Genomic DNA, 48,079 nt, shown 5'->3' with positions numbered 1-48,079 from the left:
ACCACGACGGCACCTACGAGACCGTCAGCCACGACGACAACGGCTTCGCCTGACCCCATGTGAGCAGTTGCGGCCCCGATAGGGGCCGCAACTGCTCACGTACTCGGTGACCCACGGCCCGGACCCCGCCACCCACGGCGCGGGACCGGGTCGTCCGTCGTCACGGGGCGGAGAACGCGAACCCCGGGTAGCCGTCGGCGGCGAGCTGGTCGCAGTGCGCCCGGTAGTTGCCGACGCCGCCGATGTAGGCCATGAACACCCGCGGCTTGCCGGGCACGTTCGACCCCATGTACCAGGAGTTCGCCCGCGGGTAGAGCGTGTACTCGCCGACCTCGCGGACGTGGTCGGTCCAGCCGCGCTCGGCGTCCTCGGTCGACTCGACCACCGTGTCGCCGCGGGCGTGCGCGTAGGCGACGGTGTCGGCCACGAAGTCCACGTGCTGCTCGATCGAGACCATCATGTTCGACAGCACCGACGGGCTCCCCGGCCCCGTGATCGTGTACAGGTTGGGGAACCCCGCGACCTGCAGCCCGAGGTGCGTGACGGGCCCGTCGGCCCACTTGTCGGCCAGGCGCTGCCCGCCCCGCCCCCGGATGTCGACGGCCAGCAGCGTGCCGGTCATCGCGTCGAAGCCGGTGGCGAACACCAGGTCGTCGACCTCGTACTCCTGCTCGGTGGTGCGCACCCCGCGCGGGGTGATCTCCTGCAGCGGCGTGCGCTTCAGGTCGACCAGGTGCACCGTGTCGCGGTTGAACGTCGCGTAGTACCCGGTGTCGAGGCACGGGCGCTTGGTGCCGAACGGGTGGTCGCGCGGCGAGAGCGTCTCGGCGGTCTCCGGGTCGTCGACGATCCCGCGGATCTTCTCGCGGACGAACTCCGCCGCGGTCTCGTTGGCGTCGGGGTCGACGATGCTGTCGGTGTAGGACGCCAGGAGCCCCACGAGGTTGACGCCCCACACCGACTCGTACTTCGCGTGGCGCTCGGCGGGGTCGACCGCGAGCGCCGACTGCGTCGCCTCCTCGACCGGCACGCCGAAGCCCGACCGGCGCGCGGCCTCGCGGTGCTCGCGGTAGCGCTGCTTGCGCTGCGCCTGCGCCTCGTCGGACAGCGGCGCGTTGTTCGCCGGCATGCTGAAGTTCGCGGTGCGCTGGAACACCGTCAGGTCGGCGGCCTGCTCGGCGATCAGCGGGATCGCCTGGATCCCCGACGACCCGGTGCCGATCACCGCCACGCGCCGGCCGGTGAAGTCCACCGGATCCTGCGGCCAGTGCGCGGTGTGGAAGGTGCGGCCCGCGAACGTCTCGACGCCCGGGATCTCCGGCAGCTTCGAGGTCGACAGGCACCCGGTGGCCATGACGAGCTGCTCGGTGTCGTACACCTCGCCCGCCCCGGTCGTCACCGTCCAGCGGCCGTCGGCGTCGCGGTAGTGCGCCGCGGCCACCCGCGTGCCCAGCCGGACGCCGTCGCGCAGGCCGAACCGGTCGGCGACGTGGTTCACGTACCGCAGGATCTCGGGCTGGGTCGGGTACTTCTCGGTCCAGTCCCACTCCTGCTCGAGCTCCGGGGAGAAGGAGTACGAGTACTCCATGCTCTCGACGTCGCAGCGGGCTCCCGGGTAGCGGTTGTGGTACCAGGTGCCGCCGATGTCGTCGGCGGCCTCGAGGACGACGGCCGAGAGCCCGAGCCCGCGGAACCGGTGGAGCATGTAGAGCCCGGCGAGGCCGGCGCCGACGACGAGCGCGTCGACGCGGCGGACGGGGGTGTCGGTGGCGGTGCTGGTGGCGGTCTCGGTGGCGGTCACGGTCACCTCCGGTGACGGACGTCAGCGCGCCGAGGCGAGGTGCTTCGCGATCTCGTCGACCACGAAGTCCATCCCCACGGCGGCGCCGGGCAGGGTGAGCAGGGTGAAGAAGCCGTGCATCTGGCTCGGGACGAGCAGCGTCGAGACGGAGGTGCCCGCCTCGGCCAGGCGGTCGGCGTAGGCCTGGCCCTCGTCGCGCAGCGGGTCGTGCTCGGCGAGCAGGACCGCCGCCGGCGGCAGGCCGCCGAGGTCGTCGGCCCGCAGGGGCGAGGCGTCGGGCTGGCCGCGCAGCGCCGGGTCCGGGGCGTAGTGGCCCCAGAACCAGATCATCGCGCCGCGGCTGACGATGAGCTGGTTGGCCGGGTCGGTGTACGACGGCCGGTCGACGTCGGCGTCGGTCACCGGGTAGACGAGCACCTGGCCGGCGAGCGTCGGGCCGCCGGCGTCGCGGGCGCGGCGGGCGACCACGGCGGTGAGGTTGCCGCCGGCCGAGTCGCCGGCGACGACCACCGGGACCCGCGCGCCGGCGAGGGTCTCGACGTTCGCGTCGACCCACTGCAGCGCGGCCCACGCGTCGTCGACCGCGGCCGGGTAGCGGTGCTCGGGGGCGAGGCGGTAGTCGACGAGCACGACGACGCACCCGCTGCGCACGGCCAGGGTCCGGCCGAGCGTCTCGAACTCGTCGAGCGCGCCGATCACCCAGCCGCCGCCGTGGTAGTAGACGACGACGCCGCGGGGCGTGCCCTCGGGCACGATCACCCGCACCGGCACGGGCGCGTCGGCGGGCTCCACGACGAGCTCCACGTCGGGCCCCGGCCCGTACATCTCCGCCAGCGCCGGCCCCAGGTTGCGCGCCTGCTCCGGGGTCATGTCGCTGATCGGGGGCAGGCCGCTCTCCCCCAGCTGGGTCAGCAGGTCCGTGCTCGCCTCGTCGAGAGCCATGGGTCTCCGCTCGTCGCTACCAAACGACCGGTAGTTTAGAGCGAGGTGGTCGCCGTCACAACGCTCACGCCCCTACCCGCGGCGCCTCGCGGATGCCCGCGGCGGCCAGTTCCTCGGCGATCCGCGCGCGCAGCTCCACTTTGCGGATCTTCGTGCCGGACATCGGCCACGCGTCGACGAAGCGCACGTACCGCGGCACCCGGAAGCTCGCGATCCGCCCGACGCAGTGCGCGACCAGCTCCTCCGCGGTCGCCGTCGCACCCGGCGCGAGCTGCACGTACGCCGCCGGCACCTCGACGTAGCGGGCGTCCGGCGCCGCCACGACCGCGACGACGCCGACCGCGGGGTGGGTCAGCAGGTGGTTCTCGATCTCGGCGGCCGAGACGTTCTCGCCGCCCACCTTGAGCATGTCCTTGAGCCGCGTGCGGAACGTGACCCGCCCGTCGGCGTCGACGGTGACGACGTCGCCGGTGTGCACCCAGCGGTGCTCGTCGATCGTCGCCGCGGTGGCCTCGGGGTCGCGGAAGTAGCCGTCGAACGCGGTCGGCCCGCGGAAGAGCAGCTCGCCGGGGACGTCGGGCGGCAGGTCGGCGCCGGTGTCCGGGTCGACGACGCGCACGCTCATCCCGGGCATCGGGTGCCCGCCGGTGGTCAGCCGCGCCTCGAGCGGGTCGTCGAGGCGGCCGAGCGCGAGGAACGCCGACGACTCGGTCATCGCCACGCACGACACGTGCACGGCCTGCGGCACCCGCGCCGCCATGCTGCGCAGCCGCTCGGGCACCCCGACGGCCATGACGAGCCGGATACGGTGCAGGTCACGGTCCGGGAAGTCGGGACGGTCGAGCACCGGCACCCAGATCGTCTCGAACGCGGCGAGCGCGACCGTGATCCGCTCGTCCTCGAGCAGCGCGGGCGTGGTGGTCGGGTCGAAGAAGCCGGGGTGGACGAACGTCGCGCGGGCGGTCAGCGCGCTGACCGCGAACGTGATCCCGCCGCCGTGGAAGAGCGGGATCGCGGTCCAGATGCGGTCGTCCGGGGTCAGGGCCATCCGCTCGGCGATCCCGGCCGCGAGGCGCACGAGCGCCTCGTGCGAGAGCAGCGCGCCCTTGGGTGCCGCGGTGGTGCCCGACGTGTAGACGAGCACGGCGGCGTCGCGGACGCGGGTGCCGGCCGCGACCGGGGCGACGCGCTCCGGGTCGCCGGCGGGCAGCTCGGCGAGGGTGACCAGCGCGCGCAGCTCGGGCGCCGGCCCGTCGTGATCGCTGACGGCCTGCCGCGCCAGCTCCGCGAGGTCGGGCGCGCCCGGCGTCGCCGGCGGCGCCGTGACCAGCGCCGCCGCGCCCGAGTGCGCGACGACGTGGCGTACCTCGGCGGGCCGGTAGCGGGCGTTGACCGGCACCGCGACCGCCCCGATGCGCGTCACCGCGAGCAGCAGCGCGACGAGGTCGCCGGACGCCGGCAGCAGCAGGGCGACCCGGTCACCGGGTGCCACGCCGAGGGCGAGCAGCGCGGCCGCGTGCCGTACCGAGCGCTGCGCCAGGGCGCCGACCGTGAGCCGCTCGCCGTCGGCGAAGACGAGCGCCTCGGCATCCGGATCGGCCGCGGCGGACTCGTCGACCAGCTCGTGCAGCGTCGTGACCCGGGGTCTCACGGCCGGCTCCCGACGGCGGACCCGTCGTGCACCACCGGCAGCGACTCCTGCGCCCGCGACGCGATCGTCGGCAGGTAGGCCGGCTCGCCGGCGACCCGCAACCCGGGCAGGCGCCGCAGCAGGGTCCCGACGGCGATGCGCGTCTCGATGCGCGCGAGCTGCGCCCCGATGCAGGCGTGGATGCCGCGCCCGAAGGCGACGTGGGTGGCGCGCTCGCGGGCGAGGTCGACGGCGTCCGGGCGCGGGAACCGCTCGGGGTCGCGGTTGGCGCCGTTGAGCAGCAGGTAGACGCGCTCGCCGCGGCGGATCGTGCGCCCGCGCAGCTCGTGGTCCTCGACGACCCAGCGCACCAGCACCTTGATCGGCCCGACCAGCCGCAGCGCCTCCTCGACCGCGGGGTTCACCAGCGCCGGGTCGTCGCGGACGCGGTCGCGCAGCGCGGGGTCGGCGGTGAGCAGCCGGATCGCGTTGGCGATCGCGTTGGTCGTCGTCTCGTGCCCGGCGAACAGCAGCAGCGCGCACATGCCGACGAGCTCGTCGTCGGAGAGCCCGTCCTGGTCGTCGCCGAGCATCGCCGAGAGCATGTCGTCGCCGGGCTCGCGGCGGCGCAGGGCGACGAGCTGACGGAAGTAGCCGACCATCTCCTCGAGCCCGCGCAGCGCGCGCTCGTGGCGGTCGGCGCGCGCGTCGCCGCCGGCGCCGAACGCGACGAGGGCGAGCTCGTCGGACCACGCCCGGAAGCGGTCGCGGTCCGCGGCCGGGGCGCCGAGCATCTCGGCGATGACGGTGGCGGGCAGCGGGTAGGCGACGCCGGCCACGAGGTCGGCGCCTCCGTCCGCGACGAACGCGTCGACGAGCTCGTCGACCAGCGCCTGGATCCGGTCCTCCATCGCCGCGATCTGCTGCTGGCGGAACGCGGCGCCGGCGAGGCGGCGCAGGCGGGTGTGCGCGGGCGGATCGGTGACGACCATCCACTCGCTCATCAGCCCGAGGATCCGCTGCGTGGGATCGTCCGACGGCGCGTCGGACGACGACATGACCGGCCGCACGCGGTCCGACGACAGCGCCGGGTTGCGGAAGGCGGCGACGACGTCGTCGTAGCGCGACACCAGCCAGGCGCGGTGCGCGGCGCTCCAGTGCACCGGGTCGTGGGCCCGCAGCACCGCCGCCGCGGCGTCCGGGTCGCGCACGGCATCGGGGGCCAGCAGGTCGTCGGGGAGCGCTGACGGCTCGGGGGTCACGGCACACCTCCGACGGGGACGGGCACGGCGAGCGCGGGGCGCAGGACGTCGGTGACCAGCTCGACGTGCCGGTCGACGAGCGCGTCGGGCAGGCCGCCGAGGTCGGCGAAGCAGAAGACGTCGGTGACGGGGGTCGCTGCCAGCGGCGCGAGCTGCTCGCGGACCGCGGCGACGGCGTCGTCGGGGGTGAGCACGCGCAGCTTCGGGAAGGTGGCCGCACTCGGCGCGGCGGCCGCGTCGCCGTTGCCGGAGTACGACGCCCGGTTGCGGCGCGCGGCCGTGCGGACCTCGTCCTTCGCCGCGTCGGGGTCGTCGGCGAGCAGGACGTTGACCAGCCCGCCGAGACGCCCGGGCCGGCCGGCCAGCCCCTCGGCGTAGGGAGCGAGCAGCGCGGGGTCGAGCCAGAGCAGCCCGGCGCCGACGCGCCCGGCCAGCCGGGCGCCGCGCGGTCCGCGGGCGCCCACCCACGTCGGCAGCGGGTCCTGCACCGGCGCCGGCGTCACCGTGCCGTCGGCCCACAGCCCCGGCAGGCGGCGCAGCTGGTCCTCGAGCGTCGTGTAGCGGGCACCGTGGTCGGCGCCGACGCGGGCGAACTCGGCGGCGCTCCAGCCCGCCCCCACGCCGAGCTCGAGCCGCCCGCCGGAGACGAGGTCGACGACGGCGGCCTGCTCGGCGAGCGTCGTGACCGGCAGCATCGGCCCGATCACCACGGCCGTCCCGACGCGCAGCGTGCGGGTCCGCGCGGCGATCGCGGCGGCGGCCGTCAGCGGCGCGGGCAGGTAGCCGTCGGCGAACCCGTGGTGCTCGGTGACCCACACCGCCTCCAGGCCCCGCGCCTCGGCCGCCGCGACGCGGTCGAGCGTGCGGGCGTAGACGTCGGCGCCCCGCGCACCGGGCGGGATGCGCAGGTCGAGGTACAGCCCGACCCGTGTCACGCCCGGACCCCGGCGCCCAACGCCCGGGCGAGGCCCAGGCGGTCGCGCACCACCTGCCCGCCCGCGACGCGCCCGTCGGTGACGGTGACGAGCGCGACGGCGTGCAGCGTCGCCGGGTCCCCGACGTGGTCGTCGAGGCCGGGCAGCCCGCCGCGGTAGGTGCCGTGCACGGTGACGTGCACGGCGGCCCGGTCGCCGGCGCTGAACAGGTCGTCGACGACGACCTCGCGCGCGTCGACCAGCTCGCCGCGCTCGCGCCCGTCGTCGAGCACGACGTCGCCGACCGGCGGGGCGCCCTGCGCGGCCCACGCCGCGGCGACGGCCTCGACGTCCGCGTCGGGCGCCCGGGCCGCGGTGTCCCAGGGTGCCGGGGCCGGCGACGGCACCGGGTCGGGCACGCCGTCGGCGAGCTGGCGGCGGCGGGCGAGGTAGTCCTGCTCCACGCGGTTGGCCGTCAGGCGCGTCCCGTTCCAGGCGTAGAGGCCGAGCCCGCGCCACGACGCGACCGCGCCAGCGTGGCGCACGGACGCCCCGTGCTCGCTGAACAGCAGGGCCAGCCGGTCGCCGTTGCTGACGACGTCGTGGACGGTCAGCCCCAGGCCCGGGAACTGCTCGAGCTGGCGGCGCGTCGCGGGCTTGTAGACCTCGTCGCGCCCGGCGAGCACGTGCGGGCCCATGCGGAGGACGTAGTCCGGCTCCATGATCTCGTCGCAGACCGCGAGGTCGTGGGAGTTGGTGTAGTCGACGACGTAGCGGCGCATCAGCGCGACGAAGGCGTCCATCAGTGCCCCTCGAACCGCGGCGGGCGCTTCTCGGTGAACGCCGCGATGCCCTCGGCGGTGTCGGCGGTGTCCTGCAGCATGGTCACCGCCTCGAGCGAGTAGCCGGTCTCGCCGCGGTCGACCCCGCGGTTGATCATCGTCTTGCCGACGCGCACGGCCAGCGGCGCGCTGCGGGCGATGCGCTCGCCCACGGCGACGGCCTCGTCCAGCAGGCGGTCGTGCGGCACGACGCGCTGCACCAGCCCGGCGCGCTCGGCGGTGGCGGCGTCGAGGCGCTCGCCGGCGAGCACCATCCACTTCGTCCAGTGCCGGCCCATCACCGCGGGCCCGCGCAGCACCCCGAAGCCGGGCACGAGCCCGATGGCGCTCTCGGGCATCGCGAACACCGCGCGGTCCGAGGCGATCACCAGGTCGCAGGCCAGGGCAAGCTCGCACCCGCCGCCGAACGCGAAGCCGTTGACGGCGGCGATCACCGGCAGCGGCGACTCCTCCAGCGCGGCGAACGTGCGCAGGCAGTCGGCCTGGAACGCCCGCTTGGCCGCGGTGCCGTCGAGCTCGCCGAACCCCGCGATGTCCCCGCCGGCCGAGAACGCCTTGTCGCCGGCGCCGGTGAGCACCACCGCCCGCGTCGTGCCCGACGCCTCGAGGCGCGCGAGCGCGTCGCGCATCTGGGGCCAGAACGCGGTGGTCAGCGCGTTGTGCTTCTCGGGCCGGTCGAGGTGGACGACCGCGACCGGGCCGTCGTCCTTGACCGTGATCTCCGTGTACTCGCTCACCGTCTGCCCCCCGTGCGGCCCGGCCGCTCCCCCCACGCGATGTCGATGCTGGTGGCGACGACGTGGCGCGTCGCGGCGGGAGCGATGACGTCGTCGAGCGAGAGGTGCGCGGCGGCCTCCCACGGCTCGGACTCGGCGACCCACTCGGCGGTGAGCTCCGCGGCGCGGGCGTCCCGCGCCGCCGGGCCCTCGGTCTCGAGCAGGTGGTCGAGCGCGCGGCGGTGCACCGTGCGGATGCCGGTCTCGGGCGCCATGAACCCCATCTCGGCTCCTGGCCACGCGTAGAGGAAGTCCGGGCGCGTGGGGCGCCCGCCCATGGCGAAGTGCCCGCCCCCGTAGGCCTTGCGCACCACCACGCCGACCCGCGGCACCGACGCCCGCGCGATCCGCGCGACCGTGCGCTCGTAGGCGTGCAGGATGCCCGAGCGCTCGGCCTGGCTGCCGATCATCAGCCCGGGCACGTCGTGCAGGAACACCAGCGGCAGCCCGAAGGTGTCGCAGAGGTCGACGAAGTCGTGCTCCTTGGCCAGCGACTCCGGGTCGAGCGCGCCGGCGCGCACGAGCGGCTGGTTGGCCACGATGCCCATCGGGGCGCCCTCGATGCGCGCCAGCGCGCACAGCAGGCTCGGCCCCCACCCGTCGGCCCAGGGCAGCACCGACTCCGCGTCGGCGACCGCGGCGACCACCTCGCGCATGTCGTAGCCCGCGCGGGCGCCCGTGGGCACGACGTCGGCCAGCCCCGCGGGGTCGCGCGCGGGCGCGACCGGGGCGGCCACCGGCGCGGGCAGCGCGGCGTTCGAGGGCAGGTACGACAGGAACGCGCCGAGCGCGGCCAGCGCGTCGGCCTCGGTGTCGACGACGAGATGGGCGTTGCCCGCGGCCGTGGCGGCGTCGGGCCCGCCGAGCTCGTCGTCGGAGAGGCGCTCGCCGATCGCGGGCTCCACCACCGACGGCCCGGACAGCGCCACCGACGACCCGCGGGTCATGACCACGTAGTGCGCGGTGGCGGCGTGCAGCGCCGAGTCGCCGTAGCTCGGACCGAGGACGGCGGCGGCGCGCGGGACGGCCGGGGAGCCGTCGGTGGCGCCGAGGAAGCTCGTGAAGTCCAGCGGCAGGCCGGAGAACCGCCAGCCCATGACGTCGGGCATGCGCCCGCCGTCGGCGTCGCAGAGCAGCACGAGCGGGAACCCGCCGCGCTGCGCGTGCTCGATCAGCCGGCCCTGCTTGCGCATGCTGATCGGCGCCGTGGTGCCCGCGACCGCCGTCGCGTCGATGCCGATGACGCCGACCCGGCGCCCGTCGAGCGTCCCGAACCCCGTGACCACGGCGTCGCCCGGCACGGGCTTCTCGCGGCGGATCTCCGGCTCGGCCAGCGCGCCGATCTCGAACCAGCTGCCGGGGTCGACGAGCGTCGCCACCCGCTCGCGCACGGGCATCCGCCCGGACGCGCGGTGCCGCGCGACCGCGGCCTCGCCGCCCATCGCCTCGGCGGCCGCCCGCCGCCGGTCGAGCTCGGTCAGGGCCGAGTCCGCACCGGACCGGGACGGCTCGCCGGCCTCGTCCGGCTCGTCCGGCAGGCGGCCGTTGGCCCGCCCCCCGGCGTGCTCCACTGGCACCGTGCCTCCCGCGTGACGTGACGTGGCTCTCGGCGGCACCGTAATCTACCATCCGGCCGTTTGGTAGATGAGCAGCAGGAGGTCGCGATGCCGGGGCCCGTCCTCGTCGCCAACCGGGGTGAGGTGGCCGTGCGCATCGTGCGCGCGTGCCGCGAGCGCGGGCTGCGCTCGATCGCGATCCACACCGACCCCGACGCGGGGTCGCTGGTCACGCGCGTCGCCGACGTCACCGTGCCCGTGGCGTCGTACCTCGACGCCGGCGCGGTGGTGGCGGCGGCGCGGGAGCACGGAGCGTGGGCGGTGCACCCCGGCTACGGCCTGCTCGCCGAGGACGCGGGGTTCGCCCGGGCCGTGACCGACGCTGGCCTGGTGTTCGTGGGGCCGCCGGCCGACGTGGTCGCCGCGATGGGCGACAAGGTCCGCGCGCGGGCGCTGGCCCGGGCGTCCGGCGTGCCGGTGCTGGACGGCACCGACGCGCCCGTCGACGCCGCGTCCGCGCGCGCGGAGGCGGCGCGGATCGGCTTCCCGCTGCTCGTCAAGGCCGCGCACGGCGGCGGCGGGCGGGGCATGCGCGTCGTCGCCGGCGTGGACGAGCGCGAGGGCGCGCTGGCCGCGGCCGGCCGGGAGGCCGCGGCCGCCTTCGGGCGCGGCGAGGTCTTCCTCGAGCGCCACGTCGCCCGCGCCCGCCACGTCGAGGTGCAGGTCCTCGCCGACGACCACGGCGCGGTCGCCGTGCTCGGCGACCGCGACTGCACGGTGCAGCGGCGCCACCAGAAGCTGCTCGAGGAGGCCCCGGCGCCCGACCTGCCCGACGCCGTGCGCGCGCAGCTGCACGACGCGTCGCGGCGGCTCGCGACGGCCGTCGGGTACCGAGGCGCGGGCACCGTCGAGTTCCTGCTCGACCGCGAGACCGGCAGGCCGGCGTTCCTCGAGATGAACACGCGCCTGCAGGTGGAGCACGGCGTCACCGAGCTCGTCACCGGCGTCGACCTCGTCGTCGCGCAGCTCCGCCTGGCTGCCGGGGAGGCGCTGGCCGCCGTCCTCGGCGACGCGACCGTGCGCGGCCACGCCGTGCAGGCCCGGATCGCCGCCGAGGACCCCGCCGCGGACTTCCGGCCCGCGCCCGGGCAGGTCACCGCGCTCACCCCGCCGACGGGGCCGTGGGTGCGCGCCGACCTCGGCGTCGAGGCCGGCGACACCGTCCCGGGCGCCTACGACTCCCTGCTCGGCAAGGTCCTGGCCTGGGGCCCGGACCGGGCGACGGCCGTGGCGCGCCTGACGGGCGCGCTCGACGACCTGGTCGTCGGCGGCGTCCCCACCACCGCGTCCTACCTGCGCGCCGTGCTCGACCGGCCCGCCTTCGCCGCCGTCGAGCACGACACCTTCAGCGTCGAGCGGGACTGGCCGCCCGCGAGGCAGCCCGCCCCGGCGCCGGCGGGCGCCCCGGCGTCCCGCACCGTCCGCCTGGGCACCGACCGGGGCCCGCTGACGCTGCGCGTCCCGCGCCACCGCGACACCGGATCAGCGCGCCACGAGCAGACGGTCGCCGCCGCGGTGGGCCCGGCGAGCGGCCCCGCGGAGGGCGGCGACCCCGTCGCGCCGATGGACGCCACGGTCGTCGAGGTCGTCGTCGCGGCCGGGCAGGAGGTCGCCGCGGGTGCGGTCCTCGTGGTGCTGGAGGCGATGAAGATGGAGATGCCGGTGCGGGCGACGCAGGCCGCCCGCGTCGACGCCGTGCACGTCGCGCCGGGCGACCGCGTGACGGCCGGCAGCGCGCTGGTGGTCATGTCCTGAGCAGCGCTCAGGCGCCGACGACCGCCTCGCGGGCGGCGAGCGCCTCGGTGGTGGCCACGCCGTGCACGGCCATCGCCGCGAGCTGCACGCCGATCTCCTCCGGGGTGGAGGGGCCGTCGGGGCGGAACCAGCGGTAGACCCAGTTGGTGGACCCGAGGATCGACAGGCCCGCGACGCGCGGGTCGACGCCGTCGCGGACGAGTCCCTCGCGCCGCGCCTCGGCCACGAGGTCGCGGAACACGCCCTGGTAGGCGTGGCCGGAGCCGAGGATCGCCTCGCGCCGGGGCGTCGGCAGCGAGGCCAGCTCGTGCAGGAACACCGCCGTCGGGACGAGGTTGCGGCAGGCGTGCTCGACGTGGGCGCGGATGGTGCGCTCGAGGCGGTCGAGCGGGTCGCCCGGGCCCGCCGCGGCGGAGGAGACGACCGCGAACCCCTCCCGGTGCACCTCGCTGATCACCTCGAAGAGCAGGTCCTCCTTGGACTGGATGTAGTAGTAGAGGCTGCCCTTGAGCATGCCGAGGCGGTCGGCGATGTCCTGCAGGGACGCCCCGTCGTAGCCCTTCTCGTAGAACACCTGGGTCGCCACCTCGAGCAGCTGCGCCCAGCGCTCCTCCCGGGGCTTGCGCTCCCCGGCGGTGCGGCGCTCGCTGCGCCCCGCCGGCCGGCGGTCCTGTGCCATGCTCTGCTCCCGGGTGGTGCGGATCCGACCACCATACGGTCGGTAGGTGACGCCTGGTCGGCTCACCCCGCCGTCAGGTGACGTGACATCCGCGGCGCCTCGGTGACGCCCCGCGCCGCGAGGTCGGCGGCGACCCGCTCCCGCAGCGCCCCCTTCTGGATCTTCGTGCCGGACATCGGCCACTCCTCGACGAACTCCAGGTAGCGCGGCGCCTTGTACGTCGCGAGCGCGGCCAGGCAGTGCTCGACGAGCTCGCGCCCGAGCACGTCGCGGTCGGCGTCGCGGAAGGCCGGCGTCAGCTCGACGTAGGCCGCCGCCACCTCGCCGAGCCGCGCGTCGGGCGCCGCGACCACCGCGACCACCCCGACGGCCGGGTGCTCGGCCAGCCGGCCCTCGACCTCCGCGGCGGCGACGTTCTCGCCCCCGACCTTGAGCATGTCCTTGAGCCGGCTGACGAACGTGAACCGCCCGGCGGCGTCGCGGCGCACGAGGTCGCCGGTGTGGAACCAGCCCTCGGCGTCGATGCGCTCGGCCGTCGTCGCCGGGTCGCGGTGGTAGTACGCCATGCGCGAGACGCCGCGGTGCAGGAACTCGCCGACCTCCCCCGGGCCGCACTCCCGGCCGGTCTCCGGGTCGCGGACCGTCGCCTCCATGTCCCGCAGCGGCACGCCGCTCGTGCCCGCGCGGGCCTCGGGCGGGTCGTCGACCGAGCCGACGCAGCAGAAGCCCGCGGACTCGGTGCCGCCCAGGCACGAGATCTGGGTCGAGCCCGGCATCCGCGCCTGCATGGCCGCCATCCGCTCGGCCGGCCCCACGTTGATGACCGTCCGCAGCTCGGGCACGCGCGCGGGGTCGTAGTCGGGGTGGTCGAGCACCGGCAGCCAGATCGTGTCGAACGCCGGGAACGCGACGGTGGCCCGCTCGTCGACGAGCTGGCGCCACGCCCGGTCCGGGGTGAACGTCCCGACGTGCGCGAGCGTGCAGCCCGCGGCGAGCGAGCCCATCAGCAGGTCGATCCCGCCGCAGTGGTGCAGCGGCAGCGGCGTCCAGAAGCGGTCGTCGGGGGTCAGCCGCAGCCGCTCGACGAGGTTCTCGCCCAGCGCGGCGTACGCGCCGTGGGTGTGCACGCAGCCGCGCGGCCGCGACGTCGTGCCCGACGTGTAGAGCAGGATCATCGGGTCGTCGGGGACGACGTCGACGGCCGGCGCCCCGCCCGCGGGGTCGGCCACCTCGGCCGGCGTCACCGCGCCCGGGCCCGCCAGGGCGAGCAGCTCGGCCGACGCGACGACGACGCGCGGGTCCGCGTCGCCGCGCAGCCACGCGACCTCGTCCGCGGTGCCGCGCGGGTTCACCGGGGTCGGGATCGCACCCAGCAGCGTCGCCCCGACGGTCCCGGCCACGGCGTCGAGCCCGCCGGGCAGCACGAGCAGCACCCGGTCACCCCGGCGCACGCCCCGGGCGGCGAGCCCGGCCGCCCAGGCGCGCGCGGCGTCCCGGACGTCGGGCCAGCTCCCGCGCTCGTCGGGGAACGCCACCCCGCGCGCGGGCGAGCGGGCCACGGCGTCGTCGAGCAGCTCCGGCAGCGTGCGCAGCACGCGCGTGCTCACGCCTCGAACCCCTCCATCTGCGGCGCGGTCAGCGGCGAGATCACGCGGCTGGCGATCTTCCAGCCGTCCGCCGTGCGCCGGTAGGTGTCGACGTTCAGCGCGGCGGCCCGGATCGACGCGCCGCCCGTCGTCGTCCCCTCGGCCAGCACGTAGTTGGTGCCGTGCGCGTGGTCGTCGTCGTCGAACTCGACGACGTGGTTGGTGATGACGTGGAACTGCTCGGCCATCGACCCGGCGTCGCGCTCGAAGAAGGCGAGCACCTGCTCGCGGCCCTCGTAGCGCTCCAGCCCGACGCCCGTCGCGTCCCACACCGCGTCGTCGGTGTAGGCCGAGAGGGCCTCCTTGGGGTCGAAGCGGTCGAGGCCCCGGGCGTAGAGGTGGGTGGCCTGGACGATCTCGGCGCGGTCCTCGGCGGTCGGCATCCTGCGACTCCTCAGTCGTAGACGATCACGCCACGCACGTTCTTGCCGTCGTGCATGTCGCGGAAGGCCTGGTTGATGTCGTCGAGCGAGTACGTGCGCGTGATCAGCTCGTCGAGCTTGAGCTCGCCGCGCAGGTAGAGGTCGGCGAGCAGCGGCACGTCGGTGCGGCTGGTCGTGGTGCCGTAGAGCGAGCCCTGCAGGCGCTTGCCGGACATGGCGAAGGTGAACAGGTCGAACGGGACGTCCCGCTGCAGCACGGGGGCGGCGCCGGTCAGCACCATGACCCCGCCGCGGCGGGTCATCTCCTGGGCCGGGTTCATGAGGTCGCCGGTGACCACGCCGACGGTGATGATCACGCGGTCGGCGCCCTGGCCGTTCGTCAGCGACTCGACGACCTGCGCAGCCTCGTCGTAGTCCTTCGCCACGTGGGTGGCGCCGAACTCGACCGCCTTCTCGCGCTTGAACGGCGCCGGGTCCACGGCGACGACGTTCCGCGCGCCCTTGTGCCGCGCGCCCTGCACCGCGTTCATCCCGACCCCGCCGGTGCCGACCACCACGACCGTGTCGCCGAGCTCGATCTCCGCGGCGTACACCGACGACCCCCAGCCGGTCGGCACGCCGCAGCCGATGAGCGCGGCCTTGTCCAGCGGCATGTCCGCGGGGATGGGGATCACTGCGTCCAGCGGCGCGACGACGTAGGGCGCGAAGGTCCCGAGGTAGGACATGCAGCCCACGCCGCGGCCCTGCGCGTGCACGCGGTGCGTGCCGTCGGGCGCGACGCCCGCGAGCACGCCGGCGCCGAGCTCGCACATGTTCGACCGGCCCTTGACGCACATGCGGCAGCGCCCGCACGCCGGCAGGAACGAAAGGACGACGTGGTCGCCGGGCTTCACCGCCGTGACGCCCGGCCCGATCTCCTCCACCACGCCCGCGCCCTCGTGCCCGCCGAGCACCGGCGACCACGGCAGCGGGATGTCGCCGGTGTCGAGGTGGTCGTCGGAGTGGCACACGCCCGACGCGGCCAGCTTGATCAGCGCCTCGTTCTCCTTGGGCGGGTCGAGCTCGATCTCCTCGACGCTCCAGCCCGAGCGCGTGCCGGGCTCCCAGAGCAGCGCTCCGCGGGTCTTCACGATGCCCTCCAGGGGGTCACTTGATCGCGGCGCCGGCGTCGACGGGCAGCGTCGCACCGGTGATGTAGCGGGCCTCGTCGGAGAGCAGGAACAGCACGGCGTTGGCGACGTCGACCGACTCGATCCACGGGATCTCGAGCGCGTTCAGCGACGTGAAGCCGGGGATCGCCTTCTCCTGCGTCGGCTCCGGGTCGCCCGGGGCGAACATCCCCCACGTCCCCGGGTTCTGGATCATGTGCGTGTCGACGTTCGTCGGGTGCACGGTGTTGACGCGCACGCGGTGGGGCGCCAGCTCGTTGGCGAGGTTGCGCATCAGCCCGACGACGCCGTGCTTGGCCGACACGTAGTGGCCGACCTGCTGGATGCCCTTGAACCCGCCGATCGAGCTGGTGAACACCATCGCGCCGCCCCCGCGGTCGATGAGCCGCGGGATCGCCGCCTTGGCGGTGTGCCAGACGCCGGTCAGGTTGACGTCGATCATGTCCTGCCAGGTGGCCTCGTCGAGCTCCCAGGCGCGCCCGTAGCTCGCGATGCCGGCGTTGGCCACGACGCCGTCCAGCCCGCCCAGCTCCGCGACGCCCTCGGCCACCGCGGCGTCGAGCGCGGCCTGGTCGCGCACGTCGGCGACGCGGGCGACCACGCGCCGGTCGTGCTTCTCGACCTCCGCGACCGTCTGGTCGAGGTCCTCCCGCGTCGCCGGCGGGTACTTCCCGACGACGGTGTCGATGCCGTCGCAGAGGTCGACCGCGACGACGTCGGCGCCCTCCTGCGCGAGGCGCACCGCGTGCGCCCGCCCCTGCCCCCGGGCCGCCCCGGTGACGAGCACGACCTTGCCCTGCATGCGTCCCGCCACGGTGTGCTCCTTCAGACCGAGCGCCCGCGCTCGCCCCAGTACGGGGCGCGCAGGTCGCGCTTGAGGATCTTGCCGGTGGGCGCCTTGGGCAGTTCGGGGACGAACTCCACCGACCGCGGCTTCTGGTACGACGCGAGGTGCGCGCGGGCCGTCTCGACGATGTCGGCCTCGGTCGCGGTCGTGCCCGGCTTGAGCACCACGAACGCCTTGACGCTCTCGCCCCACTCGTCGTCGGGCACGCCGATCACCGCGCACTCGAGCACCGACGGGTGGTGGTTGACGGCCTCCTCGACCTGGACCGAGTAGATGTTCTCGCCGCCCGAGATGATCATGTCCTTGGCGCGGTCGACGATGAACACGTAGCGGTCGGCGTCCCACGTCGCGAGGTCGCCGGTCCACATCCAGCCGTCGCGCAGGGTGTCGGCGGTGAGGTCCGGGCGGTTCCAGTAGCCCGCCATGTTGGCCTCGGAGCGCACGACGATCTGCCCGACCGTCGCCCCGTCCGTCGGGACCGGGCGGCCGTCGACGTCGACGATGCGCACCGACGTCACGAACCCCTCGCGCCCGCACGACTGCAGCCGCTCGGGGTGGATCCCGTTGACCGCGGCGTGGTGGTCCTCCTGGGAGAGGAAGCACATCGTCGTGCCCTCGGTCTGCCCGTAGCCCTGGATGAGCGTGCACGGGAAGGCCTGCAGCGCGTTCTTCACCACCGCCGAGGGCATCGGCCCGCCGCCGTACTGGATGTTGCGCAGGCTCGCGATGTCGTAGCCGTCGAACCCGGGCACGGCCATCATCCAGTTGAGCATCGTGGTGATGCCGAGGAACGCCGAGACGCGCTCGGCCTCGATGATCTCCAGCGACCGCTTCGCCTCGAAGTTCATGAGCACCAGCGGGCAGCCGTGGCGCAGGTAGTTCATCGAGAGCACCACCGGGATGTGGTACATCTGCCCGGTCAGCATGTAGACGTCGGTCGGGACGATGCGCTCGGCGACGGTCTGGTTGAGCATCCCGAACGACGCGCTGCGGTGGGTGTGCAGCGCGCCCTTCGAGGCCCCGGTCGTGCCGCCGGTGTAGAGGATGAAGAACGGGTCGTCGTCGCCGACGCTCGCCGAGTCCGTCGGCTCGTCGGTCGGGGACGCGGCCAGCAGGTCCTCGTAGGAGCCGTCGCCGCCCTCGCCGTACGCGAGCCAGTGGTCGACGTCCACCTGCGTCGCGAGCTCGCGGCCCAGCTCGGCCCACTCGCCGGCCACGACGATCGCGCGCGGCGCGCCGTCGGCGACGATCCGCGCCAGCTCGCCGACCCCCAGCCGCCAGTTCAGCGGCTGCACGACGAGCCCGGCCCGCCCGGCGGCGAAGTAGATCTCCTGGAACTCCGTGGAGTTCTTGGCGAGCACCGCGACGCGGTCGCCGCGCTGCAGGGCCAGACCGTCCGGGCGGGCGCCGCGCAGGCCGTTCGCCAGCCGGCGGACGCGCTCGTCGAGCTCGGCCCAGCTGGTGCGGCGCCCGGTGGTGGTGTCCACGACGGCGTCCCCGCGCGGGGTCAGCGCCGCCCACTTCTCGGGGATGCGACCGACGTTGACCATCAGTACGGCAGGTCGAGGTAGACGTAGCGGTCGGCGATGAGCCAGGTCCCGTCGCGGTGGACGAGCTGGTCGCGGTACCAGCCGCTGGAGAGCACCCGGATCGCGCCGTTCTCGATCGAGAGCAGCGTCAGGTTGGTGACGGCGACCGCCTCGTCGTCGCTCTCCTTCTCGAACCACAGGTTCGACAGGTTGTGCCGGCGCTGGTCGGTCTGCGCGGCCATCGAGTCGGCGTGCAGCGCGCGGATCGCCGCCCGGCCCTCGAACGGGCCGACGAGGTCGCCGTCGCGGCCGATCCGCAGGCTCATCCGGGCGTCCTCGGTGAAGCAGGACGCGATGAGGTCCGGATCGGCCTCGTCGTAGCCCCAGGACGCCTTGCCGAGGAGGTTCTCGATGTGGGGACGGACGGGCACGGTCTCCTCCTAGCTGGGCGTGAACTCGAGGGGCAGACGACCCGGGGCGCGCGTGAACACCCCGGTCTCGGGCGGCGCCTCACCACCGGCGAAGCGGATGTCGGTCATGGCGTCGAGCAGGTCGTTGACGCCGACCTCGATCTCGAACAGCGAGAGCAGGGCGCCGACGCAGAAGTGCCGGCCCAGGCAGAAGGCGAGGTGGTCGGCCGCGGCGGAGAACGCGCGGGAGTGGTCGAGGTCGGCGCGCAGGACGTCGAACGTGTCCGGCCGGTCGAACCGGCGGTCGTCGCGGTTGGCCGCGCCGATGAGGCAGGTGACCGTGCGCCCGGCCTCGACCACCCCGCCCGAGAGCTCCACGTCCTCCGACGGCTGGCGCATGATCATGTGGACGGGCGGCGACCAGCGCAGCGTCTCGGCGAACGCGGCGGGGATGAGGGCGCGGTCGTCGCGCACGGCCTCGAGCTGCTCGGGGTGCGCGACGAGGTCGGCCATGAGGCTCGTGATCGCCTTGTCCGTGGTCTCGCCGCCGGCGGTCAGCAGCAGGCTGCAGAACGCCTTGATCTCCTCGTCGGTCATCGACTCGCCGTCGATCTCGGCGGCGCAGAGCGTCGAGAGGAGGTCGTCGCCCGGGTGCTCGCGGCGCTCCCGGATGCGCGGGATCATGTAGGCCTCGAACTCGGCCTTCGTGCGCAGGCCGTCCGCCGCCACGGCCTCGTCGCCCGCGAGGTTCCCGAGGAACCCCATGATCGACGTGTACCAGCCGTGGAACCGGTCGTGGTCCTCGCGCGGCAGGCCGAGCATGTCGACGATGACGTTGATCGGGAACCGCGTCGCGTAGGCGTCCACGAGGTCGACCTGCCCGTCGGCGCGGAAGGCGTCGATGAGCTCGCGCGAGTTCCGCCGGATCGTCGGCCCGAACTGCTCCTGCAGCGCCTTCCCGCGGAAGGCGGGCGCCACGAGCGCGCGGTGCGTGGAGTGCTCGCGGCCCTCCATCTGCAGGATCGTGCGTCCGTGCACGGGCTCGAGCTGCCAGGCGTAGTTCTCGCTCGTGAAGACCGGGTCCTTGAACGCCCGCTGCACGTCGTCGTAGCGGGAGATGACGTAGGTCTGCATGGCGTCGTGCCACACCAGCGGGAACTCGTCGCGCAGCAGCCGGTACGCCGCGTAGGGGTCGCGGGCGAACTCCGGCGACAGGATGTCCGGCGGTTCGAGCCGTGCGAGTCGAGCCGTCATGGGTCCCCCGACCTGGGCAGACGTCAGCGTCCGCGTACCTACCGATCGTTTGGTACGCGGGGGGAGACTAGCATCACAGCACCGCGGGTCAAGGCCGCTCGCAGCCGCGCCCGCCTCGCCCGCGCCTCGCCCCCGCTCAGTGATCACCAGGTCGAAAGGCACCTCGGGAGGCCCTCTCCGGGTGCGTTTCGACCTGGTGATCACGACGAGGGGACCGCGAGCTCGCGGGCACGACGCGCGAGCGCGATCCGCAGGCGGAGCAGGAAGCCCCACGGGTCGACGAACAGGTCGTGGGCGGTGATCGGGAGGACCAGCCAGCCCGCGGCCGCGAGCTCGGTGGAGCGCACGGCGTCGCGTCGCCACTGCGCCTTGTCGACCCGGTGGTGGTCGCCCTGGTACTCGAGGGCGGTCCGCAGCCCGCGCCACCCGAGGTCGACGCGCCCGACGAAACGGCCGCCGTCGTCGCACACGACGAGCTGGGGTATCGGCTCCGGGATGCCGTCCGCGCCGCGGAGAAGCAGGCGCGTGCGCGTCTCCGGCGGCGATTCGGCCCGGGCGTCGGCGTCCCCCACGACGGCCACGAGCCGCCGGCGGCCGCGCGGGTTGTCGCGCCGGACGGGGACGTCGAGCAGCTCGGCCGGGCCGAAGCCGAACGCGTGGGCCAGCGCGTCCACCGCGATGACGCCCTCGACGTGCGGGCCCCGCGACCCGAGGTCGAGCGCGGTCCGCAGGGGCGAGGTCACCGGGACCCCGTCGACGAGCTCGACCTCGTGCTCACCGAGCACGTCCTGGCGCAGCACCTTCCCCGCACGGGCGCGCCGCAGGTGTCGCGGACCGACGACGAGCTCGATCGGGCGTTCGCCCCCCGGCACCGCGTCGACCCCGTACACGACGACCGCCGACCACCCCCCGACGACGGCGCCGGGCAACTCGAGCGCGGCGGCCACGATCCGCATGCGGTCGTCGACCGTCGCGCTCGCCGCCACGCACGTGTCGCGGCCCAGCTCGCGGAAGCCGGGGCCGCGAAGACGGCGCCGCGTGGTCAGGCCCGCCGCGATCGCGCGCGAGCCGCGGAAGGGTTCGTCGAGGTCCACACGGTGTTGGAGTGTCGCGGGCCTCGTGCGGTTCCCTCGTCACCCCGCAGCCGTGATCAGCAGTCCGAAAAGCACCTCCCGTACCCCTGCAGAGGTGCTTTTCGACCTGCTGATCATGGGGCCGGGAGGGGGTCGGAGCGCGCTCAGGCCCGGAGGGGGGCGATGACCTGCTCGGCGAAGCGGAGCACCGGGTCCGTCGACGGCGGGTTGCCGAAGTCCATGACGAAGTGGTCGACGCCCACGTCGCGCTTCGCCGCGAGCTCGGAGACCAGACGCTCGGAGTCCTCGTCGGTCTCGGGCAGCGCGCGCTCGAGGGTCACCGACACCTCGATCGCGTCGGGGTCGCGGCCGGCCTCCTCGGCGGAGCGGCGCACGATGTCGCGGCGGCGGGTGAAGTCGTCCGCCTCGCCCTTGAACGGGCCGTTCCACATGTCCGCCAGCCGCCCGACCATCGGCAGGCCGATCTTCTCGCCGGCCGCGCCGATGCAGACGCGCGGCGGCGGGTCGGTCAGCGGCGGGGCCGCGGCGCCGTCGATGCGGTAGTGGCGGCCCTCGAACGACGGGTCGGCCTCGGTCCACATCCGCCGGCAGATCGTGATCGCCTCCTCGAGCTGGGCGAAGCGCACCGACGGCCGCGGGAAGTCGTAGCCGTAGGCCTCGTACTCGGGCTCGCGCCAGCCGGCGCCGATGCCCAGCACGAACCGTCCGCCGGAGAGGTACTGCAGCGTCGCGGCCATCTTCGCCAGCAGCGGCGGGTGACGGTAGCCGACGCCGAGCACGTGGTGGCAGAGGTCGACGCCCTCGTGCCGGGCCGCGAGCCAGGTCAGCGTCGTCCACGCCTCGAGGAACGGGTCGGTCTTCTGGTCGAAGCCGTAGAAGTGGTCGGCGATCCAGAGCGAGTCGAAGTGCGGCAGCGCCGTGGGGAGGATCGCGGTGTCCTGGTCGGCGGCGATGGGGCGGTGGTCGCTGAAGCGGTTCCCGATCACCGGGGAGAGCCAGCCGAACTTGGGGGTGGTCGCCACGACGGCATCATCCCCGACCGCTTGACCGCGGGCACGGCCGCTTGCCACGCTCTCGAACGGTCGTTTGGTAGACGGGAGGCCGGGGTGGCGAAGTACGACGTCGTGGTCATCGGGGCCGGCGCGGCGGGGCTCACGGCAGCGTCGCTGCTCGCCGTCGAGGGCAAGAGCGTCTGCCTGCTCGAACGCTCCCCCCACCTCGGCGGGCGGGGCATGGCCGTGCCCGACGAGGGGTTCACGGTCAACGTCGGCGGCCACCTCATCGAGGACCCGGGCTCCGGGCTGACCAAGGTCTTCGAGCACGTCGGCAAGACGCTGCAGCACGGCGAGGTCTCCGCCGAGATGCCCGTGTGGGACCACGAGAAGGGCCGCTGGGGCTCGATCCGCGACCGCTACTCGGGCAGCAAGGGCGAGCTCAAGAAGGTCATCAAGGCCCTCCTGAACACGGAGTGGGACGAGCTCGACCGGTGGGACGACCGGCCGCTGCGGCAGTGGCTCCACCAGCACACCGACGACCAGGGCGTCGTCGACCTCTTCGAGTTCATCACCGTCCTCGAGTGCATGACCGACCACTGGTGGGACCACTCCGCCAGCGACAACCTCTTCGTGCGCAAGATGCACTTCGCCGAGCGCGGCACCGCCGCCTACTCGTGCTGGCCCGGCCAGGGCTGGGACGGCATGTGGGCCGACCTCGCCGACGCGTTCACGGCGGCCGGCGGCGATCTCAGACTCAGCACCCCCGTCGAGCGCGTCGTCGTCGAGGACGGCGTGACGAAGGGCGTCGCCATCGCGCGCCAGCCGCGCGTGCTGCCCAACGAGTTCTTCGAGGAGGAGATCCTCGAGGCCGACCACGTCATCTGCACGCTGCCGGTCTGGCACGTGCTGAACGTCGTCGACGAGTCCGACCTGCCCGACTGGTACGCCGAGCAGATCAAGTTCCTCGCCCAGGACAAGTTCCGCATCGCCTGGATCGGGCTCTACCTCGCCACCGAGGAGCCCGTGCACCAGATCGACCCGCGCGAGCTCTCCACCTGGCTCAAGACCCCGAACACCGAGCTGTCGGGCTTCATGTTCAACCAGACGGCGATGGACCCGACGTGCTCGCCGGAGGGCACGCAGCTGCACGTCATGGGCGGCATCTTCCCCGGCGAGAAGGGGCGCGACCGGGCCTGGCTGCGCCGCCAGACCGAGCAGTTCGAGGCCGACGTCGCGCAGATGTGGCCCGGGTTCGCGAAGACCGTCTGGCGCCGTCGCCACCTCGTGTTCGAGCCGAGCTTCGGCGTGATCCAGAAGCCCGGGCTGGTCGGCGCCTACCGGCCGCACTGGAACCCGCCGCGCCCCGAGGGCCTGTGGTTCGCCGGCGAGACGTTCCGCAGCCGCGGCATCGGCACCGACCGGGCCGCCCGCGCCGCCCTGACCGTCGTCGAGGAGTACCTCGGCCGGCGGCTCGCGACGTTCGGCGACGGGTGGCGCTACTGATGGCGCCCCCGATCGAGCTGGGCGTTCCCGGTCAGATCATGCCGCCGGCGTCCGCGGCGGTGAAGTTCGCGCAGCGCAGCGAGGCCGAGGGGTTCGACGCCGTCTGGTGGCCCGACCACCTCATGGGCTGGCACCCCGACTCGATGTGGACCCCCGACCTCACCCCGCTCGCCGAGCACCAGCCCAACCCGCACGTCTACTTCGACCCCGCCGTGATGATGGGCGTCGTCGGGGCCGCGACCGAGCGCATCCGCGTCGGGGTCTGCGTCACCGACCTCATCCGCCGCCACCCCGCGATGGCCGCGCAGACCGCGCTCACCCTCGACCACGTGACCCAGGGCCGCGCGATCATCGGCCTGGGCAGCGGCGAGCAGCTCAACGCGACGCCCTACGGCATGCCGTTCGACCGCCCGGTGGCGCGGCTCGAGGAGGGCATCGACGTGATGCGCCTGCTCATGACCGCCGACGGCCCCGTCGACCACGACGGCCGCTTCCACCACCTCGACAAGGCGGTCCTCGGCCTGCAGCCCTACGGCGCGCGGCCGCCCGAGATCTGGGCCGCCGCCCACGGCCCCCGGATGCTGCGCCTCACCGGCCGCAAGGCCGACGGCTGGCTGCCCACCAAGCTCGGCCCCGCCGAGTACGGCGACGCGCTGACGACGATCCGGCAGGCCGCCGACCAGGAGGGACGCGACCCGGACGCGATCACCCCGGGCATGCTCGGCTACGTCCTCATGGGTCCCGACGCCGAGACCGTGCAGCGCCTGACCGAGGCCCCGCTGGTGCGCGCGCTCTGCGTGCTGCTGCCGGCGCAGGTGTTCCGCGACCTCGGTGTCGAGGGCCCGTATCCGGACGGCAGCGGGTTCCACGACTTCATCCCCACCGCCATCGACCGCGCCGAGTCGCTGCGGATCATCGACGCGATCCCGCCCGCGGTCGTGCGCCACTACGCGTTCTGCGGCACGCCCGACGAGGTCGCCGAGCAGGTCGAGGAGTACGCCGCGCAGGGCCTGCGCCACCTCGTCATGTGGAACATCACCGCGTTCGGCGACCCGTCGCTCGCGCGCTGGTCGTTCGGCGCGATGTCGGAGCTGCGGAAGCGGCTCGCGTCGTGACCCCGGACCCGGTCGAGCGCTACTTCGCCGCGGTCAACGCCGAGGACTGGGCCGCGATCCGCGACGTCTTCGCCCCCGACGCCGAGCTGCGCACCGTCGGCGCCCCGACGCGCCGCGGCGTCGACGAGATCGCCGCGCACTTCCCGGCGGTCCTCGCCGCGCTGCCCGTGCACCACGACGAGCCGACGCGCGTCGTCGCCGCGGGCACCGTCGTCACCGTCGAGATCCGGTTCGAGGGCCGGACGGCGGCCGGCGCGCCCGTCGCGTTCGACGCCGTCGACGTCTTCGACCTCACCCCGGACGGGACGGCGATCGCGAAGCTCTCCACCTGGTACGACACGGCCGCGGTCGCGCGCATGGTCCGATGACGATCCTGCGCGGCCTGGGCGTCACGCTGCCCGTCGACGAGGGCCTGTCGGCCGGGCAGTACCTCGACCTCGCCCGGCTGGCCGAGGACGCCGGCTGCACCGACGTGCTCGTCGGCGAGGTCGCGGGCCCCGAGGTCTTCGCGATGCTCGGCATGATCGCCGCGTCGACCCGCCGCATCCGGCTCGGCAGCGGGATCGTCGGCGTCTACCCGCGCACCGCCGTGACCACCGCGCTGGGCTTCACGACGCTCGCCTCGCTCGCCCCGGGCCGCGTGCTCGCCGGGCTCGGCGCGTCCAGCCCGATCATCGTCGAGCAGTGGCACGGCCTCGGGTTCGACGCGCCCCGCGCCCGCCTCGAGGAGTACGTGGCCGCGCTGCGGACCGTCTTCCGCGGGGAGCGCACTGCCCTCGACGGCGCGCACGTGCGCTCGCACGGCTTCCGCGCGGCGATGGCGCCCGTCGACGTCCCGATCCTCGTCGCCGCGATGAACCCGCGGATGCTGCGGCTCGCCGGCGCGATCGCCGACGTCGCGTTCCTGACCTGGACGCCGCCCGACGAGTACGGCCCGAAGATCGCGCTGGTCCGCGAGGGCGCGCGGGCGGCCGGGCGGGACCCGGACGAGGTCGGGATCGCCGCGTCGTTCTGGGCCTACGCCGGGGACCGCGTCGACGAGGCCCGAGAGCGCCTGCGCCGCTTCGTGCTGCAGTACGCGATGGTGCCGACCCACCGGCCGTCGTTCCGCGGGAGCTTCGCCGGGCTCGACGAGGCCGTGGACGCGTGGGGGGCCGGTGACCGGCGGGCGGCGCTGCGGGCGGTCGACGACGACGCCGTCGCGGCGATGTGCGCGCTGGGCTCCGGCGACGACGTGGCCCGGCGGGTGGCGGCGCTCCGGGCGGCCGGGGTCGACCTGCCGGTCGCGCTGACGCCGGGCGCCGTGCCGGGCGACCCCGAGGGGCCCGCGCAGACCATCGAACGCCTGACGGTGGCGGAGGTGCACACGTGAGCGCGATGCCGGACCTGCCGCCCGACGTCGGCGTGCTGCGGATGGACCACGTCGCCGTGGCCGTCCGCGACCTGCGGGCGGGTGCCGCGCTGTTCGGCGGCGCGCTCGGCGGACGGTTCCTCTTCGGCGGCGACAGCGACGACCAGGGCATCCGCATCGCCCAGTTCGCCCTGCCCGGCGGGATGAAGATCGAGCTGATCACGCCGCTGCACGACGACGCCCCGGTCGCGCGGTTCCTGGCGCGCCGTGGGGAGGGCGTGCACCACCTCACGCTGCTCGTCGAGGACGTCGAGGTGGCCGTGGCGCGCCTGACCGGCCTCGACTACGAGGTCGTCGACGTGGACCTGGCCAGCAGGCACTGGCGCGAGGCGTTCGTCCGCCCGCGCACGGCGTTCGGCACCCTGCTGCAGCTCGCGGACACGACGATCCGCTGGGACGAGCCCGCCACCTCGGCCATCACCCTCGACGACGTGCTCGCCGGCCGGGTCGTGTTCAGCGACGACGAGCGCGCCGTGCTGCGCACCGACTGAGGCCTACTCCCAGGTCTGCCGGCGCTTGTACTGCGCCATGATCTCGGCCGGCAGCGGGCCGCTGGCCGGGACGGGCAGGCCCTTCTGGCGGGCCCACATCCGGGCCGACTCCACGAGGCCGTGGACGTTGCCCTGCCGCGGCGGCTCGTCGGCGTCGTGCCGCTCCCGCGGGATGGTCGGTTCGCGCTCCACGTCGGACATCGAGACACCTCCGATGGGCTCCGTCGCCCACCTCGAGGTTACCCACGTCACAGTCGGGCCCACACCCCGGACCGCTGGGTGGACCGGGACCCTGGTCGCACCGCCACCCGGTCGCGCACGATGAGGTCCATGGACGTCGCGGTGATCGGTGGCAGCGCGGGCGGGCTCGCGACGGCCCTCGTGCTGGCGCGGGCGGGGCACCGGGTGACCGTGCTCGAGCGCGAGGACCTCACCCCGGCGCCCGACCTCGAGACCGCGGCGGCGCACGCGGGGCGCCCGACCGCGCCGCAGATCGTGCAGCCGCACGTCTTCCTGCCCGGCACGCGCGCGCTCATGGAGCGCCTGCTGCCCGACGTGCTCGCCGCCTTCCGCGCGGCCGGGGCCCGGGACGCGCCGCTCACCTCGCAGATGCCGGCCTCGCTGACCGACCGCGACCCCGTCGACGGCGACGACGAGCTGCTGCCGGTCATGAGCCGCCGCGCGACCTACGACTGGGTGCTCGGGCGCATCGCCGCGGCCGAGCCCGGTGTGGAGATCCGCTCCGGCGTCACCGTCACGGGGCTGCTGGCCGACCCGGGTGAGCCGCCCCACGTGCGCGGGGTGCGCACCGACCACGGGGACGTCGACGCCGACCTCGTCGTGGACGCCGCCGGGCGTCGCACCGCGGTCGACCGCTGGCTCGACGGCATCGGCGCGGCCCGCAGCACCGTCGAGTCGGCGCCGTGCGGGCTGGCCTACATCAGCCGCCAGTACCGCATGCGCGAGGGCGCCCCGCTCCCCGGGCCGGACACCGCGCGCGTCGTCATGGGCCTCGACGAGTTCCTCATCGGCATCTGGGCCGGCGACAACCGCACCGCGCAGATCGTGCTCGCCCCGCTCGCGTCCGACCGGCGCTTCCGCACCGCGCACGAACCCGAGGTCTTCGAGCGGACCGTGCGCACCGTCCCCTACTACGCCGCGTGGCTCGACGTCCTCGACCCGATCTCCGACGTCGCGGTCATGGGCGGGCTGCACAACACGTTCCGCCGGCTCGTCGTCGACGGGCGCCCGGTCGCCACCGGCCTGCTCGCGGTCGGCGACGCCGTCTGCACGACGAACCCGACGTTCGGGCGCGGCATCGGGGTCGCGCTGCGCACCATCGGCGACCTCGCCGAGGTCCTCGCCGAGCACCCCGACGACCCGATGGCCGCGAGCCTCGCGATGGACCGCGCGGTCGTCGAGCACGTCCGGCCCTGGTACCTCGACCAGGCCACCTCCGACGCCGCCCGCCTCGCGGTCCTGCGGCACAGCGTGCTCGGCGAGCCCGCCCCGCCCCCGCCGTCCGGCGATGGCGAGCGGGTCTCGTTCGCGGAGCTGCGGCGGGCCTCGCTGGTCGACCCGCTCGCGTTCCGGGCGGTCACGCGGATCATGGGGATGGTCGGCGAGCCGGAGAAGCTCTACACCGACCCCGACGTCGTCGCCGCCACCCGCGCCGCCCTGGCCCGCGGCGGCGCGGCCATGGCCCAGCCCTCGCGCGCCGAGCTCGAGGCGGCCCTCACCTGACGGCCGGGGCCCGACGACCCACGAGCCCGATATGAGCCCACTGCGAGGATCACGGGGTGGACGTCGCGCTCGAGATCGGGCTGGTACTGCTGTTCGTGCTCGTCGGCGGCTTCTTCGCCGCGGCCGAGATCGCCCTGGTGTCCCTGCGCAGCGGCCAGGTCACCGCGCTGGCCGGGCGGGGACGGCGGGGCCGAGCGGTGGCCCGCCTGCGCGCCGACTCCAACCGCTTCCTGTCCGCGGTGCAGATCGGCGTGACGTTCACCGGCTTCTTCGCCTCCAGCTACGGCGGGGCCACGCTCGCGGGCCGCCTGCAGCCGGGGCTGACGGGGATCGGGCTGCCGGTGGCGCTCAGCGCGACGCTCGCCCTGGTGGTCGTCACCGCGCTCGTGTCGTACCTGTCGCTGGTGGCCGGCGAGCTCGTCCCCAAGCGGCTGGCGCTGCAGGAGCCCGAGCGGGTCTCGCTGGCGACGGCCCCGGCGCTCGACCGGCTCGCCTCGCTCACGCGGCCGCTGATCTGGCTGCTGTCGCGCTCGACGAACGCCGTGGTGCGCGTGCTGGGCGTCGACCCGAAGCACACCGAGGACGAGGTCAGCGTCGCCGAGCTGCGCGACATGGTGCGCACCACGAGCACGCTCACCGACGAGGAACGGCGCCTGCTCGACGACGCCTTCTCCGCCACCGACCGCCTGCTGTCCGAGGTGATGGTCCCGCGCACGGAGGTCGCGTTCCTGGCCGCCGACGACACCGTCGCCGACGCCGTCGCGGACGTCGGGGACCGCCCGCACTCCCGCTACCCGGTGATCGGCGAGTCGGCCGACGACGTCGTCGGGGTGGTCCACGTCCGGGACCTGTTCACCGCCCGGCCCGGGCCCGACGGCACGCCGCCGACGCTGCGCGACCTCGCCCGCCGGGTGACGGTGCTGCCGGGCAGCAAGCCCGTGCTGGAGACCCTGACGCTGCTGCGCCACGGCGGCGGGCACCTCGCCGTGGTCATCGACGAGTACGGCGGCACCGACGGCATCGTGACGATCGAGGACCTCGTCGAGGAGATCGTCGGCGAGATCCCCGCCGAGTACGCCCCCGCCCCGGCCCCCACGGGCGACGACGGCGTCCACGAGGTCGACGGGCTGCTGCACCGCACCGACGTCGAGGAGCAGACCGGGATCGCCCTGCCCGAGGGCCCGTTCGACACGCTCGGCGGCTTCGTCCTGCACCTCCTGGGCCGCACGCCCGAGGTCGGCGACGCCGTCGAGGACCTCGACCACCGCTTCACGGTCGTGGCCCTCGACGGCCTGCGCGTCGAGCGGGTGCGGGTGACACCGCTCTAGATCTCCAGACCCTTCGGCGGCCCGGCCAGCGCCTCCTTGAGCGCCCGGCTCGGGGCGTCGACGAGCACCTCCTCCTCGCCGGCGGCCACTGCGTCGAGGATGCGGTCGGCGACGGTCCACGCGTCGATCTTGGGCACGTCGAGGTGGGCGACCATGTCGGTGTCCATGAAGCCGAGGTGCACGCCGATCACCTGCGTGCCCTGCGCCCGCAGCTCGGCGCGCGCGGTGTTGGTCAGCGACCACGCCGCCGCCTTCGTCGCCGAGTACCCGGCCGCCCCCGGCATCGCCGCCCACGACAGCGCGGACAGCACGGTCACCGCCGTGCCCCCGCCGCGGCGGGCGAGCACCGGGGCGAAGGCCCGCAGCACGGACACCGGCCCCCAGAAGTTGGTCTCCATCTCCGCCCGGGCGCGCTCCGGGTCGCCGGTGAGCAGCGACCCCGACCCGGACACCCCGGCGTTGTTGACCACGAGGTCGACGTCGCCGGCCCGCTCGGCGGCCGCGCGCACCGACGCGAGGTCGGTCACGTCGAGGCGCAGCGGCACGACGCGGGGGTCCTTCACCGCCGGGTGGGTGAGGCTCTGCGGGTCGTGCGCGGCGGCGTAGACCGTGGCCGCCCCGCGGGCCAGCAGGCCCTCGACGAGCTCGGCGCCCAGCCCGCGGTTGGCCCCGGTGACCAGGGCGTTCGCTCCCGAGATGATCATCGGTCGATCCTCTCCACGATCGTGGCGTTGGCGGTGCCGCCGGCCTCGCACATGGTCTGCAGGCCGTAGCGCCCACCGGTCTGCTCGAGGACACCGAGCAGGGTGGTGGCGAGCCGGGCGCCGCTCGCGCCCAGCGGGTGGCCGATCGCGATCGCGCCGCCGTTGCGGTTGACCCGCGCCGGGTCGGCACCGGTCTCGGCGAGCCAGGCCAGGACCACCGACGCGAAGGCCTCGTTGACCTCGAACGCGTCGATGTCTCCCAGCGCGAGCCCGGCGCGGGCGAGCACCTTCGCGGTCGCCGGGATGATCCCGGTGAGCATGAGGACGGGGTCGTCGCCGGTGACCGTGGCGGTGTGCACCCGGGCGCGCGGGGTCCAGCCGTGGGCGGCCGCGACCTCGGACGTGGTCACGAGCAGCGCGGCGGCGCCGTCGTCGACCGGGCTGGCGTTGCCGGCGGTCACCGTCCAGTCGATCGGGCCGAACCGCTCGGTCCAGTGCGGGTCGGCGAAGGCGGGGCGCAGGCCCGCGAGCGCCTCGGCGGTGGTGCCCGGCCGGACCGTCTCGTCGGTCTCGAGCTGCCCGACCGCGCCGTCGGCGCGGGCGGCCTTGAGCGGCGCGACCTCGGCGGCGAAGCGGCCGTCGGCCCACGCCGCGGCGGCCTTCTGGTGGCTGGCCAGCGCGAACTCGTCGAGCTGCGTGCGCGCGAAGCCCCAGCGGCGGGCGATGAGCTCGGCGCTGACGCCCTGCGGGATGAGCCCCGGCGCGTAGCGGGCGGTGACCGACGGGCCGGTGACGTCCTGGCGCACGCCGTCGACGAGCGTCTGGCTGCCGATCGGGATGCGCGACATCGACTCGGTGCCCGACGCGATCGCGATGTCGTACGCCCCGGCCACGACGCCCTGCGCGGCGAAGGACAGCGCCTGCTGGCTGGAGCCGCACTGCCGGTCGACCGTCGTGCCCGGCACCGACTCGGGGAAGCCCGCGGCCAGCGCCGCGAACCGGGTGGTGTTCCCGCTCTGCTCGCCGACCTGCCCGACCGCGCCGCCGATGACGTCGTCGACCTCGACGGGATCGAGCCCCGTCCGGTCGACCAGCGCCCGCAGCACGTGCGCGTGCAGCTCCACCGGGTGCACCCCGGCGTACGCCCCGTCCCGCTTGCCCTTGGCGAGCGGGGTGCGCACGGCGTCGACGATGACCGCGTCCCTCATGGCTCCTCCTGGTGCTATACCGATCGGTCCCGGACCGATCGGTCCCGATCCTGCGCCGCGCCGGGGACCCCGTCAACGCCGGGTGCGCCAGGTCACCGGCGGGACGGTGGCGGGCGGGAGCAGGATGGGCGGTGATGAGCACCGACGACGTCCGGGTGGACGTGGACCTCGACGCCGCGACCGCCGTCCTGCACGTGGACGACACCGAGGCGGGACACATCGACATGCACCGGCGGCACGGCACCGCGAACGCGCCGGACGCGCTCGTCGTCGTCCACACCGAGGTGGACGACGCGTACGGCGGGCGGGGGCTCGCCGGCCGCCTCGTGCAGGCCGTGTTCGACGCCGCCCGCGCCGCGGGCCTGCCCGTCGTGCCGCGCTGCCCCTACGCACGGCACTGGCTGGGCTCGCACCCCGACTACCTCGCCGACGTCCCCGAGCACGACCGCCGGGCCCTGGGCCTGGACGACCCGCCCACCGAGGAGGCCTCGTGACCAGTGTCGAGATCGACCCGCACGCCCAGCCGTCGGGTACCGGCTGCGTGGAGTGCGACGCGAGCGGCGGGTGGTGGTTCCACCTGCGCCGCTGCGCGGCCTGCGGGCACATCGGGTGCTGCGACTCGTCACCCGGCCAGCACGCGACGAAGCACGCCCGCGAGCAGGGCCACCCGATCCTGACGAGCTTCGAGCCCGGCGAGGACTGGTTCTTCGACGACCGCGACGGGTCGGTGGGCCACGGTCCGGTGCTGGCGGGCGCGCAGAACCACCCCGAGGACCAGGGCGTCCCCGGCCCGACCGACCGGGTGCCGTCGGACTGGATGCAACGCCTGAACTAGGCGGTCGGGCCGAACCGCTCCACGCGGATGGTCCCGGCGGGCTGGCCGGCGTCGACCAGCAGCGTCTCCATCGCGCCGGTGAAGCGGGCGGACCCGCACAGGTAGACGGTCGCGTCGGGGTCGACGAGCGCCGCGACGGCCGCGGCGTCGAGCCGGCCGTGGTCCGGGCCGGGCTCGCGGGTCAGGGCGATCCGCGCGCCCGCCGCCGCGAGCTCGTCGGCGTAGGGCAGCAGGACGCGGGTGCGCGCGGTGACGGCCAGCCGCAGCAGCTCCGGGTGCCCGAGGTCCTGCGCGTGGCGCAGCATGGCGCGCAGCGGAGCCACGCCGCTGCCCCCGCCGATCGCGACCGCCGGGGTGCGGCCGTTCCACACGAACCAGCGCCCGATCGGGCCGCGCACCTCGAGGTCGTCGTCGGGCTCGACGACGTCGGCGAGGTACCCCGACACCTCGCCGTCCTCGATCCGCTCGACGAACAGCTCCACCAGGTCGTCCGACGGCGCGGACGCCACCGAGTACGACCGCGAGGCGGTGTAGCCGTCGGGCGCGCGCAGCCGCACCACGTAGTGCTGCCCCGGGTGGTGCTGGACGCGCTCGGGCACGGCCAGGCGCAGCACCACGGCATCGGCCGACGGGTGGGCGACCTCGACCACCCGCGCGTCGCGCCACTTCGCGGCGGCCCGGCGGTCGTTCGGCCCGCCCGGGCGGTCGTCGGGGACGGAGAAGCGCCCGTCAGTCCCCGCGCTAGTCCCCGTCGAAGCGCTGCTCACGCCAGGGGTCGCCTCGCTCGTGATAGCCGTTCACCTCCCAGAAGCCGGGCTCGTCGTGGTCGAGCAGGGTGATCCTCTCGATCCACTTCGCGGACTTCCAGAAGTAGAGGTGCGGCACGATCATGCGCACCGGCCCGCCGTGCTCGCGGCTCAGCGGCTTGCCCTCGTGCTCCCAGACGATCCACGCCTTGCCGCCGCGCACGTCGTCGATCGGCAGGTTGGTGGTGTAGCCGGTGGTCGAGTGCTCCACGACGAACCGCGCCTCGGGCCGCACGCCCGCGGCGTCGAGCAGCGTGTCGACCGAGACGCCGGTGAAGTTGGTGTCGAGCTTCGACCAGGTGGTCACGCAGTGGATGTCGCCGGCGTAGACCGACGGCGGCAGCGCCCGCAGCTCGCGCAGCGTCCAGGTGGTCGGGGTGTCCACCAGGCCGTCGACGGTGATGCTCCAGCGGTCCGCGTCCAGGCGCGGGGTCGCCTCCGCCGTGAGCACCGGCCAACCCGACCCGACGTCGTACTGCCCGGGCGGCAGGCGGGGATCCCGCTCCTTGCGCCGCCCGAAGAACCCGCGGGTGGTCGTCGCCACGATCATCACTCCGTCCCGGCCGGCGCCGTGTGCCCGCCCGACAGTAGTGAACGATCGGCGTCGGGGTGATCCGTCGAACGACGCAGTGACGCTCGGGGGACCGATCAGCTCCGGACCGCGACCGTGGGCGTGGGGGTCGGCGGCGGCACCGGGCCCCGGCCGGCACCGGACGTGGGGCACGCGACGGCGCGGTCGGCCGCGACCGCGACCCGCAGGTCGGGCAGCCCCGACAGCGAGAGGGTGACCTCCTGGCCGGCCACGATCTCGCCGACGCCGGCCGGGGTGCCGGTGGTGAGCACGTCGCCGGGGCGCAGCGGGTAGGCCGACGACGCGTAGCTCACGAGCGCCGCGACGCTCCAGATGAGGTCGCGGGTGTTCGCGCGCTGGCGGACGTGGCCGTCGACGGCGCACACGAGGTCGACGTCGGTCGGGTCGATCTCGTCGGCGGTGACGAGCCACGGCCCGAGCGGGGTGAACGTCGCGAACGACTTGCGCAGCGAGCGGTCCTCCCCGCCGCGCATGGTGATGTCGAGGCAGCCCGTGTAGCCCAGGACGTGGTCGAGCGCGTCGACCTCGGACACGTTCCTGGCCTCGCGGCCGATGACGACGGCGAGCTCGCCCTCCTGGTCGAAGCGCCGGTCGGTGTAGGGCAGCGCCACGGTGCCGCCGTGCGGGAGCACCGACGCGGGCGCCTTGAGGAACACCCCGAGCGCCCCGACGTGGCTCGTCTGGCTCATCTCGACCATGTGGTCGTGGTAGTTCACGGGCGCGGCGAGCACGGTGCCCGGGTCCGGCACGGTCGGGGCGAGGGCCAGGTCGGCCAGGGCGAGCCGCGGCCCGGCGTCGGGGGTCAGCGACCCGCGCAGGGCCTCCCACGCCCCGGCCAGCGCGCGCATCGGGGAGAGCCCGGTCGCGTCGGTGCGCGACCGGACGAGGTCGGTCAGGTCGGTGACCGACGCGCCGTCGGGGTCGACCAGGCCGACCCGGTCTCTGTGGTCGGCACCCTCGACGGTGAACGAGACGAGACGCACGGCGGGGCCTCCTCAGGCCTGGGGGTCGACGACGACGTGGCGGTCGAGGCGCAGCGCCTCGAGGACGGGGGCATCCGAGAGCACGAAGACGTCGGCGGGCCCGTCGTCCGCGCGGTGGTCGACGGCCGCCCACGAGGGCACGGTGATCATGTCGCCCGGGCCCCAGGTGAACGTCTCGCCGTCGATCGTCGTCGTGCCCCGCCCCGAGAACGCGACGCGCACCGACGAGCCGGCGGTGCGGGTGGTGGCGGTGCGGGCGCCGGGCCGCAGGCGCTCCATCCGGCAGCGCAGGGTGGGCAGCACGTCCCGGCCGGTGGTCGGGTCGGTGAACGTCACCCCGACGCTCGCGTCGCCGGGCCGCAGGGCGGCGAGGTCGGCCAGCGCGGCGTCGGTGTGGGCGCGGCGGTAGACCGACAGCGGCGAGCGCCCCACCGGCGCGGGCACGCCGTCGGGCCGCAGCCCCGGGTGGCCGTGCAGGGCCTCACCGGGCGAGCGGTCGGGGGCGGCGGTGTTCGGGGCCTCGTCCTCGCGGGTCTCGAAGAACACGGCGTCGAGGGCGGCCACCATCGGCAGGTCCAGGCCGTCGAACCAGATCATGGTGCCGTCGCCGGGGTTGTGGTGCTCGTGCCAGGTGCCGCCCGGGGTGAGCACGAGGTCACCCGGCGCCATCGGGCACGGGTCGCCGTCGACCGCGGTCCACACCCCCTCGCCCTGCAGCACGAACCGGACCGCACCCGGGGAGTGGCGGTGCGCCGGCGCGGTCTCGTGCGGGCCGAGGAACTGCACGGCGGCCCACAGGGTGGACGTCGCGTAGGGCAGCCCGCCGAGGCCGGGGTTGGCCAGCGCGAGCACGCGGCGCTCGCCCCCGCGCTCGATCGGGATGAGGTCCCCCGAGCGGTGCGCGAGCGCGGACAGGGTGTGCCACGGCCAGAGGTGCCCGCGGGTGCCGCCGCGCGGGGTGGGCGTCATGAGGTCGCGCGTCTGGGTCCAGAGCGGCTGCAGCCCGGCCGCGGCGACGTCGCCGTAGAACCGCTCGAGGGCAGCGGTCTCGGCGGTCTCGGACTCGAGGGTGGTCATGCGGGTCTCCCGTGGGTCGAGGACGCGGCCAGCGGGCGGCCGATGCCCTGCTCGGCGACGGCGGTGAGCAGCGACGCCCGGCGCAGCCACGCGCGGGCGGCGTCGGGGTCGGCCGCGGTGGCACGCAGCGCGGCCTGGTTCTCGGCGCGGACCGCCGGGTCACGCTCCGCCATCATCTGGGTGTTGCGGTGGGTGTCGGCCCGGACGTAGTCCAGCGCGACGCCGCGCCGCACGGTGTCGTAGGCGGCGAGCTCCGCGGCGAGGTCGCCGCCCGGGGCGGCCGCGCGCACCAGGCGCCGGCCGAGGTCGACGGCGTCGTGGATGCCGGAGTTCAGGCCCATGCCGCCCATCGGCGAGTTGATGTGCGCGGCGTCGCCGGCGAGCACGACCCGCCCCTCGTGGAAGCGGTCGGCCACGCGCTGGTGCACGGCGTAGATCTGCCGGTCGAGGATGCCGTAGTCGTGGCCGATGTCGGCGAAGCCGCGCAGCCGGCGCTGCATGGCCGCCGGCTCGAGCGCCGCGTCGGTGTCCTCCTCGGGCGGGATCGGGAAGAGCACGCGCCACGACTCGGGGGTGCGCAGGACGAAGACGAACTCGTCGGGGTCGGCGATGTAGCTGACCTCGGCGAGGTCGGCGTGCACGTCGGGCACCACGGCCCGCAGGTCCTCGGCCACCGAGATGATGAGGAACCGCTGCGGGTAGGTGACGCCCTCGAAGCTCGCCCCGAGCAGCTTGCGCACCGCGGAGCCCGCGCCGTCGGCGCCCACCACCAGCGACGACGGGTACGCCGTCCCGTCCTCGGTGGTGACGGTGACGCCGCCGGTGTCCGGGGCGAGCCCGCTCACCCGCGCCGCGAAGTGCTGCGCGACCCCGAGCTCCGGCAGGCGGCGCAGGAGGATCTCCACGAGGCGCTGCTGGTTGAGCTGCAGGCGGAAGGGGAAGCGCGTCTCGTCGGCCAGCGCGCCGAGGTCGAACTCGGCGACGAGGCCCTGCCGGCGGTCCCGGTAGTGGTAGCGCGGGACCCGCAGGCCGCGGGCGAGCATCTCGTCGGCGACGACGCCGCCGTCGATGCCGGCGAGCAGCTCCATCGTCGCGGCGTGGAACGTCGAGGCCCGCCAGTCGGTCCGGTTGACGGTGTCGGCCTCGAGCACGCGCACGGGCAGGCCGGCGTCGGCCAGCGACCAGGCGGTGACGAGCCCGACCGGGCCCGCCCCCACGACGGTGACCGGGCGGTCGGCGGACGCGGCGAGCGACATCGGGTGGTGGTCCTTCCTGCGCGGGGTGCGTCCCGGACGCTAGATCCGGCGTCCGCTCCTGCGGGACGGGTGGTGGGATGCGTTCTGTGGAGCAGAACGAGGAGGGCGGGACGACCGATGGCGACGCCCTGCCGACCTACGCCATCGAGTCGGTGGACAAGGCGCTGCAGATCCTCGTGATGCTCCGCGAGCGGCGGCGGGTGCGGGTGGTCGACGTCGGCGAGGAGCTGGGCGTCGCCCGCTCCACCGCCCACCGGCTGCTCGCCACCCTCGCCCACCGCGGCTTCGTGGTGCGCGACCCGCGCGACCGCAGCTACCGCGGCGGGCCGGAGCTGCTCGGGCTGGGGGCGGTCGGCGAGGTCGACCTGCGCGCCGCCGCGGGCGAGCACGTCCGCGCGCTGTCGGCCCGCCTGCGCGAGACCGTCAACGTCATGGTGCTCGAGGGGGCGTCGTGCCGGTTCCTCGACGGCGTCGCCGGCGAGCGCCCGCTCGGCACCCGCGTGCGCACCGGCGCGGTGCTGCCCGCCCACATCGTCTCGGGTGGGAAGGCCCTGCTGGCCGAGCTCCCACCGCGCGAGGTCGAGGCGCTGTTCGGCGCCTCCCTGCGCCGCATCACGCCGGCCACGATCGTCGACCTCGACGCGCTGCACGCCGAGCTGCGGCGCATCCGCGAGCAGGGGTACGCGGTGAACCGCGAGGAGAGCGAGCCGGGGCTGTCGGCGGTCGCCGTCGTGGTGCGGGCCGGGCCGCGGGCCGTCGGGGCGGTGGCCGTCTCCGCGCCGACACAGCGGCTCGACGACGAGGGCCTGGGGGTGGCGTTGGAGGCGCTGCACGCCACCGCCCAGGCCATCGGCGCCGAGCTGGGGTGAGCCGGGGTCACGCCGTGACGGCGCCGTCCTGCGCGGGTGCGGGGGACGCCGTCTCGTCCGCGGCGGGCGAGTGCGCCGCGAGGCGCCACACCGCGAGCCCGGAGATGAGCGACAGCAGCCCGATGTAGGCGGCGATGGCCTGCGAGCTGCCGGTGGCGGCCAGGATCGTGGCCGCCAGCAGCGGGGTCACGCCGCCGCCGAGCACCGCCCCGAACTGGTAGGACAGCGAGGCGCCCGAGTAGCGCACGGCCGTCGGGAACGCGCCCGACACGATGATCGCCTGCACGGCGGCGAGCATCCCCAGCACCAGGCCCATGAGCAGCATGGCGACGGCCACCGCCGGGGTGGCGCCGGTGTCGATCAGCCCGAACACCGCGAAGGGCACGACGACGCCGAGCCCCGACGCCAGCAGGAAGATGCGCACCGGGCCGACCCGGTCGCACAGCGCGCCGGCGACGATCGTGACCGCGAGGTAGAGCACCGAGCCGCCGATGATCGTCAGCAGCATCGTCTGCTGGGGCAGCTTCACGGTGCCGGTGCCGTAGGAGAGCAGGTACACCGAGAGCAGGTAGCCGAACGACGACGGCGCGAGCGTGATGCCCATGCCGAGCAGCACGGTGCGCGGGCTGTTCCGCAGCACCTCGAGCACCGGCAGGCGGCGGACGCCCTCGCTGCGCCGGGTCGCCTGGAACTCGGGGCTCTCGGTGAGGCGCAGGCGGATCACGAGGGCGACGACGACGAGCAGGGCGGACAGCACGAACGGGATGCGCCAGCCCCAGGCCGCGAAGTCCTCGCGCCCGAAGGCGAGGCTCGACACCAGGAACACCACGAGCGCGGACAGCGACCCGGCCGGCAGCCCCATCTGCGGGAACGACGAGAACCAGCCCCGGCGGCCCGCCGGCGCGTGCTCCATGGCCATGAGCACCGCGCCGCCCCACTCGCCGCCGACGCCGAGGCCCTGCACGAAGCGCAGCACCACGAGCAGGATCGGCGCGGCGATGCCGATCGCGGAGTAGGTGGGCAGCACCGCGATGAGGAAGGTGCCGATGCCCATGAGCAGCAGCGACGCGACGAGGGTCTGCTTGCGCCCGAGGCGGTCGCCGAAGTGGCCGAAGACGATGCCGCCGACGGGCCGGGCGATGAACCCGACGGCGAACGTGCCGAACGCCGCGAGCGTGGCCGCCGCCGGCGAGAAGTTCGGGAAGAACTGCGGCGCGAAGATCAGCGCGGCCGCCGCGCCGTAGATGTTGAAGTCGTACCACTCGATCGCGGTGCCGATGAACGTCGCGCGGGCGACGCGCCGGGCGTGGGCGGGCGTGGGACCGCCCGCGTCGCTGCGGGGCGGGGCTGTCGACACGGGGACTCCCTGGTGGTGGACGGGCAGGGTCGGACGGGGACGGTAGGAGCGGGCGCGCAGGGTGCGACGCGTCACGCCGTGCTGTTCTGCTCAGCAGAACGGCGGGGGTGGAACACGTACTCGGCGAGGTCGGGCTCGCGGACCATCCGCCAGTAGTCGATGAGCGGGAACGGCCAGACCTGGGACACGCGGCCGGTCGCGTTGCGGTACCAGCTGTTGACGGTGGCCACGCCCCACGCCATGCGGGCGCTGCCGGCGTCGACGCGGGTGTTGTACGCGTCGTGCGCCTCCGGGCGGACCTCGACGGCGGCCGCGTCCCGCGCGAGGAGCTCGCGCAGCAGCCCGAGGACGTGGTGCACCGCGATCTCGGAGAACAGCAGGATGCTCCCGTTGATCACCAGGCCGGTGTTGGGCCCGAAGACGCAGAACAGGTTGGGGAAGCCGGGCACGTGCACGCCGAGGTGGGCGCGGGCGTCGCCGTCCCACCAGTCGTGCAGGTCGCGCCCGCCGCGGCCCCGGATGGTGATCGGCGCGAGGAAGTCCTCGGCGTGGAAGCCCGTGGCGTAGACGATGACGTCGACCTCGTGCTCGGTGCCGTCGGCGGTCCGGATTCCGGTCGGGGTGATCTCCGTGATGCCCTCGGTGACCAGCGCGACGTGCTCGCGGTGCAGCGCCGCGGCCCAGACGCCGTTGTCGCGCATCATCCGCTTGGCGCCGGGCGGGTAGTCGGGCACGACCTTGGCCAGCAGGTCGGGCCGGTCGCCGAAACGGGCCTCGAGGTTGGCCACCAGGGCCTGCCGCAGCGCCTCGTTGCGCGGCGACACCGACACCGGGTGCTCCCAGTCCGGGTCGACCTCCATGAACGGCCGGCGACCGTCCACCGAGGTCCAGAACTGCAGGAACCGCAGCCAGCGCGGGTAGTGCGGCAGCGCGCGGGCCAGCGCGCGGGCGGGCTCGGCGATCGGCTCGTGGTAGGTCGGCGTGGGCGCCATCCACGGTGGCGTGCGCTGGAAGACCGTCAGCGACGCGACGCGGTCGACGATCGAGGGCACCACCTGGTAGGCGCTCGCGCCGGTGCCGACCACCGCGACCCGCCGGCCGGTGAGGTCGACGTCGTGGCGCCAGCGCGCGGTGTGGAACGACGGGCCGGCGAACGTGTCGCGCCCCGGCACGTCGGGGAGCTTGGGCCGGTTGAGCTGGCCGGTCGCGCTGATCACCGCGTCGGCGACGAGCGCGTGCTCGGCCCCGCCCCGGTCGCGGGCGGTGACGGTCCACCGCGCGGTCGCCTCGTCGAACACCGCGGCGGTGACCTCGTGGCCGAAGCGGACGAGCCGGCGCAGCTCGAGGTCGTCGGCGACGCCGCGGAAGTAGCCGTGGATGTCGTCCCGCGCCGAGAACTGGTGCGGCCAGTCGGGGCGCTGGGCGAACGAGAAGCTGTAGGCGAAGTTGGCGGTGTCCAGGCGAGCGCCGGGGTAGCCGTTCTCCAGCCACACGCCGCCGACGTCGTCGTTGCGCTCGAGCACGGTGACGCCCACGCCGGCCTGGGTGAGCCGGTGCGCGGTGACCAGTCCGGACATCCCCGCCCCGATGACGACGACGTCGAGCGTCCGCCCGGGCGCGACGTCGCCGACGGTCCAGCCCGGCGCGCCGACGTCGTCGGGCAGGGCGAGCTCGTGGGCCATGAGCGGCAGGTACTCGTCGCCGACGTCGCCGGCGACGAAGCGCATGAGCCGCCGCAGGGTCGCGGTGTCCGGCTCCGGGGCGGGCACCATCCCCGCGTCACGGAACCGCCGCAGCGCCGCCACCGCCCGCTCCCGGGCCGCCGCGACGACCTCGGGGGCCATGCCGCCCTGGGGCTCGACGCGGTCGGGCAGCAGGCGCAGCGGGGGCCGCAGGGCGTCGTCGACGAGGTCGAGGTCACCGGTCAGGTGGGCCAGGGCCGGCAGCAGCGCCGGCATCTCGGCCGCGCCCACGGCCGCGACGAGGGCCTCGTCGTCGGCGAGCAGCGCCGCCAGCTCGTCGGGGACGCCGGTCGCCGCGGTCGTGACCGTCGGGGTCGCCATGGGCCGCCTCTCGTTCGCCGGTGGGAGCCGGTCCACGATGCGGTCGGGGCCCTGGCGTGGGGAAATGGCGAACCGGACCGTGGTGATTCCGCACCGGCATGACCGTCGCGGGGATCGGGGGTGGCTCGTGGAGCTGCGGCACCTGCGCTCGTTCGTGGTGGTCGCCGAGGAGCTCCACTTCGGGCGCGCGGCGGCCCGGCTGTTCGTCGTCCAGCCGGCGCTGAGCAAGCAGATCGCCGCGCTCGAGCGCGAGCTCGACGTCGTGCTGTTCGAGCGCGACCGGCACGGCGTGTCCCTGACGACGGCGGGCGGCGCCCTCCTCGAGGACGCGCGGCGCGTGCTCGCGCAGGCCGACGCCGCGGTCGGGCGGGCGCAGGCGGCGGGCCGCGGCACGACGGGGACGCTGCGCCTCGGCTTCATCGCGCCGGTGCTCTACGACCTGCTCCCGGGCCTGCTGCGCCCGTTCCGCGCGCGCTGGCCCGACGTGCGGCTGGTGCTCGAGGAGATGCACAACCGCGAGGCCGTGCTCGGCGTGCTCGGCGGCCGCGTGCAGCTGGCGTTCGTGCGCCTGCCGGTGCCGCCGGAGCCGGACCTGCGGGTGCGGCCGGTGCGCAGCGAGGGGCTCGCGGTCGCCGTGCCCGCCGGCAGCCCCCTCGCCGACGGCGACGGGCCGCTGCACGTCGCCGACCTCGCCGACCAGGACCTCGTGCTCATCGGCCGCGACCGCGAGCCCGAGCTGCACGACTCCTACCTCGCGCTGTGCGCCGCGCACGGCGTCACCCCGCGCGTGGCCCACGAGGTCGACCGCACGCACGTCGCGGTGGGTCTCGTCGCGTGCGGGCTGGGGGTGGCGCTGGTGCCGCGGTCGGCACGGCGCGTCGCCCACCCCGACGTCGCCTACCGCCCGCTGGAGGACCCGACCGCGCGCCTGACGGTCGGGGTCGCGTGGCGGGACGGGCAGGACCCGGTGGTGGCGAACTTCCTCGCGCTGTGCCCGGAGCCGGACGGGCCCTAGTCGGGCACGTGGCGGCGCAGCGGCGGGTCCGCGCCCTCGGCGACCTCGACGCGGGTGCGGGCGGCGTGGGCGATCCACGCCGGGTCGCTCGACGCGAGGAACCGGTCCCCCGCGACCGCCGCGAGGGCCGCCTCCGCGGCGACGGACGGGTCGACGCCCTCGGTGATGCCGCGGGTGAGCATGTCGACCGTCGCCGCGGCGACGGCGTCGCTGCGCCCGGGCGGGCGCGGCCCGAGGTGGTCGGGCCAGTGGTTGCGCTCGTTGAAGGCCGTGGCCACCGCGCCGGGGCAGAGCACCGTCACGCCGACCGCGCTGCCGGAGCCGGCGAGGTCGCGGTGCAGCGACTCGCCCAGCGCGAGCAGGGCGTGCTTGGTCGCGGCGTAGGGGGCCATCGCGGCTCCCGCCGACCACGACGCGATCGACCCGGTGACGAGCACGTGCCCGCGGTCGCGGGCGACCATGGCCGGCAGCGCGGCAGCCAGCAGGTGGACCACGCCCCACAGGTTGACGTCGACCACCCAGCGCCAGTCGGCCAGCGGGGTCTCCCACAGCCGCGCCGGGTGCCCGGGCACGCCGGCGTTGGCGGCCACGAGGTCCACCCGCCCGTGGAGGTCCGCGGTCTCGGCGACGACCCGCGCGACGGCGTCGGCGTCGGTCACGTCGAGCGGCACGGCGCTCGCCGGGGCGCCCAGCGCGTCGCGGGCGGCCGCCAGCGCGACGGCGTCGCGGTCGGTGAGCACGACGCGCAGTCCCCGCCGGGCGAGGGCCGTCGCGAGCGCCCGCCCGATCCCGCTGGCCGCACCCGTCACGATGGCGACGTCACCGACCCGCAGCTCCATGCGGCGATGCTCTCCCGTGGCCCGCCGCGGCGGGACCCGACGGCGATGCCGGGCGGGCATCACCCGCTCCGCGACGGGAATGGCCCCGCGCCGGGTGTCGTTGCCCGGTCACCGGCGCCACCGAGAGGATCGATCCGTGCCCACTCCCGATGTCCCGCTCGAGAAGCTCGGCTTCCTGACGCTCGGGACCTTCGACGGCGACGATCCCGGCCCCGGCATGGAGTCGACGCTGCAGGTGGCGGAGCTCGGCGAGCAGCTCGGGTTCGACAGCGTCTACCTGCGCCACCGGCACTTCCAGACCGGCATCTCCTCCCCCGTCGCGATCATGGCGGCGCTGACGCAGCGCACCTCGCGCATCGCCATGGGCACCGCGGTCACCCCGCTCGGCTGGGAGAACCCGCTGCGCATGGCCGAGGACCTCGCGACCGTCGACATCCTGTCGGGCGGCCGCCTCGAGCCCGGCTTCTCGGTGGGCCCGCCCATCCACTGGGACGACGTCAAGGCCGCGCTCTACCCGGACACCGCCGAGCACGAGGACCTCACCTACGAGCGCGTCGCGCGCCTGCTGCGCATGATCCGCGGCGAGGCCGTGAGCACCTTCTCCGGCACGGCGGGCTTCGAGGCGTTCTCGGCCCGGGTCGAGCCCCACTCCCCCGGCCTCGGCGACCGCATCTGGTACGGCGCCGGGAGCCACCGCTCGACGCAGTGGGCCGCCGAGCAGGGGCTCAACCTGCTGACGAGCAACATCATCAAGCCCGAGGACGGCGACCTCGAGCGCGACGGCCGGTGGGACTTCGCCGCCATCCAGCAGCGCCAGATCGCGCTGTTCAAGGCGCACCACCCCGACGGTGAGGCCGCCCGCGTCTCGCAGGGCCTCGTCGTCATCCCCACCGACTCGGCGACGCCCGAGCAGCGGGCCCGGTACGAGGCCTACGTCGCGAAGCGCACGCCGCGCACGTCGGCCCCGGCGGGCCCGCCCGGGCCGGGGCTGCTCGCCGCGCCCGACGTGCTCGGGACCTCCGACGAGGTGGCCGAGAAGCTGTACGCCGACGCCGCGTTCCGCGAGGTGCGCGAGGTGGTGTTCGCGCTGCCGTTCACGTTCGAGCACGAGGACTACGTGCAGATCCTCACCGACATGGCGACGAAGCTCGGGCCGGCGCTGGGCTGGAAGCCCTCGGCGTGACGGGCCACGCCGACGAGGTGGGCCTCGGGCCGCTGCTCGCGGAGCTGACCGCCCCCGGCGGCGAGTTCGCGATGCGGCCGGCGATCCTCGACGGCGTGCCGGTGCGGGTGCACGAGCGCGGCCCGCACACGCTGCGCGAGCTGTACCTCGCCACGCCCGCACCCGCCGACCGCGTCGCCACCGTCTACGGCCACGAGCACGTCACCTACGGCGAGCACCGGCGGCTGGTCGCCGGCCTGGTGCGGTGGCTGACCGGGCAGGGACTGCGGCCGGGCGACCGCGTCGCGATCGCCGCCCGCAACGTCCCCGAGTGGAGCGTGGCGTTCTGGGCCGGCATGGTCGCCGGGCTCGTCGTGGTGCCGCTCAACGCGTGGTGGACCGGCGACCAGCTGGCCGGCGCGATCGCGCACGCCGGCGCCCGCGTCGTCGTCGCCGACCCGGAGCGGGTCGACGCGCTGGCCGGACGGGCCGGCCTGCCGCCGGTGGTGCGCGTGCGGGGCGAGGGCGCCGCACCGCCCGGCGTGGTGGCGTGGGACGACGTCGTGCGGCCCGCCGACGACCTGCCCGACGTCGCCGTCACCCCGGACGACACGGCGACCCTGATCTACACCTCCGGCACCACGGGGCGCCCCAAGGGCGTCGTCAGCACCCACCGCAACCACGTCACCAACGCCCTCAACGTGGCCTGCGTCGGACGTGCGGTCGCCCTCGCCGCCGAGCGGGCGGGCCGGCCGGCGGTCCCGCCCGCCCGGCCGGGCACGCTGCTGGCCTACCCGCTGTTCCACATCGCCGGGCTCAACGGGCTCTACGGCGCCGTGCTCTCCGGGGCCACGCTGGCGCTGCTGCACCACTGGGACCCCGACGAGGCGCTGCGGCTGATCGCGACCGAGCAGCTCACCAACGCCTCGGGCGTGCCCGCCGTGCTGCGCGACGTCGTCGAGCTCGCCGTCGAGCACCCGCGCGAGACCGCCTCGCTGACGCGCATCGCCATGGGTGGCGCGCCGATCCCCCCGACGCTGGTGACGCGCGTGGCCACCGAGCTGGCCGGGCGCGCATCGGCGGCCAACGGCTACGGCGCCACCGAGACGACGTCCGCGGTCTGCGCCAACACCGGCGCCGACTACGCCGCGCACCCCGACAGCGTCGGGCGCCCGGTGCCCGGCACCGACCTGCGGATCGTCGACCCGCTGACCGGTGACGACGTCCCCGACGGCACCGTCGGCGAGCTCTGCTTCCGCGGCCCGCAGATCATGCGGGGCTACTGGGAGGACCTCGAGGCCACCGCCGCCGTGCTGCGCGACGGGTGGCTGCACTCCGGCGACCTGGGCCTGCGCCGCGACGGCTGGGTGTACGTCGTCGACCGCGCCAAGGACGTCGTCGTGCGCGGCGGCGAGAACGTGTTCTGCGGGGAGGTCGAGGCGGCGCTGCTCGCCCAGCCCGGCGTGCTCGAGGCCGCCGTCGTCGGCGTGCCCCACCCCCGCCTCGGCGAGGACGTGGCCGCGGTGCTCGTCGCGACGCCGGGCGCGGTCCCGGACACCGCCGCGCTGCAGGCCGCCCTCGGCGCGGTCCTGCCGGGGTTCGCGGTGCCCGGCACGGTCGTCTGGCGCGGCGAGCCGCTGCCCCGGACCGCGACCGGGAAGATCCTCAAGGACGACCTGCGCCGCGAGCTGCGCGGCTGACTCACACCAGCGGACGCCCCAGGGCGCGGCGCACCCGCAGGTCGGTGAGGGTCTGCCGGTAGGGCGCCTGCCGCAGCGGTGCGGGCAGCCGGTGCAGCACCGCGCCGAGCCGGCCCAGCCGGCTCGTGAAGTGGTGCTGATCGGCGGCGGTCCACTCGAGGCCCAGCAGCGAGCGGAACGGCTCGTGCAGGAAGCCGGTGGTCCAGAACGTCCGCTCCGCGAGCGTCGCCCGGCGCACCGGGCCGGGGAGGAAGTCGCCGCGCAGGAGCCGGTGGAGGTGGGCCCGCACGGTGTCGTCGATCCGCACGTGCCGCAGGCCGTCGTCCCACGCGTCGTCGAAGGCATCGCGGTCGGCCGGCCACTGCTCGGGGCGCATCTGCAGCGTCGTGCCGAGCGGCGCGCACGCGCGGTAGACGTCGTCGGGCAGGCGCATCCCCGGATCCCCGGCGAGCAGGCCCCACGTGTCCTCGAACGCGCGGTAGAGGCACAGCGCCACCCAGCGCTGCAGCTCCGGGTCGAACGCGTCGTACCCGACGGAGCTGTCGGCCGTCGCGTGCACGTGGGCGTGCGACCGCCCGACCGCCCGCCGGTACGCCCGGCGCTCGTCGTCGGTGCCGAGGAGGGCGACGGCGAGGTAGGCGTTGGTCGTCCGGAAGCGGTGCAGCGGGTGGAGCATGACGTTGCCGGAGTCGACCCGGCTCTCGGCGACCCCGTGGCCGACGCCCGGCCACGACAGCTCCATGACGACGTTGGCCGTCGCCGAGAGCACGACCGGCCCGAGCACGAGGTCCGCCGCGGCGCGCGGCGGACCGGTCACAGCCCGAGCGTCTTGCCGATGATGTCGCGCTGGATCTCGCTGGTGCCGCCGTAGACCGTCGAGACGACGCTCTGGCGCAGCAGGCGCTCCATGCCGTACTCGGTCGCGTAGCCGTAGCCGCCCAGCATCTGCATGCCCTCGAGCGAGAGGTGCTTGGCCAGCTCGGTGGCCTTGAGCTTGGCCATCGACGCCTCGCGCGGGAACAGCGCGCCCGGGTTGGCGTCGATGGTGCGCGCGGTGTCGTGCACGAGCAGCTTGAGGGCCGCCAGGTCGGTGGCGTTGTCGGCGATCCGGTGGCGCAGCGCCTGGAAGGTGCCGATCGGCCGGCCGAACTGCCGGCGCTCCTTGACGTAGGCCAGCGTGTCGTCGAACGCGCGGCGCGCCAGGCCGAGCATGAGCCCGGCGAGGATCATGCGCTCGAGGTTGAGCCCGGCCATGAGCTGGCGCCAGCCCTGGCCCTCGGTGCCGACGACGGCGTCGGCGGGCAGGTGGCAGTCGGTGAAGTAGAGGTCGTTGACCTCCTTGCCGCCCATCGTCTCGATGCCGTGGATCTCGAGGCCCGGCGCGTCGGTGGGGACCATGAACATCGTCAGTCCCTCGTGCTTGCCGCCCTCGGTGGAGGTGCGGGCAACGAGCAGGATGTGCTTCGAGATGTGGGCGTTGGAGCACCACGTCTTCTGGCCATTGACCACCCAGCCGCTCTCGGACTTCTCGGCCTTGCAGGTCAGGCCCCCGACGTCGGAGCCCGCGCCGGGCTCGGACATCGAGATCGCCAGCAGCTCGCCGTCGACGACCTCCCGGAGCAGCTGCTGCTTCTGCTCCTCGGAGCCGCTGCGCTCCAGCGCGGCCGCCGTGATGATCGTCGTGCCGAAGCCGCCGATGGGGATCTGGTGGTAGGAGGTCTCCTCGAGGAAGACGAGCAGGTCGGTCATCGACCCGCCGGAGCCGCCGTACGCCTCGGGCAGCGCGATGCCGAGCCACCCCTGCTCGGCCATCTTGCGGTAGACCTCCATCGAGTGCGGACCCTCGGCGGTCAGCTCGTCGCGGCGCGCCTTGTCGGGCACCTCGCGGCGGGCGAACTCGCCGATGGCGTTCGCGAGGTCCTGCTGCTCCTCGGTCAGGGTGACGGGCATCGTCTTCTCCTCTGGTCAGCTCTCGTCGAAGAAGCCGACGGCCTCGAGGTGCGCGACCAGCAGGTCGCGGCCGTCGAGGACGTGGGCCTCCATCGCCGCCCGGGCGGTCTCGGCGTCGCCCGACGCGAGCGCGTCGAGCAGGGTGCGGTGGGCCACCACGGTGGCGGTGCGCCAGGCCCGGCGGTCGGTGTAGAAGCGCGGCGGCAGGTAGTGCGCGGCGCGCCCCACCAGCCAGGCCAGCTTGCGGGCGCCGGCGGCACGGTTGAGCGCGGCGTGGAAGCGGCCCTCGGCCAGCGCCAGGTCGTCGGGCGCGCCGGCCTCGATGAGCGCGTCGACCTCGGCCGCCCGCTCCTGCAGCGCGGCCAGGCCGTCGGCGTCGAGGACCCGGGCCGCACGCGCCGCGAGGTCGCCGGTGAGCTGCGCCTGTACCGCGAACAGGTCCACGACGTCGTCGCGGTCCAGCGGCGCGACCACGAACCCGCGCCGGGGCAGCGCCCGCACCATGTCGTCGGCGCGCAGGGCCTGCAG

46 protein-coding genes (1 of these 46 only partly in view) are annotated in these 48,079 nt (G+C 75.0%); 14 read left to right on the top strand and 32 right to left on the bottom strand.

Translation table 11 applies throughout. The annotated features are described in order from the left end of the window. Positions 1-160 precede the first annotated feature (160 nt). The 8 genes from ABD994_RS13470 to ABD994_RS13435 all read right to left on the bottom strand — a co-directional run bounded on the left by ABD994_RS13470 (position 161) and on the right by ABD994_RS13435 (position 9,744). Positions 161-1,801, bottom strand: coding sequence for a flavin-containing monooxygenase (locus ABD994_RS13470; protein ID WP_345415108.1), 1,641 nt, complete (start codon positions 1,799-1,801; stop codon positions 161-163). 21 nt (positions 1,802-1,822) lie between these two features. After that, complete coding sequence (locus tag ABD994_RS13465; RefSeq protein WP_345415105.1) at positions 1,823-2,743, bottom strand: alpha/beta hydrolase; 921 nt, start codon at positions 2,741-2,743, stop codon at positions 1,823-1,825. A 64-nt stretch (positions 2,744-2,807) separates the two neighbouring features. Then, positions 2,808-4,394: a class I adenylate-forming enzyme family protein gene (locus ABD994_RS13460; protein WP_345415102.1), complete on the bottom strand. Its 1,587-nt coding sequence runs from the start codon at positions 4,392-4,394 to the stop codon at positions 2,808-2,810. Then, the gene (locus tag ABD994_RS13455) at positions 4,391-5,635 is read right to left on the bottom strand and encodes a cytochrome P450 (RefSeq protein ID WP_345415099.1); all 1,245 of its coding nucleotides are present in this window, start codon (positions 5,633-5,635) and stop codon (positions 4,391-4,393) included. The genes ABD994_RS13460 and ABD994_RS13455 overlap by 4 nt, the downstream gene beginning before the upstream one ends. Beyond that, complete coding sequence (locus ABD994_RS13450; protein WP_345415096.1) at positions 5,632-6,570, bottom strand: LLM class flavin-dependent oxidoreductase; 939 nt, start codon at positions 6,568-6,570, stop codon at positions 5,632-5,634. The genes ABD994_RS13455 and ABD994_RS13450 overlap by 4 nt, the downstream gene beginning before the upstream one ends. After that, positions 6,567-7,352: an ester cyclase gene (locus ABD994_RS13445; protein ID WP_345415093.1), complete on the bottom strand. Its 786-nt coding sequence runs from the start codon at positions 7,350-7,352 to the stop codon at positions 6,567-6,569. The genes ABD994_RS13450 and ABD994_RS13445 overlap by 4 nt, the downstream gene beginning before the upstream one ends. Then, positions 7,352-8,128 (bottom strand): enoyl-CoA hydratase/isomerase family protein, encoded by a 777-nt coding sequence (locus tag ABD994_RS13440; RefSeq protein WP_345415091.1) that lies wholly within the window; start codon positions 8,126-8,128, stop codon positions 7,352-7,354. Before ABD994_RS13440 ends, ABD994_RS13445 begins: the two co-directional genes overlap by 1 nt. Continuing rightward, positions 8,125-9,744: an acyl-CoA carboxylase subunit beta gene (locus ABD994_RS13435; protein ID WP_345415089.1), complete on the bottom strand. Its 1,620-nt coding sequence runs from the start codon at positions 9,742-9,744 to the stop codon at positions 8,125-8,127. Before ABD994_RS13435 ends, ABD994_RS13440 begins: the two co-directional genes overlap by 4 nt. Positions 9,745-9,831: 87 nt before the next feature. Between ABD994_RS13435 and ABD994_RS13430 the strand changes: the two genes are divergently transcribed. After that, the gene (locus tag ABD994_RS13430; protein WP_345415087.1) at positions 9,832-11,538 is read left to right on the top strand and encodes an ATP-binding protein; all 1,707 of its coding nucleotides are present in this window, start codon (positions 9,832-9,834) and stop codon (positions 11,536-11,538) included. Between the two features lie 7 nt (positions 11,539-11,545). Here ABD994_RS13430 and ABD994_RS13425 read toward each other — a convergent pair whose 3' ends face one another. The 10 genes from ABD994_RS13425 to ABD994_RS13380 form a co-directional block, all read right to left on the bottom strand. Beyond that, a complete protein-coding gene (locus tag ABD994_RS13425) occupies positions 11,546-12,217 on the bottom strand; it encodes a TetR/AcrR family transcriptional regulator (RefSeq protein WP_345415085.1) in 672 nt (223 codons plus the stop codon). 62 nt (positions 12,218-12,279) lie between these two features. Beyond that, entirely contained in the window at positions 12,280-13,824 is a 1,545-nt protein-coding gene (locus ABD994_RS13420) for a class I adenylate-forming enzyme family protein (RefSeq protein WP_345415083.1), read from the bottom strand. Further along, on the bottom strand, positions 13,821-14,246 hold the full coding sequence (locus ABD994_RS13415) for a nuclear transport factor 2 family protein (protein WP_345415081.1): 426 nt from the start codon (positions 14,244-14,246) through the stop codon (positions 13,821-13,823). The genes ABD994_RS13420 and ABD994_RS13415 overlap by 4 nt, the downstream gene beginning before the upstream one ends. 11 nt (positions 14,247-14,257) lie before the next feature. Beyond that, a complete protein-coding gene (locus tag ABD994_RS13410) occupies positions 14,258-15,376 on the bottom strand; it encodes an NDMA-dependent alcohol dehydrogenase (protein ID WP_345415079.1) in 1,119 nt (372 codons plus the stop codon). Positions 15,377-15,392: 16 nt separating this feature from the next. Next, positions 15,393-16,229, bottom strand: coding sequence for a mycofactocin-coupled SDR family oxidoreductase (locus tag ABD994_RS13405; protein WP_345415077.1), 837 nt, complete (start codon positions 16,227-16,229; stop codon positions 15,393-15,395). An 11-nt stretch (positions 16,230-16,240) separates the two neighbouring features. Beyond that, entirely contained in the window at positions 16,241-17,812 is a 1,572-nt protein-coding gene (locus ABD994_RS13400) for an AMP-binding protein (RefSeq protein WP_345415076.1), read from the bottom strand. Further along, a complete protein-coding gene (locus ABD994_RS13395; protein ID WP_345415075.1) occupies positions 17,812-18,222 on the bottom strand; it encodes a nuclear transport factor 2 family protein in 411 nt (136 codons plus the stop codon). Before ABD994_RS13395 ends, ABD994_RS13400 begins: the two co-directional genes overlap by 1 nt. Before the next feature lie 9 nt (positions 18,223-18,231). After that, positions 18,232-19,455, bottom strand: coding sequence for a cytochrome P450 (locus ABD994_RS13390; protein WP_345415073.1), 1,224 nt, complete (start codon positions 19,453-19,455; stop codon positions 18,232-18,234). Between the two features lie 200 nt (positions 19,456-19,655). Next, a complete protein-coding gene (locus ABD994_RS13385) occupies positions 19,656-20,549 on the bottom strand; it encodes an endonuclease domain-containing protein (protein WP_345415071.1) in 894 nt (297 codons plus the stop codon). A gap of 143 nt (positions 20,550-20,692) precedes the next feature. Beyond that, positions 20,693-21,571: an LLM class flavin-dependent oxidoreductase gene (locus tag ABD994_RS13380; RefSeq protein ID WP_345415069.1), complete on the bottom strand. Its 879-nt coding sequence runs from the start codon at positions 21,569-21,571 to the stop codon at positions 20,693-20,695. 84 nt (positions 21,572-21,655) lie between these two features. Between ABD994_RS13380 and ABD994_RS13375 the strand changes: the two genes are divergently transcribed. Genes ABD994_RS13375 through ABD994_RS13355 form a run of 5 tightly spaced genes read left to right on the top strand, consistent with a single transcriptional unit; the run spans position 21,656 to position 26,064 of the window. Then, entirely contained in the window at positions 21,656-23,047 is a 1,392-nt protein-coding gene (locus ABD994_RS13375; protein ID WP_345415067.1) for a phytoene desaturase family protein, read from the top strand. Continuing rightward, the gene (locus ABD994_RS13370; RefSeq protein WP_345415065.1) at positions 23,047-24,162 is read left to right on the top strand and encodes an LLM class flavin-dependent oxidoreductase; all 1,116 of its coding nucleotides are present in this window, start codon (positions 23,047-23,049) and stop codon (positions 24,160-24,162) included. Before ABD994_RS13375 ends, ABD994_RS13370 begins: the two co-directional genes overlap by 1 nt. After that, positions 24,159-24,530, top strand: a complete 372-nt coding sequence (locus ABD994_RS13365) for a nuclear transport factor 2 family protein (RefSeq protein ID WP_345415063.1) — start codon at positions 24,159-24,161, stop codon at positions 24,528-24,530. Before ABD994_RS13370 ends, ABD994_RS13365 begins: the two co-directional genes overlap by 4 nt. Further along, positions 24,527-25,534: an LLM class flavin-dependent oxidoreductase gene (locus tag ABD994_RS13360; protein WP_345415061.1), complete on the top strand. Its 1,008-nt coding sequence runs from the start codon at positions 24,527-24,529 to the stop codon at positions 25,532-25,534. The genes ABD994_RS13365 and ABD994_RS13360 overlap by 4 nt, the downstream gene beginning before the upstream one ends. A gap of 5 nt (positions 25,535-25,539) precedes the next feature. Then, positions 25,540-26,064, top strand: coding sequence for a VOC family protein (locus tag ABD994_RS13355; protein WP_345415111.1), 525 nt, complete (start codon positions 25,540-25,542; stop codon positions 26,062-26,064). 3 nt (positions 26,065-26,067) lie between these two features. Here the strand turns inward: ABD994_RS13355 and ABD994_RS13350 are convergent, their stop codons facing one another. After that, positions 26,068-26,265 carry an Lsr2 family DNA-binding protein gene (locus ABD994_RS13350; RefSeq protein ID WP_345415059.1) on the bottom strand — a complete coding sequence of 66 codons (198 nt, stop codon included), beginning with the start codon at positions 26,263-26,265 and terminating at the stop codon, positions 26,068-26,070. A gap of 129 nt (positions 26,266-26,394) precedes the next feature. On the opposite strand from ABD994_RS13350, the gene ABD994_RS13345 reads away from it, so the two are divergent. Beyond that, positions 26,395-27,807, top strand: coding sequence for an NAD(P)/FAD-dependent oxidoreductase (locus tag ABD994_RS13345; RefSeq protein ID WP_345415057.1), 1,413 nt, complete (start codon positions 26,395-26,397; stop codon positions 27,805-27,807). Between the two features lie 56 nt (positions 27,808-27,863). After that, positions 27,864-29,135: a hemolysin family protein gene (locus tag ABD994_RS13340; protein WP_345415055.1), complete on the top strand. Its 1,272-nt coding sequence runs from the start codon at positions 27,864-27,866 to the stop codon at positions 29,133-29,135. Here the strand turns inward: ABD994_RS13340 and ABD994_RS13335 are convergent. Both ABD994_RS13335 and ABD994_RS13330 read right to left on the bottom strand, forming a co-directional pair. Next, positions 29,132-29,839 (bottom strand): SDR family oxidoreductase, encoded by a 708-nt coding sequence (locus tag ABD994_RS13335; protein ID WP_345415053.1) that lies wholly within the window; start codon positions 29,837-29,839, stop codon positions 29,132-29,134. The genes ABD994_RS13340 and ABD994_RS13335 overlap by 4 nt on opposite strands. After that, on the bottom strand, positions 29,836-31,047 hold the full coding sequence (locus ABD994_RS13330; RefSeq protein WP_345415051.1) for a thiolase family protein: 1,212 nt from the start codon (positions 31,045-31,047) through the stop codon (positions 29,836-29,838). The genes ABD994_RS13335 and ABD994_RS13330 overlap by 4 nt, the downstream gene beginning before the upstream one ends. Positions 31,048-31,181: 134 nt before the next feature. Between ABD994_RS13330 and ABD994_RS13325 the strand changes: the two genes are divergently transcribed. Further along, positions 31,182-31,541, top strand: a complete 360-nt coding sequence (locus ABD994_RS13325; RefSeq protein WP_345415049.1) for a GNAT family N-acetyltransferase — start codon at positions 31,182-31,184, stop codon at positions 31,539-31,541. After that, a complete protein-coding gene (locus ABD994_RS13320) occupies positions 31,538-31,882 on the top strand; it encodes a UBP-type zinc finger domain-containing protein (RefSeq protein ID WP_345415047.1) in 345 nt (114 codons plus the stop codon). Before ABD994_RS13325 ends, ABD994_RS13320 begins: the two co-directional genes overlap by 4 nt. On the opposite strand, the gene ABD994_RS13315 is transcribed toward ABD994_RS13320, so the two are convergent. The 5 genes from ABD994_RS13315 to ABD994_RS13295 all read right to left on the bottom strand — a co-directional run bounded on the left by ABD994_RS13315 (position 31,879) and on the right by ABD994_RS13295 (position 36,596). Next, positions 31,879-32,649, bottom strand: a complete 771-nt coding sequence (locus ABD994_RS13315; RefSeq protein WP_345415045.1) for an FAD-binding oxidoreductase — start codon at positions 32,647-32,649, stop codon at positions 31,879-31,881. The two genes, ABD994_RS13320 and ABD994_RS13315, sit on opposite strands and share 4 nt — an antisense overlap. Next, complete coding sequence (locus ABD994_RS13310; RefSeq protein ID WP_345415043.1) at positions 32,624-33,232, bottom strand: sulfite oxidase-like oxidoreductase; 609 nt, start codon at positions 33,230-33,232, stop codon at positions 32,624-32,626. Before ABD994_RS13310 ends, ABD994_RS13315 begins: the two co-directional genes overlap by 26 nt. A 104-nt stretch (positions 33,233-33,336) precedes the next feature. After that, positions 33,337-34,263 carry a fumarylacetoacetate hydrolase family protein gene (locus ABD994_RS13305; protein WP_345415041.1) on the bottom strand — a complete coding sequence of 309 codons (927 nt, stop codon included), beginning with the start codon at positions 34,261-34,263 and terminating at the stop codon, positions 33,337-33,339. 12 nt (positions 34,264-34,275) lie between these two features. After that, a complete protein-coding gene (locus ABD994_RS13300; RefSeq protein WP_345415039.1) occupies positions 34,276-35,340 on the bottom strand; it encodes a cupin domain-containing protein in 1,065 nt (354 codons plus the stop codon). After that, positions 35,337-36,596 carry an FAD-dependent oxidoreductase gene (locus ABD994_RS13295; RefSeq protein WP_345415037.1) on the bottom strand — a complete coding sequence of 420 codons (1,260 nt, stop codon included), beginning with the start codon at positions 36,594-36,596 and terminating at the stop codon, positions 35,337-35,339. Before ABD994_RS13295 ends, ABD994_RS13300 begins: the two co-directional genes overlap by 4 nt. A 77-nt stretch (positions 36,597-36,673) precedes the next feature. Between ABD994_RS13295 and ABD994_RS13290 the strand changes: the two genes are divergently transcribed. Next, positions 36,674-37,465, top strand: a complete 792-nt coding sequence (locus ABD994_RS13290) for an IclR family transcriptional regulator (protein WP_345415035.1) — start codon at positions 36,674-36,676, stop codon at positions 37,463-37,465. A gap of 7 nt (positions 37,466-37,472) precedes the next feature. Here the strand turns inward: ABD994_RS13290 and ABD994_RS13285 are convergent, their stop codons facing one another. Then, the gene (locus ABD994_RS13285) at positions 37,473-38,822 is read right to left on the bottom strand and encodes an MFS transporter (RefSeq protein ID WP_345415033.1); all 1,350 of its coding nucleotides are present in this window, start codon (positions 38,820-38,822) and stop codon (positions 37,473-37,475) included. 71 nt (positions 38,823-38,893) lie between these two features. After that, the gene (locus ABD994_RS13280; protein WP_345415031.1) at positions 38,894-40,885 is read right to left on the bottom strand and encodes a flavin-containing monooxygenase; all 1,992 of its coding nucleotides are present in this window, start codon (positions 40,883-40,885) and stop codon (positions 38,894-38,896) included. Positions 40,886-41,012: 127 nt separating this feature from the next. Here ABD994_RS13280 and ABD994_RS13275 point away from each other — a divergent pair, with 127 nt between their 5' ends. Further along, a complete protein-coding gene (locus ABD994_RS13275) occupies positions 41,013-41,900 on the top strand; it encodes a LysR family transcriptional regulator (RefSeq protein WP_345415029.1) in 888 nt (295 codons plus the stop codon). On the opposite strand, the gene ABD994_RS13270 is transcribed toward ABD994_RS13275, so the two are convergent. Further along, on the bottom strand, positions 41,897-42,739 hold the full coding sequence (locus ABD994_RS13270) for an SDR family oxidoreductase (protein ID WP_345415027.1): 843 nt from the start codon (positions 42,737-42,739) through the stop codon (positions 41,897-41,899). The genes ABD994_RS13275 and ABD994_RS13270 overlap by 4 nt on opposite strands. 136 nt (positions 42,740-42,875) lie before the next feature. Here ABD994_RS13270 and ABD994_RS13265 point away from each other — a divergent pair, with 136 nt between their 5' ends. Further along, positions 42,876-43,922 (top strand): LLM class flavin-dependent oxidoreductase, encoded by a 1,047-nt coding sequence (locus ABD994_RS13265; RefSeq protein WP_345415024.1) that lies wholly within the window; start codon positions 42,876-42,878, stop codon positions 43,920-43,922. Continuing rightward, positions 43,919-45,601, top strand: coding sequence for a class I adenylate-forming enzyme family protein (locus ABD994_RS13260; RefSeq protein WP_345415022.1), 1,683 nt, complete (start codon positions 43,919-43,921; stop codon positions 45,599-45,601). The genes ABD994_RS13265 and ABD994_RS13260 overlap by 4 nt, the downstream gene beginning before the upstream one ends. 1 nt (position 45,602) lies before the next feature. Here ABD994_RS13260 and ABD994_RS13255 read toward each other — a convergent pair whose 3' ends face one another. The 3 genes in view from ABD994_RS13255 to ABD994_RS13245 are tightly spaced (at most 15 nt apart) and all read right to left on the bottom strand, a layout consistent with a single transcriptional unit that may run on beyond the window. Continuing rightward, positions 45,603-46,418, bottom strand: coding sequence for an oxygenase MpaB family protein (locus ABD994_RS13255; protein ID WP_345415020.1), 816 nt, complete (start codon positions 46,416-46,418; stop codon positions 45,603-45,605). Continuing rightward, on the bottom strand, positions 46,415-47,551 hold the full coding sequence (locus ABD994_RS13250) for an acyl-CoA dehydrogenase family protein (RefSeq protein WP_345415018.1): 1,137 nt from the start codon (positions 47,549-47,551) through the stop codon (positions 46,415-46,417). The genes ABD994_RS13255 and ABD994_RS13250 overlap by 4 nt, the downstream gene beginning before the upstream one ends. A gap of 15 nt (positions 47,552-47,566) precedes the next feature. Continuing rightward, positions 47,567-48,079: the 3' portion of a GntR family transcriptional regulator gene (locus ABD994_RS13245; protein ID WP_345415016.1), read on the bottom strand. Its footprint extends 162 nt past the window's final position; only the last 513 of its 675 coding nucleotides appear in the window; the start codon falls outside the window, past its right edge; it ends in the stop codon at positions 47,567-47,569.

It is taken from the genome of Actinomycetospora chlora (assembly GCF_039542135.1).
GTDB lineage: Bacteria > Actinomycetota > Actinomycetes > Mycobacteriales > Pseudonocardiaceae > Actinomycetospora > Actinomycetospora chlora.
Note: the sequence above shows the minus strand (reverse complement) of the source record. Positions and strands in the feature narration are given on the sequence as shown.

Excerpts from the sequence above, each read along its gene's own strand:
- ABD994_RS13465 (WP_345415105.1), bottom strand. The coding sequence starts at position 2,743 with ATGGCTCTCGACGAGGCGAGCACGGACCTGCTGACCCAGCTGGGGGAG.
- ABD994_RS13445 (WP_345415093.1), bottom strand. The coding sequence starts at position 7,352 with ATGGACGCCTTCGTCGCGCTGATGCGCCGCTACGTCGTCGACTACACC.
- ABD994_RS13430 (WP_345415087.1), top strand. The coding sequence starts at position 9,832 with ATGCCGGGGCCCGTCCTCGTCGCCAACCGGGGTGAGGTGGCCGTGCGC.
- ABD994_RS13425 (WP_345415085.1), bottom strand. The coding sequence starts at position 12,217 with ATGGCACAGGACCGCCGGCCGGCGGGGCGCAGCGAGCGCCGCACCGCC.
- ABD994_RS13415 (WP_345415081.1), bottom strand. The coding sequence starts at position 14,246 with ATGCCGACCGCCGAGGACCGCGCCGAGATCGTCCAGGCCACCCACCTC.
- ABD994_RS13400 (WP_345415076.1), bottom strand. The coding sequence starts at position 17,812 with ATGGTCAACGTCGGTCGCATCCCCGAGAAGTGGGCGGCGCTGACCCCG.
- ABD994_RS13390 (WP_345415073.1), bottom strand. The coding sequence starts at position 19,455 with ATGACGGCTCGACTCGCACGGCTCGAACCGCCGGACATCCTGTCGCCG.
- ABD994_RS13370 (WP_345415065.1), top strand. The coding sequence starts at position 23,047 with ATGGCGCCCCCGATCGAGCTGGGCGTTCCCGGTCAGATCATGCCGCCG.
- ABD994_RS13360 (WP_345415061.1), top strand. The coding sequence starts at position 24,527 with ATGACGATCCTGCGCGGCCTGGGCGTCACGCTGCCCGTCGACGAGGGC.
- ABD994_RS13355 (WP_345415111.1), top strand. The coding sequence starts at position 25,540 with ATGCCGGACCTGCCGCCCGACGTCGGCGTGCTGCGGATGGACCACGTC.
- ABD994_RS13350 (WP_345415059.1), bottom strand. The coding sequence starts at position 26,265 with ATGTCCGACGTGGAGCGCGAACCGACCATCCCGCGGGAGCGGCACGAC.
- ABD994_RS13345 (WP_345415057.1), top strand. The coding sequence starts at position 26,395 with ATGGACGTCGCGGTGATCGGTGGCAGCGCGGGCGGGCTCGCGACGGCC.
- ABD994_RS13335 (WP_345415053.1), bottom strand. The coding sequence starts at position 29,839 with ATGATCATCTCGGGAGCGAACGCCCTGGTCACCGGGGCCAACCGCGGG.
- ABD994_RS13330 (WP_345415051.1), bottom strand. The coding sequence starts at position 31,047 with ATGAGGGACGCGGTCATCGTCGACGCCGTGCGCACCCCGCTCGCCAAG.
- ABD994_RS13325 (WP_345415049.1), top strand. The coding sequence starts at position 31,182 with ATGAGCACCGACGACGTCCGGGTGGACGTGGACCTCGACGCCGCGACC.
- ABD994_RS13300 (WP_345415039.1), bottom strand. The coding sequence starts at position 35,340 with ATGACCACCCTCGAGTCCGAGACCGCCGAGACCGCTGCCCTCGAGCGG.
- ABD994_RS13295 (WP_345415037.1), bottom strand. The coding sequence starts at position 36,596 with ATGTCGCTCGCCGCGTCCGCCGACCGCCCGGTCACCGTCGTGGGGGCG.
- ABD994_RS13290 (WP_345415035.1), top strand. The coding sequence starts at position 36,674 with ATGCGTTCTGTGGAGCAGAACGAGGAGGGCGGGACGACCGATGGCGAC.
- ABD994_RS13280 (WP_345415031.1), bottom strand. The coding sequence starts at position 40,885 with ATGGCGACCCCGACGGTCACGACCGCGGCGACCGGCGTCCCCGACGAG.
- ABD994_RS13270 (WP_345415027.1), bottom strand. The coding sequence starts at position 42,739 with ATGGAGCTGCGGGTCGGTGACGTCGCCATCGTGACGGGTGCGGCCAGC.
- ABD994_RS13250 (WP_345415018.1), bottom strand. The coding sequence starts at position 47,551 with ATGCCCGTCACCCTGACCGAGGAGCAGCAGGACCTCGCGAACGCCATC.